Origin of the sequence: Caulobacter sp. CCNWLW153 (assembly GCF_036889365.1) — a bacterium.
Classification (GTDB): domain Bacteria; phylum Pseudomonadota; class Alphaproteobacteria; order Caulobacterales; family Caulobacteraceae; genus Caulobacter; species Caulobacter radicis.
On the sequence record NZ_JBAKFV010000005.1, the window covers coordinates 1 to 42,702 of the forward strand.

General features: G+C 68.8%; 37 protein-coding genes, 1 tRNA gene and 1 pseudogene (1 of these 39 only partly in view). 22 read left to right on the top strand and 17 right to left on the bottom strand.

Annotation, left to right across the window (positions count from 1 at the left end; all coding sequences use genetic code 11):
- Positions 1–149: 149 nt before the first annotated feature.
- The 4 genes from nhaA (at position 150) to mazG (ending at position 4,122) form a co-directional block, all read left to right on the top strand.
- Positions 150–1,325, top strand: coding sequence for a Na+/H+ antiporter NhaA (gene nhaA / locus V6S85_RS09280; protein ID WP_334348778.1), 1,176 nt, complete (start codon positions 150–152; stop codon positions 1,323–1,325).
- 29 nt (positions 1,326–1,354) lie between these two features.
- Positions 1,355–1,858, top strand: a complete 504-nt coding sequence (locus V6S85_RS09285) for a hypothetical protein (RefSeq protein ID WP_334348779.1) — start codon at positions 1,355–1,357, stop codon at positions 1,856–1,858.
- 85 nt (positions 1,859–1,943) lie between these two features.
- Complete coding sequence (locus tag V6S85_RS09290) at positions 1,944–3,338, top strand: MFS transporter (protein ID WP_334348780.1); 1,395 nt, start codon at positions 1,944–1,946, stop codon at positions 3,336–3,338.
- Entirely contained in the window at positions 3,295–4,122 is an 828-nt protein-coding gene (gene mazG, locus V6S85_RS09295) for a nucleoside triphosphate pyrophosphohydrolase (RefSeq protein ID WP_334348781.1), read from the top strand. Before V6S85_RS09290 ends, mazG begins: the two co-directional genes overlap by 44 nt.
- A 15-nt stretch (positions 4,123–4,137) precedes the next feature.
- Here the strand turns inward: mazG and V6S85_RS09300 are convergent, their stop codons facing one another.
- The gene (locus V6S85_RS09300; protein WP_334348961.1) at positions 4,138–5,244 is read right to left on the bottom strand and encodes an anhydro-N-acetylmuramic acid kinase; all 1,107 of its coding nucleotides are present in this window, start codon (positions 5,242–5,244) and stop codon (positions 4,138–4,140) included.
- A gap of 195 nt (positions 5,245–5,439) precedes the next feature.
- Between V6S85_RS09300 and tyrS the strand changes: the two genes are divergently transcribed.
- The 6 genes from tyrS (at position 5,440) to V6S85_RS09330 (ending at position 9,730) form a co-directional block, all read left to right on the top strand.
- Positions 5,440–6,768 carry a tyrosine--tRNA ligase gene (tyrS, locus tag V6S85_RS09305; RefSeq protein ID WP_334348782.1) on the top strand — a complete coding sequence of 443 codons (1,329 nt, stop codon included), beginning with the start codon at positions 5,440–5,442 and terminating at the stop codon, positions 6,766–6,768.
- A 79-nt stretch (positions 6,769–6,847) separates the two neighbouring features.
- A complete protein-coding gene (locus V6S85_RS09310) occupies positions 6,848–7,312 on the top strand; it encodes a peroxiredoxin (RefSeq protein WP_334348783.1) in 465 nt (154 codons plus the stop codon).
- Positions 7,313–7,361: 49 nt separating this feature from the next.
- Positions 7,362–7,613: a CopG family ribbon-helix-helix protein gene (locus tag V6S85_RS09315; RefSeq protein ID WP_334348784.1), complete on the top strand. Its 252-nt coding sequence runs from the start codon at positions 7,362–7,364 to the stop codon at positions 7,611–7,613.
- Entirely contained in the window at positions 7,613–7,888 is a 276-nt protein-coding gene (locus tag V6S85_RS09320) for a type II toxin-antitoxin system RelE/ParE family toxin (protein ID WP_334348785.1), read from the top strand. The genes V6S85_RS09315 and V6S85_RS09320 overlap by 1 nt, the downstream gene beginning before the upstream one ends.
- Positions 7,889–8,103: 215 nt before the next feature.
- Positions 8,104–9,255 (top strand): peptidoglycan DD-metalloendopeptidase family protein, encoded by a 1,152-nt coding sequence (locus V6S85_RS09325; RefSeq protein ID WP_334348786.1) that lies wholly within the window; start codon positions 8,104–8,106, stop codon positions 9,253–9,255.
- A complete protein-coding gene (locus tag V6S85_RS09330) occupies positions 9,236–9,730 on the top strand; it encodes a bactofilin family protein (protein ID WP_334348787.1) in 495 nt (164 codons plus the stop codon). The genes V6S85_RS09325 and V6S85_RS09330 overlap by 20 nt, the downstream gene beginning before the upstream one ends.
- Positions 9,731–9,960: 230 nt before the next feature.
- Here V6S85_RS09330 and prfB read toward each other — a convergent pair.
- The 3 genes from prfB to V6S85_RS09345 form a co-directional block, all read right to left on the bottom strand.
- Positions 9,961–11,083 (bottom strand): peptide chain release factor 2 gene (prfB, locus tag V6S85_RS09335; RefSeq protein ID WP_116564457.1). Its coding sequence is split into 2 segments (ribosomal slippage): positions 9,961–11,013 and positions 11,015–11,083, totalling 1,122 coding nucleotides; the frame shifts between segments, so codons are not numbered across the junction.
- An 82-nt stretch (positions 11,084–11,165) separates the two neighbouring features.
- On the bottom strand, positions 11,166–13,547 hold the full coding sequence (locus tag V6S85_RS09340; protein ID WP_116564459.1) for a penicillin-binding protein 1A: 2,382 nt from the start codon (positions 13,545–13,547) through the stop codon (positions 11,166–11,168).
- Positions 13,548–13,905: 358 nt separating this feature from the next.
- Entirely contained in the window at positions 13,906–15,102 is a 1,197-nt protein-coding gene (locus tag V6S85_RS09345) for an N-acetylmuramoyl-L-alanine amidase family protein (protein ID WP_116564461.1), read from the bottom strand.
- A 539-nt stretch (positions 15,103–15,641) separates the two neighbouring features.
- On the opposite strand from V6S85_RS09345, the gene V6S85_RS09350 reads away from it, so the two are divergent.
- The 4 genes from V6S85_RS09350 (at position 15,642) to V6S85_RS09365 (ending at position 21,230) form a co-directional block, all read left to right on the top strand.
- The gene (locus V6S85_RS09350; RefSeq protein WP_334348788.1) at positions 15,642–18,377 is read left to right on the top strand and encodes an Rne/Rng family ribonuclease; all 2,736 of its coding nucleotides are present in this window, start codon (positions 15,642–15,644) and stop codon (positions 18,375–18,377) included.
- Positions 18,378–18,527: 150 nt separating this feature from the next.
- Complete coding sequence (locus V6S85_RS09355) at positions 18,528–19,934, top strand: M48 family metalloprotease (RefSeq protein ID WP_116564465.1); 1,407 nt, start codon at positions 18,528–18,530, stop codon at positions 19,932–19,934.
- A gap of 42 nt (positions 19,935–19,976) precedes the next feature.
- Positions 19,977–20,714 (top strand): DsbA family protein, encoded by a 738-nt coding sequence (locus tag V6S85_RS09360; protein ID WP_116564468.1) that lies wholly within the window; start codon positions 19,977–19,979, stop codon positions 20,712–20,714.
- 186 nt (positions 20,715–20,900) lie between these two features.
- Positions 20,901–21,230 (top strand): hypothetical protein, encoded by a 330-nt coding sequence (locus V6S85_RS09365; protein ID WP_243410458.1) that lies wholly within the window; start codon positions 20,901–20,903, stop codon positions 21,228–21,230.
- Positions 21,231–21,491: 261 nt separating this feature from the next.
- On the opposite strand, the gene V6S85_RS09370 is transcribed toward V6S85_RS09365, so the two are convergent.
- Positions 21,492–22,307: a thiazole synthase gene (locus V6S85_RS09370; protein WP_109099798.1), complete on the bottom strand. Its 816-nt coding sequence runs from the start codon at positions 22,305–22,307 to the stop codon at positions 21,492–21,494.
- Positions 22,308–23,043: 736 nt separating this feature from the next.
- Entirely contained in the window at positions 23,044–23,244 is a 201-nt protein-coding gene (gene thiS / locus V6S85_RS09375; protein ID WP_058346516.1) for a sulfur carrier protein ThiS, read from the bottom strand.
- Between the two features lie 78 nt (positions 23,245–23,322).
- On the opposite strand from thiS, the gene V6S85_RS09380 reads away from it, so the two are divergent.
- The 4 genes from V6S85_RS09380 to aat all read left to right on the top strand — a co-directional run bounded on the left by V6S85_RS09380 (position 23,323) and on the right by aat (position 26,381).
- On the top strand, positions 23,323–23,766 hold the full coding sequence (locus V6S85_RS09380) for a type II 3-dehydroquinate dehydratase (RefSeq protein WP_058346515.1): 444 nt from the start codon (positions 23,323–23,325) through the stop codon (positions 23,764–23,766).
- A 38-nt stretch (positions 23,767–23,804) separates the two neighbouring features.
- Entirely contained in the window at positions 23,805–24,311 is a 507-nt protein-coding gene (accB, locus tag V6S85_RS09385; RefSeq protein WP_116564470.1) for an acetyl-CoA carboxylase biotin carboxyl carrier protein, read from the top strand.
- Positions 24,312–24,316: 5 nt separating this feature from the next.
- Positions 24,317–25,660 carry an acetyl-CoA carboxylase biotin carboxylase subunit gene (gene accC / locus V6S85_RS09390; protein WP_058346513.1) on the top strand — a complete coding sequence of 448 codons (1,344 nt, stop codon included), beginning with the start codon at positions 24,317–24,319 and terminating at the stop codon, positions 25,658–25,660.
- 67 nt (positions 25,661–25,727) lie between these two features.
- Positions 25,728–26,381 carry a leucyl/phenylalanyl-tRNA--protein transferase gene (gene aat, locus V6S85_RS09395; RefSeq protein WP_334348789.1) on the top strand — a complete coding sequence of 218 codons (654 nt, stop codon included), beginning with the start codon at positions 25,728–25,730 and terminating at the stop codon, positions 26,379–26,381.
- Here the strand turns inward: aat and V6S85_RS09400 are convergent.
- Both V6S85_RS09400 and V6S85_RS09405 read right to left on the bottom strand, forming a co-directional pair.
- Positions 26,318–26,977 (bottom strand): DUF2155 domain-containing protein, encoded by a 660-nt coding sequence (locus tag V6S85_RS09400; RefSeq protein WP_334348790.1) that lies wholly within the window; start codon positions 26,975–26,977, stop codon positions 26,318–26,320. The two genes, aat and V6S85_RS09400, sit on opposite strands and share 64 nt — an antisense overlap.
- Position 26,978: 1 nt before the next feature.
- Entirely contained in the window at positions 26,979–27,374 is a 396-nt protein-coding gene (locus V6S85_RS09405; protein ID WP_101715887.1) for an NADH:ubiquinone oxidoreductase subunit NDUFA12, read from the bottom strand.
- A gap of 223 nt (positions 27,375–27,597) precedes the next feature.
- Between V6S85_RS09405 and V6S85_RS09410 the strand changes: the two genes are divergently transcribed.
- Positions 27,598–30,318, top strand: coding sequence for a TSCPD domain-containing protein (locus V6S85_RS09410; protein ID WP_334348791.1), 2,721 nt, complete (start codon positions 27,598–27,600; stop codon positions 30,316–30,318).
- 77 nt (positions 30,319–30,395) lie between these two features.
- Positions 30,396–30,893, top strand: a complete 498-nt coding sequence (locus V6S85_RS09415) for a pentapeptide repeat-containing protein (RefSeq protein WP_334348792.1) — start codon at positions 30,396–30,398, stop codon at positions 30,891–30,893.
- Between the two features lie 9 nt (positions 30,894–30,902).
- On the opposite strand, the gene V6S85_RS09420 is transcribed toward V6S85_RS09415, so the two are convergent.
- Positions 30,903–31,451, bottom strand: a complete 549-nt coding sequence (locus V6S85_RS09420; protein ID WP_334348793.1) for a hypothetical protein — start codon at positions 31,449–31,451, stop codon at positions 30,903–30,905.
- A gap of 121 nt (positions 31,452–31,572) precedes the next feature.
- The gene (gene aspS, locus V6S85_RS09425) at positions 31,573–33,411 is read right to left on the bottom strand and encodes an aspartate--tRNA ligase (protein ID WP_334348794.1); all 1,839 of its coding nucleotides are present in this window, start codon (positions 33,409–33,411) and stop codon (positions 31,573–31,575) included.
- 148 nt (positions 33,412–33,559) lie between these two features.
- Between aspS and V6S85_RS26560 the strand changes: the two are divergent.
- Positions 33,560–33,646, top strand: a pseudogene (locus V6S85_RS26560) (hypothetical protein); the annotation flags it as partial.
- Between the two features lie 15 nt (positions 33,647–33,661).
- Here the strand turns inward: V6S85_RS26560 and V6S85_RS09435 are convergent.
- The 6 genes from V6S85_RS09435 to V6S85_RS09460 form a co-directional block, all read right to left on the bottom strand.
- Entirely contained in the window at positions 33,662–35,431 is a 1,770-nt protein-coding gene (locus tag V6S85_RS09435) for a class I adenylate-forming enzyme family protein (RefSeq protein WP_116564482.1), read from the bottom strand.
- 291 nt (positions 35,432–35,722) lie between these two features.
- Complete coding sequence (locus V6S85_RS09440) at positions 35,723–38,446, bottom strand: valine--tRNA ligase (protein ID WP_334348795.1); 2,724 nt, start codon at positions 38,444–38,446, stop codon at positions 35,723–35,725.
- Positions 38,447–38,595: 149 nt separating this feature from the next.
- A complete protein-coding gene (gene popZ, locus V6S85_RS09445) occupies positions 38,596–39,144 on the bottom strand; it encodes a pole-organizing protein PopZ (protein WP_116564485.1) in 549 nt (182 codons plus the stop codon).
- A gap of 136 nt (positions 39,145–39,280) precedes the next feature.
- Positions 39,281–40,747: a TolC family outer membrane protein gene (locus V6S85_RS09450; protein ID WP_116564488.1), complete on the bottom strand. Its 1,467-nt coding sequence runs from the start codon at positions 40,745–40,747 to the stop codon at positions 39,281–39,283.
- Between the two features lie 242 nt (positions 40,748–40,989).
- On the bottom strand, positions 40,990–41,562 hold the full coding sequence (locus tag V6S85_RS09455; RefSeq protein WP_334348796.1) for a protein-L-isoaspartate O-methyltransferase family protein: 573 nt from the start codon (positions 41,560–41,562) through the stop codon (positions 40,990–40,992).
- Positions 41,563–41,660: 98 nt separating this feature from the next.
- Positions 41,661–41,990, bottom strand: coding sequence for a hypothetical protein (locus V6S85_RS09460; protein ID WP_133244710.1), 330 nt, complete (start codon positions 41,988–41,990; stop codon positions 41,661–41,663).
- A gap of 175 nt (positions 41,991–42,165) precedes the next feature.
- Between V6S85_RS09460 and V6S85_RS09465 the strand changes: the two genes are divergently transcribed.
- Positions 42,166–42,597, top strand: coding sequence for a hypothetical protein (locus V6S85_RS09465; RefSeq protein WP_334348797.1), 432 nt, complete (start codon positions 42,166–42,168; stop codon positions 42,595–42,597).
- An 86-nt stretch (positions 42,598–42,683) separates the two neighbouring features.
- Here the strand turns inward: V6S85_RS09465 and V6S85_RS09470 are convergent.
- Positions 42,684–42,702: transfer RNA gene (locus V6S85_RS09470), tRNA-Asn, on the bottom strand; it runs 156 nt beyond the window's last position.

A 42,702-nucleotide genomic window follows, 5' to 3' on the forward strand; every position in this document is an offset into this window, starting at 1 on the left:
GCTGGCCAGGAACTACCTCTCCGGCGTCCTCATCGCCGCCCTCTGCGCCTACTGGCTCAATTGAGTCCAGACCCTAGTCCGGTTTTCCTGGCTCCGGGCCTCGCCGACGGCCAAAATCGGGGCCTGACGAATCCGAGTTGGGAGCCTTCATGCCGGCACGCGCCGTATCCGCCCTGCGCGACTTCCTGCGCAGCGAATCCGCCGGCGGCGTGCTGCTGATGATCTCGGCCGCGGTCGCGCTGGTCGTGGCCAACTCGCCGCTGGGCGCGGGCTATTTCCACGCCCTGCACGCCTATCTGGGCCCGCTGTCGGTCGAGCATTGGGTCAATGACGGCCTGATGGCGGTGTTCTTCCTGCTGGTCGGGCTGGAGATCAAGCGCGAGGTGGTCGACGGCGAACTGTCGACCTGGCCGCGCCGCGCCCTGCCCGGCTTCGCGGCCCTGGGCGGCATGATCGCGCCGGCGCTCGTCTATCTCTTCATCGCCCGCGACGCGCCGGACGTGCGCGCGGGCTGGGCCATTCCGGCCGCCACCGACATCGCCTTCGCCCTGGGCGTCCTTTCGCTGCTGGGACCGCGCGTGCCGGGCGCGCTGAAGATCTTCCTGGCCGCCCTGGCGATCATCGACGACCTGGGCGCGATCCTGATCATCGCTTTCTTCTACACCGACCAGCTGACGCTGTGGGCGCTGGGCGGCGCCGCCGTCGTGCTGGCCGCGCTGATCGCGCTGAACCGCCTGAAGGTCGTCGTCCTCTGGCCCTACCTGCTGCTGGGGGCCTTGCTTTGGTTCCTGTTCCTGAAGTCGGGCGTCCACGCCACCCTGGCCGGCGTGCTGCTGGCCATGACCATCCCGCTGACGTCGCGTCGAGGCGAGCACTCGCCGCTGCACCGGCTGGAGCACGGGCTCAATCGGTGGGTCGCCTACCTGATCGTCCCGGTGTTCGGCTTCGCCAACGCCGGCGTGGCCCTGGGCGGGCTCGACGGCTCGGCCCTGACGGCGCCGGCCACGCTGGGCGCGGCGCTGGGCCTCTTCCTCGGCAAGCAGGCCGGCGTCATGGCGTTCAGCGCCACGGCCATCGCCCTTGGCCTGGCCCGCCGGCCCAGCGGCGTGACCTGGAGCCAGCTCTACGGCGTGGCCGTACTGTGCGGGGTCGGCTTCACCATGAGCCTGTTCATCAACAACCTGGCCTTCCAGGACGCCCTGCTGCGCGAGGAGACCAAGATCGGCGTGCTGGCCGGGTCGGTGGTCTCGGCCCTGCTGGCCTGGCTGATCTTCGCCCTGCCGCGTCGTCGCACTGGCGCGATCGCCGGCGCGGGTCCAAACTAGAGCGAACAGTTCAACGAGGAGCGTCGGCCATGCTGCGTTTCGTCCTCTTCGCCGCCGCCGCAGCGTCCCTCCTGCAGGCCAGCGCCGCCCTCGCCGACACGCCGGCCGTCTCGCGGGTGGAGGTGGTGATCGGTCCCGACCTCGCCGCCAAGGCCGACAAGCTGGGCCAGCGCGAGTTCGACTACCTGGCGCGCGACCTCAAGCGCGCCGTGGAGCGTCGCCTGGAACGCGCCGGCGGCATGACCGCCTCGGGCGGCCGCCTGCGCCTGGTGATCGACGACGCCGTGCCCAACCGCCCCACGCCCTTGCAGCTGACCAGCAAGCCCGGCCTTTCCATGGAGAGCTTCGGCAACGGCGGGGCTCGGGTGTCGGGCGAGTACGTCTCGGCCGACGGCGTCAGCACGCCGATCCGCTATCGCTGGTACGAGACCGACGTCTGGCAGGCCCAGTACGCGGCCACCTGGAGCGACGCCAGCCTCGCCTTCGATCGCCTCGCGCGCCGGATCGAGGACGGGCAGTTCGTGAAGGACTGATCGCCGTCGCTTGCCAGAACCCTCGACGCAGAGTCTGATCGCCGTTCAGTAAGAAGGGGCGTCAGAGGCTCCCCGGGGAGGAAGCATGACCGCTGCGCCGCGACGATCGACCGCCGCCCTGGCCGCCTACGCCTCGCCGACCCTGCCGCTGGCGGGTCTTGGCCTGCCGCTCGTGGTCTACCTGCCCGAATACTATGTCAGCGAGCTTGGCCTTTCTCTGTCGGTGGTCGGCACGGCCTTCCTGCTCGTGCGGCTGGCCGACATCATCCTGGACCCCATCCTGGGCGGCCTGATGGACCGCACGCGCACCCGCTGGGGCCGCTTCCGCCCCTGGCTCGTGGCCAGCGTGCCGCTGCTGATGGCCGCCTCCTACGCGCTGTTCATGGCCAAGCCCGGGATCGGGCCGATCTTCCTGTGGGCATGGCTGATCGTGGTCTACATCGGCTTCTCGATGGCCGTGCTGGCCCAGACGGCCTGGGGCGCGGTGCTGTCGTCCGACTACCAGCAGCGATCGCGGATCTACGGCTTCTGGAGCGCGGGCAACGTGGTCGGCATGATCCTGGTGCTGCTGCTGCCGCCCTTGGTGGCATTCACCCTCAAGGGCGACCACGCCGCCGGCGTCCAGGCCATGGGCTGGTTCATCATCGTGCTGATGCCGCTGACGGCGCTTCTGGCCGGCGCAGTCGTCGGCGAGCCGCCCGCTCCGTCTCAACGGCACGAAGCGGGCCTGAAGCAGTATTTCGACCTGCTCAAGCGCCCGACGGTGCAGAAGCTGCTGATCGCCGACCTGCTGATGGGCCTGGCGCCCGGCATCGGCGGCGCGCTGTTCTTCTTCTTCTTCGAGCGCATCAAGGGCATCCCGAAGGACCAGGCGGGCATCCTGCTGCTGGTCTATTTCGTCGCCGCCCTGGCTGGCGCGCCGCTGTGGCCGTGGATCGCCAAGGTCACGGGCAAGCACACCTCCCTGGCGATCGCCGGGATCATGTACGCCGTGTTCCAGGTCGCAGCGGTGATCACGCCGAACGGCGTCAACGCCTTCGCGATCACGGTGCTGGTGCTGGCCGGCCTGCCCTACTCGGCCGCGCCGCTGCTGGTGCGCTCGATGATGGCCGACATCGGCGACGAGGAGCGGCTGAGCAGCGGTGTCGACCGCACGGGCCTGCTGTACGCCATCGTCAACGGCACGGTGAAGCTGGGCTTCGCCTTGGCCATCGGCGTCTTCCTGGTGCTCGAGAAGCTGGGCTTCGACCCCAAGATCCCCAGCGCCGAGGGCGACACCGCCCTGATCGTGCTCTACACGGCGGTGCCGGCGGCGCTGGGCGTGCTGGTCTCGGTCATCATCGTGCGCTATCCGCTGGACGCCAGACGCCACGCCGAGATCCTCGCCCAACTGGAGGCGCGCGACGCGGCGCAAGCCAACGCCCAAGCGAGCTCGCATGACCTCTCCGACCCCAGCCCCGCGCCCTCTGCAGTCCAGTGAGGAGCATCCGCTCTTCACCCTGGTGGAGATCATGGCCCGCCTGCGCGACCCGCGGGACGGCTGCCCGTGGGACATCGAGCAGACCTTCGCGACGATCGCGCCCTACACGATCGAGGAGGCCTACGAGGTCGCCGACGCCATCGAGCGCAACGATCTTTCCGACCTGAAGGAAGAGCTGGGCGACCTCCTGCTCCAGGTGGTGTTCCATTCCCGGATGGCCGAGGAGCAAGGCGCCTTCAGCCTCCAGGACGTCGCCCAGTCGATCTCCGACAAGATGATCCGCCGCCATCCCCACGTGTTCGGCGACCATGCCTATGACGACCTGGCCGACCAGAAGGCCGGCTGGGAAGAGCTCAAGGCCCAGGAGCGCAAGGCCAAGCAGAAGGGCGGCGTGCTCGACGACGTGCCGGCCGGCCTGCCCGCCCTGACCCGCGCCGTGAAGCTGACCAAGCGCGCCGCGCGCGTCGGCTTCGACTGGCCCTCGACCGACAAGGTGCTGGAAAAGCTGGCCGAGGAAGTCGCCGAACTACAGGTCGAGATCGACGCCGGCGACCAGGCCAAGGCCCGCGAGGAACTGGGCGACATCCTGTTCGTCTGCGCCAACCTCGCGCGCAAGCTCGACGTCGAGCCCGAGGACGCCCTGCGCGCCACCAACGCCAAGTTCGCCCGCCGCTTCGCCTTCATCGAGGCCGAACTGGCCAAGGACGGCCGCACGCCGGACCAGTCCGACCTGGCCGAGATGGACGCCCTGTGGGACGCCGCCAAGGCGGCGGAACGCAAGTAGCCCCGATCCCCGGGATCAGGGCCGCGCGATGCGCCCACCGGTCATCGGCGACGCCACCCCCGTCGTGCCCGGAAAGCTGATCGGCAGCCCCCGCGCCGTCCGGGCGGCCAGATAGGCGAAGGCCTCGGCCTCGATGGCGTCGCCCCGCCAGCCGTAGTCTTCGGCCGCCTTTACCGGCACGGGAACCCGCTCGGCCAGCGCCGCCATGATCCGGGGGTTGTGGCGGCCGCCGCCGCAGACGATCAGGGCGCTGGGCGGGGCGTCGTTCTTGTCGAAGGCCTTGAGCACGGCGGCGGCGGTGAAGGCCACCAGGGTCGCGGCCGCGTCCTGCGCCGACAGGTGCGCCACCGCGTCCAGCGAGAAGTCGTAGCGGTCCAGCGACTTGGGCGCGGGAGCGGCGAAATAGGCGCTGGCCAGAAGCCTGCTGAGCGCCGCCTCGTCCACCGCGCCCGCCGCCGCCAGCCGCCCGCCCTCGTCGAAACGGCCAAGGCCGCGTTCCTGCAGCATCAGGTCGATCATGCCGTTGCCTGGGCCGGTGTCGAAGGCCAGCAGGGTTCCGTCCGCGCCGATCAGGGTGATGTTGGCCACCCCGCCGATGTTCAGCGCCGCCACCGGCGCGGCCAGGCCAGAGGCCCGGGCCCGGGCCTCGTGATAGATCGGCGCCAGCGGCGCGCCCTCCCCGCCGGCCGACACGTCGGCGGTGCGGAAATCGAACGCCACCGGCCGCCCGGTCAGGGCCGCCAGCCGCTCGGCGTCGAGCAGTTGCACCGTCCGCCCCACGCGCTCGGCGGTCGGCCGCTCGTGCAGCACCGTCTGGCCGTGCACGCCCAACAGGTCGAAGTCGCTCCAGGAAAGCCCATGCTCGGCCAGGAAGCTCTCGGCGGCGTGGAAGTGCTCCTCGGCCACCGCCAGGCGGGCCTCGGCGAAGATGGCCGGTTCGGCCTGTCCGCGCTTCCAGGCCAGGGCCTGGCGCGTGGTTTCCAGCAGCAACGCGCGGGTGTCCTCGCGCAGCTTGCGTTCGCCCGAGGGGCCAAAGCCCTGGATCGCCTCGCCGTCGGTGTCGAGCACCGCCATGTCGACCGCGTCGAGCGAGGTTCCGGTCATGAATCCGAGAATGCGCATGGCGACGTTGACTGCCACGCCCCGCGTCGGGTAGCTAGGCCCCATGACCGCCAAGGCCCTCCAGACCCGAGCCTATTACCGCCCGCTGATCTAGCGGGCGAACGACCGGTCATGTCGACGCACCGCCACCTGGCCGGCGATGCGTCCCTCCCCCTACCGACGACGTCTCCGGCGCATCTTGCAAGGAGACTATCGATGAAACCCTCGCCACAGACCGCCCCGCCCGTGCTAGACGCGCGGACCAGCGATACAGAGAGTCGAGCCATGTCCGCGCCGCAGAGCTTCAAGTCCGAATTCCTCAAGACCCTGCAGGCGCGCGGCTACATCCACCAGATCACCCACCCGGAAGAGCTGGACACCGCCGCCGCCTCGGGCGTCGTCACCGCCTACATCGGCTTTGACGCAACGGCCCCGTCGCTGCACGTGGGCAGCCTGATCCAGATCATGATGCTGCGCCGCCTCCAGCAGGCCGGCCACAAGCCGATCGTCCTGATGGGCGGCGGCACGACCAAGGTCGGGGATCCGACGGGCAAGGACGAGAGCCGCAAGCTGCTGAGCGACGCCGACATCCAGGCCAATATCGCCGGCATCAAGCAGGTCTTCGCCAGGTTCCTGACCTTCGGCGACGGCCCGACCGACGCCATCATGGTCGACAACGACGAGTGGCTGAGCAAGTTCGGCTACGTGCAGTTCCTGCGCGACTACGGCGTGCACTTCACGGTCAACCGGATGCTGGCCTTCGACTCCGTCAAGCTGCGGCTCGAGCGCGAGCAGCCGATGACTTTCCTCGAATTCAACTACATGCTGATGCAGGCCACCGACTTCCTGGAGCTGAACCGCAAGTACGGCTGCGTGCTGCAGATGGGCGGCTCGGACCAGTGGGGCAACATCCTCAACGGCGTCGAACTGACCCGCCGCGTCGACCAGAAGGCCGCCTTCGGTCTGACGACACCGCTGCTGGCCACGGCCTCGGGCGCCAAGATGGGCAAGACCATGTCGGGCGCCGTCTGGCTCAACGCCGAGCAGTTGAGCCCGTACGACTACTGGCAGTTCTGGCGCAACACCGAGGACGCCGACGTGGGCCGCTTCCTGAAGCTGTTCACCGACCTGCCTCTGGAGAAGATCGCCGAGCTGGAAGCCCTGCCCGGCGCCCAGATCAACGAGGCCAAGAAGGTGCTGGCCGACGAGGCCACCCGCATGGCTCACGGCGAGGACGCCGCCAAGGCCGCTCGCGACGCCGCCGAGAAGGCCTTCGAGCAGGGCGCGCTGTCGGCCGACCTGCCGACGGTCGAGGTCGCCGCCTCGGTCCTGGCCGAAGGCGTGGCGCTCGCCGTGCTGGCGACCGACATCGGCCTTACCGCCTCGCGCGGCGAGGCCCGACGCCTCGCCCAGGGCGGCGGCCTGCGCCTGAACGACGCCCAGGAAAAGGACGGCGACCGCCTGGTGACCAACGCCGACCTGATCGACGGCGTGGTCAAGCTGAGCCAAGGCAAGAAGAAGATCGTGCTGGTGAAGCCGGTCTGAGATGTTGCGTTTCCGGGAGCGGCCCCGCCGCTCCCGGAACCTCTATGATGTTGGCCTCCGTGATCTTGGAGAGAGTGCGATGCTGAGCCCCGGCGACAAGGCCCCCGACTTCGACCTGCCCACCGACACCGGCCGCGTCAGCCTGGCCGGCCTGAAGGGCAAGAACGTCGTGCTCTACTTCTATCCGAAGGACGACACGACCGGCTGCACGTCGCAGGCCCTGCAGTTCTCGGCCGAGGTCGAGGAGTTCGCCAAGGCTGGCGCGGTGGTGATCGGCGTCTCCAAGGACAGCGCCGCCAGCCACGGCAAGTTTCGCAAGAAGCACGACCTGACCGTCGAGCTCGGCTCCGACACCCTGGGCGAAACCGTCGAGGCCTACGGCTCGTGGGTCGAGAAGAGCATGTACGGCCGCAAGTACATGGGCATCGACCGCTCGACCTTCCTGATCGACCGCGAAGGCGTGGTCCGCGAGATCTGGCGTAAGGTAAAGGTCCCCGGCCACGTCAAGGCCGTGCTGAAGGCGGCCCAGGCGCTCAAGGGCTAGCAATCGCGCTCTGCTGGATTACCATTGCTGCCTTGGCTCGGAGGCGCTCGTGCGCACCAAGGTGTTGACCGTTGAAGTTCCCGCCCCGCTGGCCGAGCAGATCGGTCGGCTGGCCGTTCGTCAGGACCGGTCGCAGGACGCGGTCGTTCGCGAAGCCCTGGCCGCCTGGACAGCTCGCGAGGAGCGCCTGCGCATCCTGACGCTCGAAGGCCTGGCCGATGTCGACGCCGGCCGCCTGGTGGAGCAAACGGCCATGGAAGCCTGGGCCGATAGCCTCGACAGCGACGCCTCCCCGCGCTGATGCGTCTGGTCTGGACCGGCAAGGCCGCGTCCGACCTCGCACGGCTCCATGCCTTTCTCGCCGAGGTGAACCCTCGCGCGGCGGCGCGGACAGCCCGCGAACTGGTTGCTGCGCCGAATCGGCTGCTGGATACGCCGAGGCTCGGCGAGCGCCTGGAGGAGTTCACGCCCCGCGAGGTTCGTCGGCTCGTGGTTGGCGGTTATGAGCTTCGATACGAACTGATCGAGAGCACGGTGTTCGTATTGCGCCTCTGGCATACGCTGGAGGACCGTTAGCCAAGCCGCACTGTGGCGCCGGCGCCGCAAAGCCTCGCTTTTCGGCCACTTCTCCCGTGTCGCGTGTAGCCAGCCCGTTCATGTCGGGTTAATCGACGCAGGTTCATGGTCGAAACTTGGCCATCCGCGCCTTCGCAGGTGCGAAGAGTCTTGCGCATTCCCGCTTTCTCGTTGCATATCCCCCAGACCTTGAAAACTGGGGGGGTTTCCTGGGCATGGCGATCGCGCATTTTCAACGCCTGCGTAAGACCCTCGAAGGTCTGTTTCCGGAACGTCATCTCTATGTCCGCTCGGGCGGCGAGATGCGCGGCTACGTGCTTTCCACGGGCAAGCAGATGGCCTGCGCCGCCGGTGTCGGCGCCGCGGCGCTGTGGATGGGCGTCTGCACCGCGGCCATGCTGGTCAACACCGTGGCCGTCAGCAACACCGACCAGGTCGTCCTCAAGCAGAAGGCCTATTACGAGCGCCTCAACGCCGACCGCCAGGCGCGCCTGAACAGCGCCGTCGCCCAGCTGTCGGCCACCAGCGGCTCGCTCGACGACCTGGCCATGTCGGTCGAGAAGCGCCACGCGGCCCTGGCCATGCTGGTCAGCGACTTCAAGGGCGCGCCCGGCGCCGCCCAGGCCCTGGCCATCAACAAGCCCGCCATCGGCGACGCCTCGCCGGTCGAACGCATCCAGGCCACCCGCATGGACCAGGAGCGCCTGATCGACGCCGCCGAGGGCTTCGCCAAGAGCCGGGCCGAGCGCCTGCGCCTGGCCATGCGCATGGCCGGCCTCGACGCCGGCAGCTTCACCGGCCGCGGCGCCTCGCTGGGCGGCCCGCTGATCGAGGCCAAGGACCCGCGCGCCCTGGCCGCCGTGCTGGACGTCGACGAGGAATTCGCCGCCCGCATCCACCGCGCCGCCAGCGACATGTCGGACATGCGCAGCCTCGGCGCGGCGGCCCAGCGCCTGCCGTTCAACCGCCCGACCGCCAATCCGGCCCTGTCGAGCAGCTACGGCGTGCGCTTCGACCCGTTCACGCACCGCCCGGCCTTCCATTCGGGCCTCGACTTCCCCGGCGCCTTCTACACGCCGATCATGGCCACCGCCCCGGGCGTCATCTCGTTCACCGGCGTGCGCTCGGGCTACGGCAACACCGTCGAGATCGACCACGGCGGCGGCTTCAAGACCCGCTACGCGCACCTGCAGGGCATCGCCGTCCGCGTGGGCCAGCGCGTCGTCATCGGCCAGCGCGTCGGCGCCATGGGCTCCACCGGCCGCTCCACCGGCCCGCACCTCCACTACGAGGTCTGGGTCAACGGCCGCGCCCAGAACCCCAACCGCTTCCTCAAGGCAGGCGAGTATGTTCAGCAAGCCGGCTAAGGGGTCCAAGACCCCGGTCCAGATCGAGCCCCTGCCCCTTCCGGCCGCGGCGCCCGCCGACCAGGTCCGCAAGGCCCCGCCGCGCGTGGCCTCGCTGATCTCGGCCGACATCACCATCGAGGGCGGCGTCAGCGGCGACGGCGAGCTTCAGATCGACGGCGTGGTGCGCGGCGACGTCCGCGTCGGCCGCCTGACCGTCGGCGAGACCGGCCATGTCGAGGGCGGCGTCTACGCCGAGGCCGTCGAGATCCGCGGCCGCGTGGTGGGCGCGATCACCGCCAAGCAGGTCCGCCTCTACGGCACGGCCTATGTCGACGGCGACATCACCCACGAGCAGCTGGCCATGGAAACCGGCGCCTTCTTCCAGGGCCGCAGTCTGAAGTTCCAGCGCCAGGCCCCGCCGCAGGCCGCGCCCGTGGCGGTCCCGACGGCTCCGGCCGCCGACCTGACCCTGACGGCCAAGCCGGTCGGGTAAAGGCCCCCGATCCTCCCGTCATTCCCGCCCTTGTGGCGGGAATCCCTCTTCCAACCGCAAGGACAGATGGGGCGGCATGCCAGGCATGCCGCTTGCGCCTCACATGCGAGCGGCACCAGAGGTTCCCGCCACAAGGGCGGGAATGACGGGATCAAGTGGATAGGCATCCCCCAAACGAAAACGCCCCGGATCGCTCCGGGGCGTTCGTCGTTCCAGCGTCAACCGAAGCCCTAAGCCTCGGAAGCGTCCCGGGTCGCGCCGACCCGCTGGGCCAGCGAGGCGCCCATGAAGGCGTCCAGGTCGCCGTCCAGCACGCCGGCGGTGTCGGAGGTCTCGACGTTGGTCCGCAGGTCCTTGACCATCTGGTACGGCTGCAGGACGTACGATCGGATCTGGTGACCCCAGCCGATATCGGTCTTCTGGTCGTGCAGCGCCTGCTGGGCGGCTTCCCGCTTCTGCAGTTCGGCCTCGTAGAGGCGCGCGCGCAGCATCTTCCACGCTTCGTCGCGGTTCTGGTGCTGCGAGCGGCCCGACTGGCAGGCCACGACGATCCCGGTCGGGGCGTGCGTCAGGCGCACGGCCGAGTCGGTCTTGTTGATATGCTGCCCGCCGGCCCCGGAGGCCCGATAGGTGTCGGTGCGCACGTCGGCCGGGTTGATCTCGATCTCGATCGTGTCGTCGATCACGGGATAGATCCAGGCCGAGGCGAACGAGGTGTGGCGACGGGCGCTGCTGTCGTAGGGGCTGATGCGCACCAGGCGGTGCACGCCGGCCTCGGTCTTCAGCCAGCCATAGGCGTTGGGCCCCTTGACCAGCAGCGTGGCCGACTTGATCCCGGCCTGGTCGCCGTCGGTCTCTTCGATCAGCTCGGTGGTCATGCCGTGGGCGTTGGCCCAGCGAGTGTACATCCGCAGCAGGATCCCAGCCCAGTCGCACGACTCGGTGCCGCCGGCGCCCGAGTTGATTTCGACATAGGCGTCGTTGCCGTCGGCCTCGCCCGACAGCAGGGCTTCGAGTTCGGCGCGGGCGGCGCGTTCCTTGATGGCCTTCAGCTGGGCGCGGGCGTCGTTCAGCGAGTCCTCGTCGGACTCCATGTCGGCCAGCTCGGCATATTCCAGCGCGTCCTTGACGTCGCGCTCGATGCTTTGCACGGCCTCGACCTTGGCGGCCAGGTTGGCGCGCTCGCGCGACACGGCCTGGGCCTCGGTCGGACGGTCCCACAGCGTCGGGTCTTCGACCCGCGCGTTCAGTTCATCCAGTTTTCTAAGGGCGACATCCCAGTCAAAGACGCCTCCTGAGCAGTCCAACGGACTGCTCGATGTCGGCCGCGGCGGCCTCGACATCCGGTCTCATCACGTAACTCCGTGACTAAAAGTAAGGCCGCGGGAGATAGCCCGCGTCCAGAGTCGGCGCAACCGCGCCGGTTCGTCCAAGCCTAATAAAGCCCGCTGATGTCGGGTTGTTTCGGCTGTTGCTTGGGCTGCGGATCGGACGGCGAAGGCTGGCCGGTCGGCACGCCGTTGGGCCAGGCGTCGCCGTAGGAGATCGGCCCGCCGGTCGGAGTCGGCGCGGCCACCTTGGGCTCGGTGCCCGGACGGAAGGCCTCGCGGATGCCGCGCACCATGGCGAACTTGGCCGTCTTCGGCGGCTTGAAGTCGGTCTTGGGCTTGTCCTTCAGCGCCACCTTCATGAAGTCGATGAACACCGGCACGGCGTCCTGCGAACCGGTCTCCCCGGCGCCCAGCGAGCGGTTGTCGTCGAAGCCGACGAACACGCCGACGATCAGGTCGGGCGAATAGCCGATGAACCAGGCGCTGCGGTACTCGTTGGTGGTTCCGGTCTTGCCGGCCAGAGGATAGCCCAGCTGGCTGACCGAGGCGGCCGTGCCGCGCTGGACCACGCCCTGCAGCATCGAGGTGATCTGGTAGGCCGTGACCGGGTCCATAACCTGCTCGCCCGGGGCGGTGACGCGCGGGCTCTCGTCGCCGTTGAAGCCGGCGGTGCAGCGCGGGCAATCGCGCTTGTCGGCGCGGAAGATCACCTTGCCCTCGCGGTCCTGCACCAGCTCGATCAGGTGCGGCTCGATGCGGCGGCCGCCGTTGGCGAACGGCGCGTAGGCCGCCGTGATCTTGAACGGCGTGGTCTCGCCGGCCCCGAGCGCCATGGCCAGCACGGGCGCCATGTCGCGCGTCACGCCGGTCTTCTTGGACATCTCGATGATCTTCTTCATGCCCACGCCCTGGGCCAGGCGCACGGTCATGGCGTTGACCGAGCGCTCCAGGCCCTTGCGCAGCGGCAGGGCGCCGTAGAACTTCTTCTCGTAGTTCTCCGGGCTCCAGTCCTGGCCGTTGGCGCCCTTGAAGGTGATGGCGCTGTCCAGGATGACGCTGGCGGGCGTGTAGCCGTTCTCCAGCGCGGTGGCGTAGACGAACGGCTTGAACGACGAGCCGGGCTGGCGCATCGCCTGGGTCGCCCGGTTGAAGTTCGACAGCGAGAACGAATAGCCGCCCACCAGGGCCACCACGCGGCCGGTATAGGGCTCGATGGCCACCAGGGCGCCGTTCACGGCCGGCACCTGCTTGAGGCGGTAGGACGAGGTTCCAGCAACCTGCTCGACGAACACCAGGTCGCCGACCTTCAGGCCCTTGCCGGCCTTGGCCCAGGCGACGTCTTCGCCGGTGAGGCTCCCCTGCCCTTCGTCCTTGACCAGGCGCACACCGCCGCCGGCCGAGGTGACGACGGCCGCGCGCCAGCCACGGCGCTCCGACGGCGGGCGCTTGGCCTGGGCGGCCTTCTCCCAGCCCTCGTCCAGGCTCTCGACATGGCCCCAGGCCCCGCGCCAGCCGTGGCGGCGATCGTACTTCTCCAGGCCGTCCATCAGCGAGGCCCGCGCCGCCGTCTGCAGCGTCGGGTCCAGCGTGGTGCGCATGTAGTAGCCGCCCTCGCTGATCCGGTCGCCCAGGGTGGCCATGCCGCGCTGGCGCACTTCCTCGACGAAGTAGTCGGCGTCGGCATAGGCCGCGCGCTTGGGCGCCGGCTGCACCACCAGGTCCTCGGCCTTGGCCTTCTCGGCCTCGGCGCGGCTGACCCAGCCCAGGTCGGCCATCTGGTCGAGGATCCAGTTGCGGCGGGCGATGGCTTTGCCCTTGTTGCGGATCGGGTGGTAGTTGTCGGGCCCCTTGGGCAGGGCCGCCAGATAGGCGGCTTCCGACAGCGAAAGTTCGGGCAGCGACTTGCCGAAATAGTTGTAGGCGGCCGAGCCGACGCCGAACGAGCGGTAACCCAGCCAGATTTCGTTGAGGTACAGCTCGAGGATCTGCTGCTTGTCGAGCGACTGCTCCAGGCGGCGGGCCAGGATCGCTTCCTTGAACTTGCGGCCCACCGTGGCGTCGCTGGTCAGCAGGACGTTCTTGGCCACCTGCTGGGTGATCGTCGAGCCGCCTTCCAGGCGGCGGCCGCGCATGGCGTTGCCGACGTTCTTGAGCATGGCGCGCGAGAAGCCGCCCACGTCGACGCCGCCGTGCTTGAAGAAGTTGCGGTCCTCGGCGGCCATGAAGGCCTGGGCCAGCTGCGGCGGGATCTGGTCGTAGGGCACGAAGATCCGGCGCTCTTTCGAATATTCGCCGATCAGGGTGCCGTCCCAGGCGTAGACGCGCGTCGCCGTCGGCGGACGATAGTCCTGCAGCTCGCCCGCGTCGGGCATGTCGTGGAACAGCCACGCGGCATAGATGGCGATGGCGAACCCCGCCACCGCGATCGTCGACAGCACCGCGACGCCGGCTATGGCGATCCATCTTTCGGCGGGCTTCAAGTCCACACGGCCTCCGTCGAGCGGCGCAACGCGCGCACGCTCAAATCATCCAGAGGATGGCTGTAACCCGCATCGGGCGAGGCGCCAACGCCCCTGCCTCCTGCTATGCCCCACCCGGACGGGACCGGCCGCACACAACAACGAACACCAAACATCGTCATCCCGGCCGAAGCGTAGCGCAGAGCCGGGCCCCAGGGGCCGCCGCATCGCATCGGCGACCGCGAGGGCGACCGGATCGAACGCTGCGCCCAGCGCCCTGGGTCCCGGATAGCCTCTGCGAGGCTTCCGGGTGACGAAAGACGTTATGGCATTGATAAGGTTTGACTTCCACAGAAGCCCAATGGCGTCCCAACGAGAAGTCGCCTCAGCGAGCGCTGATCCGGGTCTGGGCCGCGAAGTAGGTTTCGATGGAGCTGGCCACGGCGTTCATCAGCCGCTCGCGGCCTTGCGAGCTCTTCAGCAGCTTCTCGTCCTCGGCATTGGTCATGAAGCCCATTTCGAGCAGAACGGCCGGCACGTCCGGCGCCAGAAGCACGATGAAGCCGGCGTCGCGGTGGCTGCGGCGCAGCAGCACGGTCTCGTCGCCCACCTTTTCCAGCAGGGTCTCGGCGAAGGCGGCCGAGCGGTTCTTGGTGGCGCGCTGCGACAGGTCCAGCAGGATCTGGCCGACGGCGCGGTCGCGTCCCGGCAGGCTGGCCTTCATCAGCCAGTCGTCCTTCTCCAGCACCCGTGCGGCGCGCTCGGCGCCCTTTTCCGACAGGGTGTAGACGCTGGCGCCGCGGGTGCCGACGTCTGGCCCTGAGTCGGCGTGCAGCGAGATGAACAGGTCCGCGTCGGCGCGACGGGCGATCTGCACGCGCGATTCCAGCGGAATGAAGGTGTCGGTGTCGCGGGTCAGCACGACGATGAAGCGGCCGGACTTCTCCAGCTTGGCCTTCAGCGCCTTGGCCGCGGCCAGGGTGACGTCCTTCTCGTTGGTGTTGGCGCCGGCCGAGCCCGGGTCCTTGCCGCCATGGCCGGCGTCGATGACGATCGTCTTCTTCAGCTTCAGCGTCGCGGGCTTGGCCGGGGTCGAGACGGTGGTCGGGCGCATGACGGACGCGCCGGCCGAGGCCGGGTCGGCGGCGGCTAGGTCGATCACATAGCGGAAGGCGGTCGCGCCGTCGGCCGGCGGCAGCAGGAAGCGGCGCTTGACCACGGCCTTGGACGAAAGATCCAGCGACAGGCGCGCGCCGCCGGCGGCCTCGTCGATGACCCAGCGGTCGACCAGGCCATGGCCCGCGCCCTGCAGGTCGCCGGAGACTGTGACGTTGGGCAGGCCCACCACGACCCGGCTGGCCGCGGCGCCGTCGCCGATCAGCTTGCCCACGGCCGCGCGGTCCAGGTCGATGACGACTCGGGTCTCGGCGCGGTCGCCGCCGAAGCGGACCTTCTGGACGCCGGCGGCCGGCGCGGGGCCTTGAACGGTCGCGACGGCCACACCGGCGAGCGCCAGGGCGCCGACGATCAAGGCCGCCTTCGCCCAACCCGTTCTCGCTGCTCCGATGACGACCTTACGCATTACCGCCCAGCCAATGGCGTTACCTGAAAAACCAATGACGGATATCGCCCGGGGCCGGTAGAGAAACCGTTAAGGAAACCGTCGACTTCATCAATTTCATCGGTTGCTCCACGGCGCTTTTCATTTGTCTTCCGATGTTGCTAAAGTGGCGCCGTGCGCGGAGCGACGTCGTCAGACATGGCGCCCTGCGTGAGTGGTTCCCAAATGACGGACGCGTCCATAGCGCCCTCATGCCGGAACCGCCGGACTTTGGAGTTTGCGGGCGATGGTCGGCGCGGGGCGGATGTCTCGACGGCCAAAGCCCGAAAGGGCCCGCGTCGGGCCCTGGCCGTTCTCGGCGACGACGCGTCATCCGATCCGCGCCACCCGGCGCGTCAAAGGAAACAAACGAAACCCCATGGGCTGCGCCGCACCCGATCGCCTCTGGCAACCGCCCTTCGAACTTCGCTTCGGCGAAGTCGCGGTCTGCGATGCGCGCGCCCTCCTTTCATATCGGCGCCCGGGCCTCGCGCCCGCCGCGCGCCGTGGAGATTCCCTGTATGTCGAAGAAGATGTTGATCGACGCCGCCCACGCCGAAGAGACGCGTGTGGTGGTGGTGGACGGTTCGCGGGTTGAAGAATTCGATTTCGAAAGCCAGACCCGCAAACAGCTTCGTGGAAATATCTATCTCGCCAAGGTGACCCGCGTTGAGCCCAGCCTCCAGGCTGCGTTCATCGAATACGGCGGCAACCGCCACGGTTTCCTCGCCTTCAACGAGATCCACCCCGACTATTACCAGATCCCGGTCGCCGACCGCGAAGCGCTGATGCGCGATGATTCGCACGACGACGAGGACGACACCCCCGTTTCGCGCCGCGCCACCGGCGGCGAGGACGAGGACGACGCCAACGATCACGCCATCGACGACGACGAAGACGACGTCGAAGAGGAACTGGCGCGCCGCAAGCGCCGCCTGATGCGCAAGTACAAGATCCAGGAAGTGATCCGCCGCCGGCAGATCATGCTGGTCCAGGTCGTCAAGGAAGAGCGCGGCAACAAGGGCGCGGCCCTGACCACCTACCTGTCGCTGGCCGGCCGCTACGGCGTCCTGATGCCCAACACCGCCCGCGGCGGCGGCATCAGCCGCAAGATCACGGCCGTGACCGACCGCAAGCGCCTCAAGAGCGTGGTGCAGAGCCTGGACGTGCCGCAGGGCATGGGCCTGATCGTCCGTACGGCCGGCGCCAAGCGCACCAAGGCCGAGGTCAAGCGCGACTACGAATACCTGCTGCGCCTGTGGGAGAACATCCGCGACAACACGCTGCACTCGGTGGCGCCGGCGCTGATCTACGAGGAAGAAGACCTCGTCAAGCGCGCCATCCGCGACATGTACGACAAGGACCTCGACGGCATCTGGGTCGAGGGCGAGGCCGGCTACCGCGAAGCGCGCGACTTCATGCGCATGCTGATGCCCAGCCAGGCCAAGAAGGTCTTCCCGTACCGCGAGGCCACGCCGCTGTTCGTCAAGAACCGCATCGAGGACCACCTGGCGCAGATCTACTCGCCGGTCGTGCCGCTGCGTTCGGGCGGCTACCTGGTCATCAACCAGACCGAGGCCCTCGTCGCCATCGACGTCAACTCGGGCAAGGCCACGCGCGAGCGCAACATCGAGGCCACGGCCCTCAAGACCAACATCGAGGCGGCCGAGGAAGCCGCCCGCCAGCTGCGCCTGCGCGACCTGGCCGGCCTGATCGTCATCGACTTCATCGACATGGATGAAGCCAAGAACAATCGCACGGTCGAGAAGGTCCTCAAGGACGCCCTCAAGGACGACCGCGCCCGCATCCAGATGGGCAAGATCTCGGGCTTTGGCCTGATGGAGATCAGCCGCCAGCGTCGCCGCACCGGCGTGCTGGAAGGCACCACCCACGTCTGTGAGCACTGCGAAGGCACCGGCCGCGTCCGCTCGGTCGAATCCAGCGCCCTGGCCGCCCTGCGCGGCGTCGAGGTCGAGGCCCTTAAGGGCAGCGGCGCCGTCACGCTCAAGGTCAGCCGCGCCGTCGGCATCTACATCCTCAACGAAAAGCGCGCCTACCTGCAGCGCCTGCAACTGAACCACGGCGTGTTCGTCACCGTGCTGGTCGACGACGGCCTGCGCCAGGCCGAGCACGAGATCGAGCGCACCGAGCTGGGCGACCGCATCGCCCCGCCGGCCATCGCCTACGAGCCCGATCCGGTGTTCGACGAGGTCTTCGACGACGAGGACGAAGACGAGGAAGAAGAAATCGTCGCCGACGACGGCGACGAGGACGAAGACGAGGACGAAGCGCCCCGCAAGTCGGCCCGCTCGGACGAGGATCGCGGCGGTCGCCGCAACAAGCGCCGCCGTCGCGGCCGTCGCGACGAGGAGCCCTCTGAAGAGGCTTCGGAAGAGGGTGAAGGCGCCGAGTTCGACGCCGAGGCCGACGCCGACGCCGACGACGAGGATTCGCGTCGCCGCCGCCGCCGCCGTGGCCGTCGCGGCGGTCGCCGCGGGGGTCGCGAGGACGGCGATCGCGCCGCCGACGTCTATGTCTGGAACCGTCCGCGCGTTCCGTTCGGCGACAACCCCTATGTCTGGCACGATCCGGAAGCGCTGGAAGCCCGTGGCGGCGAAGGCCGTCGCGATCGCGGCGAGCGCCCGGACCGCGCCGAGCGCCAAGACCGCGCCGAGCGTCCCGAACGCCAGGAGCGCGCCGAGGCCGCCGAGCGTCCCGAACGCGCCGAGCGTTCGGAGCGTCGCGAGCGCCGTCGCGGCGGTCGTGACCGCCAGCCGGCCGCCGAGGCCCCGATCGCTCCGGTCGAGGTCGAGGACGTCGCGCCGCTGGTGCTCGAGCCGCCGGTGATCGAAGGCCCGCCCGCCGACGTGTGGGTCGAGCTGCCGACGCCGGAAGAAACCACCCAGGCCAAGAAGCCGCGCCGCTCGCGCAGCCGTGGCCGCAAGGCCGCCGCCGAGACCGAGGTCGAGACGACCGAGGCCGTCGAAGCTGTCGCGGAACAGGTCGCCGAGCCAATCGCCGAGACCGTCGCTGACGCCACCCCGATCGTCGCCGCCGACGTCGAGATCGCTCCGGAACCGGCCCCCGAGCCGGTCGCCGAAGTCGCCGTCGAAGCCGCCCAGGCGCCCGTCGAAACGGTCGTCGAGACGCCGGTCGAGCCCGAGCCCGAGCCCGCGCCTGTCGCGGCCGAGCCCGATCCGAACGAGATCAGCGCCCCTCCCGCCCAGCCCAAGCGCGGCTGGTGGCGTCGCGGGTGATCCGACAGCAAAGGACCGCGGCGGCGCCATGGCGTCGCCGCGGTTCGCGCCTATATCCCTCCTAGACAAGCCTCGCCCTTGCGATTTCCAGCCGCGCCCGCTGCGCGCTAGACTGCCGGACGACGCGGGGGCGCGACCAGGAGACCATCGATGACGTCCCGCAAGAGGACCGTCGGCAAGACGTTCGGCGCCGGCCTTTCCGCCCTCGCCCTGCTGGCCTCCGTGGCGGCCCCGATCGCGGCCCAGGCCCAAGGCCTGTCGCTGATCCGCGACACAGAGATCGAAGAGATCCTGCACCGCGATTCCGACCCGATCTACGCGGCGGCGGGCCTGGATCCCAAGACGGTCCGTATCCTGCTGGTCGGCGACAAGGAACTGAACGCCTTCGCGACCCAGGGCCTGATGATGGGCCTCAACACCGGCCTGATCCTGCAGACCGAGACCCCCAACCAGCTCAAGGGCGTCATCGCCCACGAAACCGGCCACCTCGCCGGCGCCCACCCGCTGCGCTCGGACGAGATGATGAAGGCCGGCCTTCGGCCGATGATCCTGACCATGGGCCTGGGCGTCCTGGCGGCTCTCGCCGGCGCGCCCGACGCCGGCGCGGTGCTGCTGGGCAACGCCAGCTATTTCGGCACGCTCGGCGCGCTGGGCTACAGCCGCGAGCAGGAGTCCCGCGCCGACCAGGCCGGGGCCAACTTCCTGGAAGCCACCGGCCAGTCGGGCCGCGGCCTCGTCGAATTCTTCGACAACTTCCGCTACCAGGAGGTCTTCGACCAGTCGCGACGCTTTGCGTACTTCCGCAGCCACCCGCTGTCGTCCGACCGCATCGAGGCCCTTCGGGCCAAGGTCGAGCGCCTGCCGCACTACGACGCCGTCGACACCCCCGACGAGCTGGCCGAGCACGAGATCATGAAGGCCAAGCTCGAGGGGTTCATCAATCCCCAGACGGCCCTGATCAAGTACCGCGAGACCGACCGCAGCTTCCCGGCCCGCTACGCCCGCTCGATCGCCTACTACCAGATGAAGGAGCCCGACCGGGCCCTGAAGATCCTCGACGACCTGATCGCCGAGAACGACAAGAACCCCTACCTCTGGGAGCTCAAGGGCCAGATCCTGTTCGAGTTCAACCGCGTCGCCCTGGCCGAGGAGCCCCAGCGCCGCTCGGTGGCGCTCAAGCCCGACGCGGCCCTGCTGCGCATCAATCTGGGCCAGACCCTGATCGGCCTCGACGACCCCAAGAAGATCGAGGAAGGCGTCGGCGAGCTGAAGCGCGCCCTGATCAACGAGGGCGACAACGCCGTCGCCTGGCGCCTGCTGGCCCAGGCCTACGACAAGCAGGGCAAGGACGGCGAGGCGCGCCTGGCCACCGCCGAGCAGTACTTCAACCTGGGCGCCGTCCAGGAAGCCCGGGTGTTCGCCATGCGCGCCCGCGAGCTCCTCAAGAAGGACACGCCCGACTGGCGGCGCGCCACCGACATCGTGCTGGCCTCCCGCCCCAGCGACCAGGACCTCAAGGCCCTGGCCAAGGAAGGCCTGACGGCGTCCAATCCCTGATCGCCGATTCCCCCCAAAGACCGAGCTGAGACCGAGATCCGAATGCCCTTTCGCCGTCCCCTCGCCCTGGCCGCCGCCACCCTCGTCCTGACGACCGGCATGGCCGCCTGCAGCCAGCCCAAAAGCGACGAGGAATTCGGCAAGAAGGTCCGGGCCTACCTGCTGGAAAATCCGGAGGTCCTGCTGGAGGTCAGCGCCAAGCTGCAAGAGAAGCAGATGGCGCAGGCCGCCTCCAAGTCGCAGGGGGCGATCGCCAAGCACCGCCAGGCCATCGAGCGTGATCCGCGCGACTTCGTGGCCAATCCCAATGGCGCGATCACGGTCACCGAGTTCTTCGACTACAAGTGCGGCTACTGCAAGATCGCCGCCCCGCAGGTGGTCGAGATCATCGAGAAGAACCCCGACGTCCGCTTCGTCTTCAAGGAGTTCGTGATCTTCGGCCGCGAATCCGAGCTGGCCGCCCGCATGGCCATCGGCGCCCAGGCCCAGGGCAAGACCCTGCCCGTCTACAAGGGCATGATGGCCGAGAAGAGCCTCGACGAAGCCGCCATCGCCCGCATCGCCAAGGCCGCCGGCGTCGACGTCGAGAAGGCCCGCGCGGACGGCGCCAACGCCGCCGTCACCCAGCAGCTCCAGGACGTCCAGGGCCTAGCCCAGGCGCTGCACATCGAGGGCACGCCGGCCTTCATCGTCGGCGACAAGATGATCCCCGGCGCCGACATGAAGGCTCTCAGCCTGGCCATCGAGGAAGCCCGCATCGCGGCCAAGAAGAAGGGCTGACGCTTTGGCTGACCGGGCGGCAAGGATCGCCCGGCGGTTGAAACGGCGCGGCAAGCTTTGCCGGGAACGCCGAGCCCCTCCGCGACACGCTGTCGCAACCTTTTGAAATCTTTGGAAACGCCGTGCGAGCCCAGCTTGCACGGCGTTTGCTTTGCACCTCCCGCCAGATCAGCGGCGGGAGTTCTCATGCTTGTCTCCGGTTCCAATCCCTGGGCGACGATGTCGACCTCGGCGATCGATCGCGTCAACGGCGCGGCCTCGACCTTCGCCCCGGCCTCATCCGGCGTCGGCGGCGCCTCGGCCCGCCAGGAACTCTACGACTACGCCGCCAAGTCGCCGGCCGAGAAGATGCGGGCGGCCATCCTCGGCAAGCTGGGGCTCACCGAGGAAGACGTCGCGGCGATGGATTCCAAGGAACGCGAAAAGCTCGAAGCCAAGATCAAGCAGATGATCAAGGACGAGGTCACCCAGCAGGCCGAGGAGAAGAAGGGCGTACTGGTCGACTTCAAGGCCTAGAACAAAGATCCTCCCCCTCTGGGGGAGTGGCGCGAAGCGCCGGAGCGGGGACGTTTTCAGCTTCCGCTGAAACAACGGCCTACACCCCTGCCCGCCCCACCAGCCGTCATCCCGGCCGCAGCGAAGCGAAGAGCCCGGATCCAGGGGGCGGCCGCAACGCGCCGGCCGCCGCCCGGAAGAGAACCTCGCCGCCAAGCCCAGTCCCCTGGGTCCCGGGTCTGCGGCGCTTCGCGCCTTCGCCCGGGATGACGAGTATAGGTGCTAGATCAGCCCCGCCAGCGGCGAGCTGGGATCGGCGTACAGGCGCTTCTGCATGCGACCAGCCAGATAGGCCTCGCGACCGGCGATGACCGCGTGCTTCATGGCCTTGGCCATGCGGATCGGGTCCTTGGCCTCGGCGATGGCGGTGTTCATCAGGATGGCGTCGCAGCCCAGTTCCATGCCGATGGCCGCGTCCGAGGCCGTGCCGACGCCGGCGTCGACCAGAACCGGCACCTTGGCGTTCTCGACGATGATCCGCAGGTTGACGCGGTTCTGGATGCCCAGGCCCGAACCGATCGGCGCGCCCAGCGGCATGATCGCCACCGCGCCGGCCTCTTCCAGCTTCTTGGCGTAGACCGGGTCGTCCGAGCAGTAGACCATCACCTGGAAGCCGTCGGCGACCAGCAGCTTCAGCGAGCGCAGGGTCTCTTCCATGTCCGGGAACAGGGTCTTGGGGTCCGACAGCACCTCCAGCTTCACCAGGTCCCAGCCGCCGGCCTCGCGGGCCAGGCGCAGGGTCCGCACGGCGTCCTCGCCGGTGAAGCAGCCCGCCGTATTAGGAAGATACGTGAACTCGGTCGGCTTGATGTAGTCGACCAGCAGCGGCTGGCTGGGATCGGTCAGGTTCACGCGGCGCACGGCCACGGTGACGATCTCGGCCCCGGCCGCGCGGGCGGCGGCGGCGTTGGTCGCATAGTCCTTGTACTTGCCCGTGCCCACGATCAGGCGCGAGCTGAAGGTGCGACCGGCGACGGTCCAGGTTTCGTCGGCGGGGGCGGCCGGCGCGGCGGATTCGGGGGAAACGTGCGCGTTCATGCGGCCGGTTTACGCCTGGGCAGCCTGGGTTTCAAATCCGTAGAGGCGCGGAAGGTGGTGTTCACGCCCCTCCCCGTAAAATCCCCGCGAAAGCGGGGACCCAGGTGTTTTATCGTCGAGCGCTGCTGGCTTCAGAAAAGCCTGGGTCCCCGCGTTCGCGGGGATTGGACGGATTTGTGGGTCGGACGGGGACAGAGCAGCGTAAATCCCCGGCGTTCAGCAAAAACTCCTGAACCAATCCAATCACTTGCAACTTTCTCATGCGCCTCAATCAGACGCGCTCAAACCCGACGCATAATCATTGGGTCCCGTCGCGGGGAGAGGGCGCAAGGATCCGGCCCGAAGCGTGCGACGGCGATGCGATCGAGCGGGGCCGCCGGAGCTGCGTGAGCAGGGCCGGGCCAGGCTTGAATGAGGATGGGGGACGTAAACCCATCCATCGTGAGCTTGCCCAAATAGGCTCCCGCCCGCCCAAGGGTTCGCGCCGCCATGCACGCCTGGCCGCCAAGAAACGGGGCGCATTGCATGGGGAAGGGACACAGGGCGGAAGAGGCCCGCGCGTCCCGGCCTGAGGAACAACAATCGCGCGGGGCGTTCTGCTTCGTCGAAACGGTACTTAGAATTCACACATCCGGGCGAGGCCCGGACGCCCCGCGCCCTCTCCACAAGCTCAGCGGCAAGCCACGTGAGAGCGCAACCCCGTTCCCTCTCCCGCAAGGGGAGAAGGGCTCCGAAGTCACCCGCCGCCGATGAATGTCACGATCTCGATGCGGTCGCCGTCCGCCAGCGCCGTGTCCGCGTACAGCGAGCGCGGGGCGATCTCGAGGTTGCGCTCGACCGCCACCTTGCGGGCGTCCAGGCCCAGGGCGGCCACCAGGTCCGCGATGCTGGCGACGCCGTCGAATTGGCGGTCTTCGCCGTTCAGTAGAAGTCTCATCTCACCTCCGAAGCGAGCCCTGCTTGTGACGCGGCGGAACCGGCTATACAAGACCTCCGGAATCGACGGCGGAGCCGAATGGTCAAACCGATCCATGTGCTGAGCGGGCCCAATCTCAACCTGTTGGGAACGCGGGAGCCCGAGATCTACGGCAAGGACACCCTGGATGACGTGCGCGTGCGCTGCGAGGCGCGGGCCGCGGCCAGGGGGCTTTCCGTCGTGTTCCGGCAGAGCAATCACGAAGGCGTGCTGATCGACTGGGTGCAGGAAGCCCGCACCGAGGCCAGCGCGCTCGTGATCAATCCGGCGGGTTATGGACATACCTCCATCGCCCTCCTCGACGCCCTGAAGACCTTGAATATCCCGGTCATCGAGTGTCACCTGTCGAACCCTGCGGCGCGGGAGGAGTTCCGCCGCCACACCTTCGTTTCGCTCGCGGCGACCGGCCTGGTCTCCGGCTTCGGCGCTGCGAGTTATGAACTGGCCATCGAGGCCGCCGCCGGACTGATCAGCGTCGACTGACGTCCGCGCCCCGGCCCCAACTGATAAGGTAAGCTTCAATGTCTAATCCGAAGGCCCCCGCCGAGACGGCCGAAACCCCGTCGATCGACGCCCGCCTGGTCCGCAAGCTGGCCGATATCCTCAAGGACACCGGCCTGACCGAGATCGAGGTCGAGCACGGCGGCCTGAAGATCCGCGTCGCCCGTGAACTGACCGTCGCCCCGACCACCTACGTCGCCGCTCCGGCCCCGGTCGCCGCGCCGGTCGCCGCCCCGGCTCCGGCCGCGCCCGCCGCCGAAGCCGCCGCCGCTCCGGCCCCCGCCGCCGTTCGTGGCGACGCCGTGAAGTCGCCGATGGTCGGCACCGCCTATCTCTCGCCGCAGCCCGGCGCCGACGCCTTCATCAAGGTGGGCGACACCGTCTCGGCCGGCCAGACCCTGCTGATCGTCGAAGCCATGAAGACCATGAACCCGATCTCCGCCCCGAAGGCCGGCAAGATCGTCGAGATCCTGGTCGCCGACGCCCAGCCCGTCGAGTTCGGCGAGCCGCTCGTCGTCATCGAGTAATCGCCATGTTCGACAAGATCCTCATCGCGAACCGGGGCGAGATCGCGCTCCGGGTTCACCGCGCCTGCAAGGAAATGGGCATCGCCACCGTGGCGGTCCATTCCGAGGCCGACCGCAACTCGATGTGGGTGCGCCTGGCCGACGAGAGCGTGTGCATCGGCCCCGCCCCGGCGGCCAAGAGCTACCTCAACATCCCGTCGATCATCGCCGCCGCCGAGATCACTGGCGCCCAGGGCATCCACCCGGGCTACGGCTTCCTGTCGGAGAACGCCCGCTTCGCCGAGATCGTCGGCGCGCACGGCTTCACCTTCATCGGTCCGAAGCCCGAGCACATCCGGATGATGGGCGACAAGATCACCGCCAAGCAGGCCGTGAAGGACGCCGGCATCCCGGTCGTTCCCGGCTCTGACGGCGGCGTCTCGACCGAGGAAGAGGCCTTCGCGGCCGCCGACAAGATCGGCTTCCCGGTGCTGATCAAGGCCGCCGCCGGCGGCGGTGGTCGCGGCATGAAGGTCGCCCAGACCCGTGAAGACCTCGCCGAGGCGGTCGCGACCGCGCGCGCCGAGGCCCGCGCCGCCTTCGGCGACGACACGGTCTACATGGAGCGCTACCTCCAGAAGCCGCGCCACATCGAGCTGCAGGTCATCGCCGACAGCCACGGCAACGTGGTGCACCTGGGCGAACGCGACTGCTCGCTGCAACGCCGCCACCAGAAGGTGCTGGAAGAAGCCCCCTCGCCCGCCCTGTCGGCCGAGGGTCGCGCCAAGATCGGCAAGGTCGTGGTCGATGCGGTCAAGGCCATCGGCTATCTCGGCGTCGGCACCATCGAGTTCCTTTGGGAGAACGACGAGTTCTTCTTCATCGAGATGAACACCCGCCTGCAGGTGGAGCACCCGGTCACCGAAGCCATCACCGGCATCGACCTGGTGCGCGAGCAGATCCGCATCGCCGCGGGCCTGCCGCTGTCGTTCACCCAGGAAGACGTCGTGTTCGAGGGCCACGCCATCGAATGCCGCATCAACGCCGAGAACGCCCGCACCTTCACGCCCTCGCCGGGCACGGTGACGGACTTCCACGCGCCGGGCGGCCTGGGCGTGCGCCTGGATTCGGCGATCTACACCGGCTACGCGATCCCGCCGTACTACGACAGCCTGATCGGCAAGCTGATCGTCCACGGCCGCGACCGCGCCGAGTGCATCGCGCGCCTCAAGCGCTGCCTGGGCGAAATGGTCGTCGGCGGCGTCGAGACCACGATCCCGCTGTTCCAGGACCTGCTGGTTCAGCCCGACATCCTGGCCGGCGACTACGACATCCACTGGCTGGAACGCTGGATCAAGTCGCAGGGCTAAGGCCTTATCTTGGTCGGCCCCGGAGCGATCCGGGGCCGATCGGGACGATCGGAACCCACTGACGCGCATGGACGACGCCTTCGGCCTCGACGATCTCGTCGCCTGCTACGAACGCGGCGTCTTCCCCATGGCCGACGCGCGCCATGACGAACGCCTCTTCCTCATCGATCCGCAATGGCGCGGCGTGCTGCCGCTCGACGCCATGCACATTCCCCGTCGCCTGGCGCGCACCGTGCGGTCCGAGCCCTTCGAGGTGCGCGTCGACACCGCCTTCGACACCGTGGTCGAGGCCTGCGCCTCGTCCCGTCCGGGACGCTTGGAGACCTGGATCAACGCCCCGATCCAGAAGATGTACGGCATGCTCTACGCCGCCGGCCGCGCCCACAGCGTCGAGTGCTGGCAAGGTGGCGAGCTGGTCGGCGGGCTCTACGGCGTCTCGCTGGGCGCGGCCTTCTTCGGCGAAAGCATGTTCTCGACTGCCCGCGACGCCAGCAAGGTGGCGCTGGTGCATCTGGTCGGCCGCCTGAACGTCGGCGGCTACAAGCTGCTCGACACCCAGTTCATCACCGATCACCTGGCGCAGTTCGGCACGGTCGAGATTTCGCGCGCCGACTACAAGCGCCGACTCGCCAAGGCCCTGACGGCCGAATCCGATTTCTACTTGCTGGGGCCGGCCGCGACCGGGGCCGACGTCTTGCAGGCGATCAGCCAAGCGTCATAGACCGGGTGCTCCAGCGGGTTCAGGCCCGGCGAGCTGGCGTACATCCACCCCTTGAACACCTGCCGACCGGCCGGAGCGGCGCGGCCCGGCAAGGCCTTGGGCTGGGTGTCGATGGTCAGGTAGGCGATCTGGTCGGGCGCCAGCTCGTCGGCGGCCGTGACCTCGCAGGCGCGCGCCGTGAAGACCAGGGTCTTGTAGCGGATCGGCTGCCCCACCGGGACCTCGAAGCGCATGGTCTCGGTCGTGACCTTGTCCAGCGCCTGGATGATGGCCACGCCGTAGCGGCCGCGCTTGGCGGGTTCGGCGGGCTTGGCCGGAGCGGTGGCGACCGGCTTGGCGGGAACGGGGTCGGCCGCGGGCGGCGGGGCCGGCTCGGGCGGCGGCGCGCCGTTGGACGGCGCCGGCTGCTGCACGGGCTTGGGCGCCGGGGCTACCGGCGCGGGCTGGGCCGTAGGCGGCGTCGCGGCCGCTGGCGGCTGCTGCACGGGCCGCGCCTGTTGCGGAGCGGCCTGCAGCGCCCAGGCGGCGCCGACGGCGAACGGAACCGCGGCGACCAGGATCGCCGCGCCCTGCAGGCTGCGCCGCTTGAGGCTCATCTTATTCCGGCGACCAGGACTGATAGTCGCTGGTGGCGACGGCGCGCTCGCCGCCACGACCGATGGCGCCTTTCGGACGCCAGGCATGAACGGTGCCCGTCAGGTTCGGCAGGTGGTCCTTTTCCCACGCGCGACGCGGCAGCGGCGCCTGGGTCGGCGGCTCGTCGAAGGTGTAGTGCAGCCAGCCGCTCCAGTCCGGCGGAACCTTGGAGGCCTCGGCGTAGCCGTCATAGATCACCCAGCGACGCTTGCGGTCGTCGTAGCTGTCCTTGTTGTCGCGGGCTTCGAAGTAGCGGTTGCCGTACTCGTCCTTACCCACGAACACGCCCCGGCGGGAAATGTGGAAGCGCTGACCCAGGGTCGCTCCGTTCCACCACGTGAAGATCGCTTTCAGCACTGCGCGGCACCCAATCTAGCAAAGGCCTTCGCGACCGAAAAAGCGCGGCGCGAAGCGGGCGGACTATAGGTCGCCGAGCCCTCAGCGTCCAGCCGAGCCGTCACGGAAGCGCGCTTCAAGATGTTGTGGACAGCATCAGCTACAGACCCAACATCTATTGATGGTTACCGACCTCCGGTTTAGGGTTGACACCATGACGAAGCACCCGCCGCGGAATCGGCCCATGCGCTTTGAACGACTCTTCGCCGGACGAGCGCCGGAATCCGACCTGCGCGAGGTCGAACGGCCCGACCGCTTCATCGAAACCCTTGCGCCCCTGGGCTGGCCCGACGCCCGCGTCGAAGCCTGGCTGGACCGGGCGCCGCCGGGCGCATCCGATCCTGAGAGCCCCCTCGACGGCGCGCTGGAGCGCCACGCCGCCCGCCTGACCAAGAACGGTCGCGAGGCGGGGCTCTTCGCCTCGGAAGCCGACGCTCGCGCCTTCGCCGCCGACCTCGTCGACAGCATGCTCGCTGGCTATGCAGCGCCCGCCGGCCCGGCGGCCGCCCTGCCCGCGCCGCTGCACGTTTCCGCCATCGAGTTCCGCGCCGCCGCCGCCGAGCACGTGGGTCTCGCCCGCGCCGATCGCCTGGCTCGCGAGGCCGCCTCCCGGCTGGACGCCGCCCTGACCGCCGTCGCCGACTCGGTCTTGCGCTGCGAGGGCGACGCGCGAGCCTGCGCCGACCCCGCTCGCAATGTCGCCCTGGCTCGCGCCGCCCAGAAGGCGCGCGCGGCCGGCGCCAGCGACGCGAGCATCGCCGACGCCGTGGCCCGCGCCGGCGCGCCAGGCTTCTCCACCTCCGCCGCACGGCCCGCCACGATCCCGCCCCTGCTCGCCCTGGCCGAACCGACCGACGTGGCCGCGGGCGACGAGTTCGCCGCCCTGGCCGCCCGGGCCAGCTGGGAAACCGGCGGCGTCACCCTGGCCCTGTCGCCCGCCGACGCCGACCAACTGGCGGCCGGCGCCGCGGCCCGAGCGGCCGTCAACGCCGCGGCTTTCCTCGGCGATGACGGCTTCGACCTCGCCGGCTTCCGTCACGCCGTTCGGCTCTGGGCCGTGGCCCTCGAGCTCGACCGCCCGCAGGACGGCGCCGTGGCGTTGACCCTGGCCGGCGTCGGCGACTGGCTGCTGGCCCAGAACCTTTCGCCCGCGACCGAGGCTGGTCGCGACGCGGCCGCAGCCCTCTGGGCCATGACCGCCGGCGAGGCGCTGACGGCCTCGGCCTCCGTAGCGGAGGCCCTCGGGGCCGCCGAGGCCTTCACCGTCGAATCCGAACGCATCCTGGCCGGCCTCGCCCGACGCGTCGAAGCCGCCGCCGCATTGACCGCGCCGCTCGCCGCGGAGGCGACCGCGGGGCTGCAAGCCGCCCTGGCCGCGGCCAAGGCCCACGGTCTGCGCGGCGTCGGCCTCGTCGCGGCCTTCGAGGACTCCGAGACCGCCCTGCGCCTGGGCGCGGCTCCCGGCCTCGATAGCGGCTGGAGCCTGGTCCTGCCCTCGGAGACCAGCGACGGCGTCGCCGTGCCCCAGCTTTCCGCCAGCGCCCAGGCCGCCCTGCGCGCCGCGGGGGCCGACCTCGACGCGGTGCGGGTGCACGCCCTGGGCGCCGGATCGCTCGAAGACGCCCCCGGCGTCGACCATCGCGCGCTGACCGCCGTCGGCTTCACCAGCCACGAGATCGGCCTGGCCGAGGCCGCACTGCGCGCCCGCGGCGACCTGCGAGCGGCCTTCGCCCCCGCCATCGTCGGCGCCGACTTCATCGGCGACGTGCTGGGCGCTTCCCGCGAAGCCCTCGCCGATCCGGCGTTCGACACCCTGGCCTTCGCAGGCTTCGCGGCGGACGCCGTCCTCGAGGCCCAGCGCCACGCCGTCGGAACCGGCCGCCTGTTCGACAGCCCCGCCCTCGCGAGCCAAACTCAGGACCTGCTGCGCGCCTTCGAGGCGCCGGCGCAAGCCGATCGCATCGCCATCACCGCCGCCGTCGAGATCTTCGCCTGCGGGCCCTGGCCGCTGGCCCTGGTCGCGCCGTTCGACGCCCGGCCGGCCGATCTGCTGCGACTTCAGGCCTCGGCCGCCCGCGCCGGCGTCCGCGCCCTGAAGCTGTCGCGCGCTCCGGCGCCGGCCGACTTCGCCCTCGACCTGCCCGAAGCCCCGGCCGAGACGCCGCGCGCCAGGCCGCCCGAGCCGATCGTCACCGAGCGCGTGGTCGAGAAGGTGGTCGAGCGCCAGCGCGAGCGCCGCAAGCTGCCCGACCGCCGCAAGGGCTACATCCAGAAGGCGGCCGTCGGCGGCCACAAGGTCTATCTGCACACCGGCGAGTACGAGGACGGCGAGGTCGGCGAGATCTTCATCGACATGCACAAGGAAGGCGCCGCCTTCCGCAGCCTGATGAACAACTTCGCCATCGCGATCTCCATCGGCCTGCAATACGGCGTGCCGCTGGACGAGTTCGTCGACGCCTACGTCTTCACCAAGTTCGAGCCCGCCGGGCCGGTGACGGGCAACGACTCGATCAAGTCGGCGACCTCGATCCTCGACTACATCTTCCGCGAACTGGGGGTCTCGTACCTGGGCCGAGACGACCTGGCCAACGGCGACCCGCAGGAGTTCAACGCCGACGGCCTGGGGCGCGGCAAGAACGCCGACGTCGAGGACGAGGCCGAGGAGCCCGCGCCGCTGCCGGCGTCGAAGTTCATCTCCAAGGGTTTCTCGCGCGGCGCGACGCCCGACAACCTGGTGTTCGCCGCCTTCGGGCGCTGCAAGGACGACGCGGCCAAGACCGGCGCGCCCGCCGACCAGGCCGACATCTGCCCGGCCTGCGGCGACGTGGCCCTGAGCCGCAAGGGCGGCCTGGTGGTCTGTGAAAGCTGCAACGGCCAGGCCGAACGGCCCTCACCGCGCGGCTGAGTTTCCGGCGCGGGACTTGCTGCGTTGGCGGCAAGTCCCCTATCCCGCCCTTTCCATCGCCAAGGACGCGTGCCGAAATGAAACCTCTGGCCCTCCTCGCCGCCGCCGCGCTGTCGACCCTGGCCTTGGCCGGTCCCGCCCTGGCGCAGAACGCCGGCCAGATCGCCAGCGTGCGTCGCGGCGCCGACTGCCCGCGCTGCAACCTGTTCCAGGCCGACCTTTCGGGCCTGACGCTGCGGGCCAAGAACCTGTCCGGTGCCCGCCTGCGCCAGGCCGACCTGTCTCTGGCGGTGATGGGCCGCACGCGGTTCACCGGCGGCGACCTGCGCGACGTCAACGCCTATGGCGGCGTCTTCGGCGGGGCCAGCTTCGCCAAGGCGGACCTGACCAACGCCACCTTCGTCGGCGCCTATCTGGAGGGCGCGAGCTTCGCCGGCGCCAACCTGTCGGGCGTCAACTTCTCGGGGGCCGAACTGGACCGCGCGAGCGGCCTCACCCAGGCCCAGCTGAACCGGGCCTGCGGCGATCCGTCGACGACCCTGCCGCGCGGCCTGTCGATCCCCCGCTGCCGCTGAGCCGAAGCCTCAGTGCACCGGCAGCATCAGGTGCGCGTAGGGCGTGTCCGGGAACATGACGTAGGGCTTTGAGGTGTCCGGACGCGCGCCGCCGGGATAGCCGACCAGCATGCCCGGCGCCCCCACGACCATGACGTGCGGACCCGTCTTGACCCAGTCGTGGCCGTCCATCGGCTTGGTGGCGTACGGATCCAGGTTGCTGGGGTCCGAGCCGCCCATCAGCATGTAGATGAAGCCTGGCTTGCCTTCCGGCGGCGGCTTGCGGCCGAACATGGCCATGGCCCATTCCATCGCGTTGGCGTCGGCGCACATCGGGTCGACGCCCGGCGTGGTCGGGATGTCGGGCATGCAGGTGTAGCCGTTGGTCCCGTCGCGCAGGTGGCGCATCGAGCCGTCGGCGGCGAAGGTCATGATCGCCGCGTCCTTGGCCAGCGCCGGCGGCGCGGCCGACATGGCGCTGTCGATGGCCTTCTGGTCCGCCATGATCGGCGGGGAAGCGGCGTAGGCGCCCGTCGCGGCCGACAGGCAGAGGCATAGGGCAAGCGTGGTCCTGAACATCGGGAACCCTCCCAGGGCGCACCCCCGACAGCGTCACCATAGCACGAAAAAGCCCTCCGAGCCGAGCGGCCGGAGGGCTTTGTCTTCAGGCGCTTGCCGCCAGGTCATAGACCTTGGTGGCTTACACCTTGATCGGAGGAGCGGTGCGGATGTGCAGCTCCTTGAGCTGCTTGTCGAGCACGTTGGCCGGCGCGTTCATCAGCAGGTCCTGGCCCTGCTGGTTCAGCGGGAAGGCGATGACCTCACGGATGGCGACCTGCTCGGCCAGCAGCATGACGATGCGGTCGATGCCGGGCGCCAGACCGCCGTGCGGCGGGGCGCCGAAGCGGAAGGCGTTCAGCATGCCGCCGAACTGCTCCTCGACGACTTCCGGACCGTAGCCGGCGATCTCGAAGGCTTTCAGCATGATCTCGGGCTTGTGGTTCCGGATCGCGCCCGAGCACAGCTCGTAGCCGTTGCAGACGATGTCGTACTGGTAGGCGCGGATGGTCAGGGGATCCTGGCCTTCCAGGGCTTCCAGGCCGCCCTGCGGCATCGAGAACGGGTTGTGCGAGAAGTCGACGCGCTTCTCGTCCTCGTTCCACTCGAACATCGGGAAGTCGACGATCCAGCAGAACTTGAACTGCTCTTCGGCGACCAGCTTCAGCTCCGTGCCGACGCGGGTGCGGGCCAGGCCCGCGAACTTGGCGAACACGGCCGGATCGCCGGCCACGAAGAAGGCGGCGTCGCCAGCGCCCAGGCCCAGGCTTTCCATCAGGCCTTGCGTGGGCTCACCCAGGTTCTTGGCGATCGGGCCGCCCCAGCCGCCCTGGTCTTCCGACCAGAACACATAGCCGAGACCGGGCTGGCCTTCGCCCTGGGCCCAGCTGTTCATGCGGTCGCAGAACGCCCGCGAACCGCCGGTCGGGGCCGGAATGGCCCAGATGGCGTTCTTAGCGTCGGCGCCGAGGATCTTGGCGAACAGGCCAAAGCCGCCGTCACGGAAGTGCTCGGAGACGTCGGCCATCTTGATCGGGTTGCGCAGGTCGGGCTTGTCGCTGCCGTACCAGGCCATCGACTGGGCGTAGGTCAGGCGCTCGAAGCCCTTGTGCTCGAGCGTCGCGCCGAAGTCGTTGGTGAAGGTGTGGGTTTCGCTGATCGGCGAGACCGGCTTGCCGTTCGAGAACTCCTCGAAGACGCCGTGCATGACCGGCTCGATGGCCGCGAACACGTCTTCCTGGGTGACGAAGCTCATCTCGACGTCGAGCTGGTAGAACTCGAGCGAGCGGTCGGCGCGCAGGTCTTCGTCGCGGAAGCACGGGGCGATCTGGAAGTAGCGGTCGAAGCCCGAGACCATCAGCAGCTGCTTGAACTGCTGGGGCGCCTGGGGCAGCGCGTAGAACTTCTCGGGATGCAGGCGCGAGGGCACCAGGAAGTCGCGCGCGCCTTCCGGCGACGACGCCGTCAGGATCGGCGTCTGGAACTCGTTGAAGCCCTGCGCGAACATGCGGTTGCGGATCGACTGGATCACGCGCGAGCGCAGCACGATGTTCTTGTGCAGGGTCTCGCGGCGCAGGTCGAGATAGCGGTGCTTGAGGCGGATTTCCTCGGGATAGTCGGGCTCGCCGAAGACCGGTAGCGGCAGCTCGTCGGCGGTCGACAGCACTTCCACGTCGGTGACGCGGATCTCGATCTCGCCGGTCGGCAGGTTGGGGTTCACCACGGCGGCGTCACGGGCGATGACCACGCCGTCGACGCGGATCACGCTCTCGGCGCGCAGGCGCTCGACGATGGCGAAGCCGGGGGTTTCGGGGTGCAGGACCAGCTGGGTCAGGCCGTAGTGGTCGCGCAGGTCGATGAAGACCAGGCCGCCGTGGTCGCGCTTGCGGTGGATCCAGCCCGACAGACGCACATTGGCGTTGGTGTCGCTGGCCCGAAGAGCGCCGCAGTTATGGGTGCGATAGGCGTGCATCGTGGTCATGAAAGGCTTCGAAACGCGTTGATTTGCAAGGCGCGGAAAGGCGCATGCGGGGGCGTTTATGTCAAGGATTCTGGCAAGCTTGTTCCTTCTCCCTGGAGGGAGAAGGTGGCGGTCGAAGACCGTCGGATGAGGGGCTAGGGACCGTTGACGGCGTGCCGGCACTCCGTTTAGCGGCGTACGCCCTCACCCTCCCACCGCTTCGCGGCGGGCCCCTCCCTCTCCCCACGGGAGAGGGAGCTGGTGGGTGACCTCACCCCGTCACGAAGACCTTCTTCAGTTCGGTCTTCAGGATCTTGCCGTTGGCGTTGCGAGGCAGGGTCTCGGGCCAGAAGATCACCTTCACCGGCACCTTGAAGGCGGCCAGGCGGTCGGCGACGAAGGCGCGCAGTTCGTCTTCGGTCGCGGTCGCGCCGGGTTTAAGGGTGACGACGGCGGCGGGTTCTTCGCCCAGGGTCTTGTGCTCGACGCCGACGAGGGCGGCGTCCATCACCGCCGGATGGTCGTAGAGGACGTTCTCCACCTCGATGCAGTAGATGTTCTCGCCGCCGCGGATCAGCATGTCCTTGGCCCGGTCGATGATGTAGCAGAAGCCCTCTTCGTCGAGGCGGGCGAGATCGCCCGTGCGCACCCAGCCATCGATGAAGGTCTGGGCCGTGGCCTCGGGCTTGTTCCAATAGCCCTTCACCACCTGCGGCCCCTTGCACCACAGCTCGCCCACCGAACCGATCGGCAGCTCCTCGTAGGGGGCTTCCAGCGTCATGATCTTCAGGTCGGTGACCGGCACGGCCGGACCGCAGCTTTCGGGGCGGTTCTCATAGTCTTCCGCCGAGTTGGAGGTGGCGGTGGCCGAGGTCTCGGTCATGCCCCAGCCGTTGCCGGGCGAGGATTTGGGCCAGATCTCCTTGATCTTGCGGACAAGTTCAGGCGCCGAGGGCGCGCCGCCATAGGCCACGGCCTCGAGCGAGGACAGGTCGTACCTGTCGCGGGCCGGGTGCTCGATGATCTGCCAGGCGATGGTCGGCACGCCGCCCATCTGGGTCAGCTTCTCGTCCTGGATCAACTGCATGGCCTTTTCCGGATCCCACTTGCGGATCATGGCCATCTTGGCCCCGCCGAACAGCGAGGGGTTCATCACCGCGAAGCAGCCGGTGGCGTGGAAGAACGGCACCGAGATCAGCGCGCCCTTCTGCGGCAGGCTGGGATCGGGCTGGGGCGGTGCTTCGCCCCGGCGCAGGAAACTGCGGGCCGAGGCGGCGGCGGCGGCGAAGATGTTGCTGTTGACCGCCCGGTGGGTGGCCAGCGCCCCCTTGGGCTTTCCGGTGGTCCCGGAGGTGTAGAAGATCGTCGCGTCGTCTTCCGGGCCCAGCTCGACGGTCGAAAGCGGCTTTTCCTCCAGCTTGATCCAGTCATTGGGGCAGCCGATCACGCTTTCCAGGCGCGTGACGTAGGGATGGGCGATGTCTTCCTTGCTGCGCGAGACGTAGACGCGCTTGAGCTCGGGGCAGTTGTCGAAGTGCTCGGCCAGGCGCTCGAAGCGCTCGACGTCCATCACCGCCACCGAGGCGCCGGAGTCGGTGAGGCCGTATTCCAGCTCGGGCCCGGTCCACCAGGCGTTCAGCGGGGTGAGGATCGCGCCGATCGACAGGCCCGCATAGAAGGCCACCGGCCATTCGGGCAGGTTGCGCATGATCAGGGCGACGCGATCGCCCTTCTTGACCCCCTTGGCCTCCAGTTCGGCGGCGAAGACGGTGACGGCGCGGTAGAAGGCCTCGAAGCTGACCCGCTCGTCCTCGTGGACCAGATAGATCTTGTCGCCGTGGGTGCGGCCCACCTGAAGCGTGTGGCGCAGCGTGGGCGGGAGGTTCTTCCAGGTCCGCGTCGGCACGCCGCGGATCTCAACCTCCTCCATCTCGGCCGGCGATCCCGGGGCGGTGATCAGGGCGTAGGCCTGCTTCACCGACATGGCGGGCCATGGGACAGGATTGGGAACGGGGTTAGGCGCGTGAGCGGCCTGGGTCATTCGTTACTCTCCCGGTGTCGATCGCGCTCGTTCAAGCGGCGCGTTTCCGTCGAGTAAGCACGCCCGGACGGCCGATGTAAACGGTCGTTTGGACGATAGGGGAACAATGTTTAGTTGGAGCGGCGGAAGGCACGCGTCCGACAAGAGATCGCCTCCCTCGCCCCTGTGGCGAGGGCCCATGCCGACAGCCTGCTCAGACCTCGGTCTCGTTGCCGAGGTCTGAGCAGGCTGAACCATGGATCCTGGGCGCAAGGCCCAGGAAGGCAGGAAAATGGGCGGAGAGGCGAAGCCTCACCCCATGGCCGCGAGACGACCCAAGGCCGCTTCCAGCTTGGCTTTCGCCGCTTCGGCTTCGGCCAGGCGTTCGCGGTTTTCCTCGACGACCTCGGGCTTGGCGCGGGCCAGGAAGTCGGGGTTGCCGAGCTTCTTGCCGGTCTTCTCGATCTCGCCGGCATGGCCGGCGATCTCCTTGGTCAGGCGGGCCTTCTCGGCGGCGACGTCGATGAATTCGGCCACGCCCAGGGCGCCGGTCGCCTCGCCCATCACAACCGGAGCCGTGCCGGCGGGCGCGGCCTGCGCGATGGAGACCTCGCCCAGGCGCGCCAGGCTGACCAGGAGGTCGCGCTGGCGCTCAAGGCGGCCCAGCGTGCCCTCGCCCGCCCCGACCACGGCCAGGGCCGGCTTGGCCGACGGCGGCACGTTCATCTCGGCGCGCAGCGAGCGGATCTCGCCGACGGTGTCGACCAGCCAGCCGATCTCGGCGGCGGCCTCGGCGTCGATCCAGCTTTCCGGCATTTCCGGCCACTGGGTAGAGATCAGCATGGTCTCGCGGGCCGGCCCGCCCTCCTCGGCCGTCTTTTCCCACAGCTCCTCGGTGATGAACGGCATCACCGGGTGCAGCAGGATCAGGATCTGGTCGAGCACCCAGGCGGTCATGGCGCGGGTCTCGGCCTTGGCGGCCTCGTCCTCGCCGTTCAGAACCGGCTTGGCCAGCTCCAGGTACCAGTCGCAGAAGACGTTCCAGATGAAGCGATAGAGCGCCGAAGCGCCTTCGTCGAAGGCCGGGGCCTCGAAGGCCTTGGTGACTTCGCCGAGCGTCTTGACGACCTCGCCGCGGATCCACTTGTTGAGCGGCTGGGTCACCGACGCGGGGTCGAAGCCCTCGACGCGGACGCAGCCGTTCATCTGGGCGAAGCGCGTGGCGTTCCACAGCTTCGTGCCGAAGTTGCGATAGCCTTCAATGCGTTGCTTCGACAGCTTGATGTCGCGCGCCTGGCCCGACATGGCCGTCAGGGTGAAGCGCACGGCGTCGCAGCCCACCTCGTCGATCAGGGCCAACGGGTCGATGACGTTGCCCTTGGACTTGCTCATCTTGGCGCCCTTCTCGTCACGGACGAGGGCGTTGATGAACACCTGCTTGAACGGAACCTCGTCCATGAAGTGGATGCCCATCATCATCATCCGGGCGACCCAGAAGAAGATGATGTCGAAGCCGGTGACCAGGGTGCTGGTCGGATAGAAACGGGCGACGTCCGGGGTCTTTTCCGGCCAGCCGAGGGTCGAGAACGGCCACAGGGCCGAGCTGAACCAGGTGTCGAGGACGTCTTCGTCCTGGCTCAAGACGACGTCGGCGCCGAACTGGGCCTTGGCGGCGGCGTAGGCGGCCTCCTCGGTCTCCTCGACGAAGATCGAGCCCTCAGGACCGAACCAGGCCGGGATGCGGTGGCCCCACCAGAGCTGGCGCGAGACGCACCAGGGCTCGATGTTGCGCAGCCATTCGAAATAGGTCTTTTCCCAGTGCCTGGGCTCGAAGACGGTGTCGCCGTTCTCGACCGCCTTCAGCGCCGGCTGGGCCAGGGTGTAGGCGTCGACGTACCACTGGTCGGTCAGGTAGGGCTCGATGACCACGCCCGAACGGTCGCCGTGCGGGACCATGTGCCTGGTCTTCTCGATTTCCTTCAGCCAGCCCTCTTCTTCGGCGCGGGCGACGATGGCCTTGCGCGCGGCGAAGCGGTCCATGCCCTGATACTCGGCCGGAACGGCGTCGTTGAGCTTGGCTTCCGGCGTCAGGATGTTGATCGACGGCAGGCCGGCGCGCTTGCCGACCTGGAAGTCGTTGAAGTCGTGCGCCGGGGTGATCTTCACCGCGCCCGAGCCCTTGGTCGGGTCGGCGTAGTCGTCGGCGACGATCGGGATGCGGCGACCGACGATCGGCAGGACGACGTCCTTGCCGACCAGGTCCTTGTAGCGCTCGTCCGACGGATGGACGGCCACGCCGGTGTCGCCCAGCATCGTTTCGGGACGGGTGGTGGCCACGACGATGTAGTCGCGTGTCTCAAATTGGGTCGGCTTGCCGTCGTCGTCGAACGCGACGGGGTGCTGGTAGGTCACGCCGTCGGCCAGCGGATAGGCGAAGTGCCAATAGGCGCCGTCGACCTCCTTCTGCTCGACCTCGAGGTCGGAGATGGCGGTCTGGAACTGCGGGTCCCAGTTGACGAGGCGCTTGTCGCGATAGAGCAGGCCCTGCTTGTGCAGCTGGACGAAGACCTTGCGGACGGCGGCCGACAGGCCATCGTCCAGGGTGAAGCGCTCGCGCGACCAGTCGCAGCTGGCGCCCAGGCGGCGCAGCTGGTTGGTGATGGCGCCGCCGCTCTCGGCCTTCCATTCCCAGACCTTCTCGACGAAGGCCTCGCGGCCCATGTCGCGGCGGCCGATGTTGCCGGCCGCGGCCAGCTGGCGCTCGACCACCATCTGGGTGGCTATGCCCGCGTGGTCGGTGCCCGGCAGCCACAGGGCGGCCTTGCCGCGCATGCGGTGGAAGCGGGTCAGCACGTCCTGCAGCGTGTTGTTCAGCGCGTGGCCGATGTGCAAGGACCCCGTCACGTTCGGCGGCGGGATCACGATGACGAACGGCTCGGCGTTCGGATCCTCGGACGGCTTGAAGGCCCCGGAGGCCTCCCAGGCTTCGTACAGGCGCGGTTCGACGGCTTTGGGATCGAAGGTCTTTTCAAGCATGGCGGAGGGGATATGCCACTTGCGGCCGCCTGGCGAAACCGGGCGACGGGATTATCGGGGATTTTGAACGGGAAAAGGCGGCCGCGAACGCGACCGCCTTCCCAAAGTCCGGGCGTCTTAGGCCGCCTAGCGGCGACCCGACGCCGATGTCATACGCCGCGGCCGCGCGAGATCCGGTGGACCTCTTCCTCGACCTTGTTCTCGACGATGCGCGGCAGGTTCTGGTCCAGCCACTCCTTGAGCAGCGGGCGCAGCAGTTCGCGCACGACGTCTTCCAGCGTGCGGCCGTTGGCCGGCATCAGCAGGGCCGAGCTCAGGCTGCCGAAGGCGCTGGCGGCCAGGCCCGCGGCGTGGTCGCCGACCAGGGTCTCGGCCACTTCGTCGCGGTTGAACACCGGCGGCGGGGTGTAGGCGGGCTCCGGAGGCGGCGGGGGCGGCTCATAGGCCGGCTCCGGCTCGGGTTCCGGGGTGTAGAGGTCGAGGTCGCCGAGCGTCTCGACCGGGGCCGGCGGCTCGATCGGATCGGTCAGCTCGAGGACGTCGTCCTCGATCACCGGCTCGGGCTCGGGAACCGGCTCGGGCGCGGGCGCGGGCGGCGGCGCCGCTTCGGCGGCCGGAGCGTCGTCTTCGGAGATGATCCGCCTGATCGAGGCGAGGATCTCCTCCATCGTCGGTTCTTGGGAGCTCTGGTCGGACATGTGGGCTGGGCCGTCTTGAAAGGGCTACGAATCCTTGCACGCCTCGCAAGACGCGTGCCGCCGATGGTGCAGACTTGCACGGCTTAAGCAAGCCAAGGATTCGCGCCGCGTTGATTCGTCCTGAAGTTGGACGAGATTACTTGCCGCCGGAGGACGTGGCGACCGCCGGCGAGGCGACCTTGTCCAGGGTCCGCACCAGCGGCTCCCACGGCACCGAGCCCGAATTGACCACGCGATCGTACGAGGTCTTGGGATCGTAACGCTCGACGCTCGGAGCCAGCTTGGCGACGTCCAGCGCGCCCATGGCCTGCAGCACGCCGGCGCTGGCGACGTATTCGTCGCGACGGGCGGTGACGAGGGCCAGTTCGGCGGCGCGCAGTTCCTGCTGGGCGTTCAGAACGTCCAGCGTGGTGCGCAGACCGACCTGCTGCTCCTGACGCACGCCCTCGAAGGCGATCTTGCTCGCCCTCACCTGCTCCTCGTTGGAGACGAGGTTGGCGCGGGCGGCCAGCAGCGTGCTCCAGGCGGCCGAGACCTGCTGGACCACGTTGCGCTTGGCGCCTTCGACGGCGATGCGGGCGGCGTTCTCGCGCTCCTTGGCGCTGCGCACGTTCGAGGCGTTCAGGCCGCCGGTGAACAGGGGCACCCGGGCGGTGACCGAGCCGCTAAGGGCGCGGTCGTACTCGCCGAACTGCTTGTACTCGCCGTTCACCTCGCTGGCCGAGTAGCCGAGGCTGGCCCCGGCCGAGACGGTGGGCAGGTAGGCCGACTTGGCCTGGGCGACGCGGGCCGAGGCGGCGCGCTCGCCGTAGCGGGCGGCCTGGACCGTCGGATTGTTGGCCTCGGCGGCGTCGAAGGCCTGCTCGACCGAGGCCGGCAGCAGTTCGGCCAGCGACGGCTCAGGCGCGAGGTCGGTCGGGTTCTGGCCGACGACCTGGGCGTAGTTGGCGCGGGCGACCGCCAGCGTGGCCTGGGCCGAGGACAGGCTGGCCTTGGCGGCGGCCAGGCGCGCCTGGGATTGGGCGACGTCGGTGCGGGTGATCTCGCCGACCTCGAAGCGAGCGTTCGACTCGTCGAGCTGACGGGTCAGGACGCTGACGTTCTCCTGGGCGATGCGCAGGCTTTCCTGGCCACGACGGACGTCGACATAGGCGGTGATGACGTTGGCCAGCACGCCCTGCTCGACGCCGCGCAGGTCTTCACGACCGGCCAGCACGTCGGCTTCGGCGGCCGACAGCCGGGCGCTGGCCTGGCCGCCCGTGTAGAGCGGCTGCGACAGCGAGAGCGTGGCGCCGCTGGAAGCGGACTTGGTGACGTCGCCGGTCACGACCTGGCCGCCGACCAGGGTCGTGCGGGGATGGGCCAGATCGGTGCGCGATCCCGAGATCGAGCCGTCCAGACCCAGCGTCGGCCTGAAGCCGGTCTTGGCCTGGACCACGCCCTCGTCCGCGGCGCGCTGTACGGCGCGCTGCTGCTGGATGGTGGGATTGGTCTGGTAGGCCAGGGCGACCGCGTCCGTCAGGGTCTCGGCGCTAGCCGCCGAGGCCAAGAAACCCATGCAGCAAGCAGCGGCCAGCAAACCGGCCCGACGGCTCTTCGACATCCCTCATTCCCCAACACACGCGAAGTCCGCGCTTTACACCCAAGCGCTGTAAGGCCCACCGTGGACCATCGCTAGTTAAGCTTTTTTCACGCGGAGTTTGCGCGCTTGTCACCGAAGACGCCAGACTAGGCCTGGCCAAGCTTGGATGAAATACCCAACCCTGGGCAGCAGTCCCTGGTTTCAAGGGCTTAATTGAAGCGTTCGAGCGGGTTCAGCACTCGAACGCCCATTTTTCCAAAAGACTAGAACGCGAAACCGGTCTCGACCGGGAAGCCGGCCAGAAGCGACGGGGTCGAATCAAAGGCGGCGCGACGGGCCAGGCCGTCCTCGGCGCGGGCATAGATTGCGGCGCGACCGACCGGGCCTTCGCGCTCGACGACGCCGAGGCGGCCGTTCAGGGCCAGGGCGCCCGTCCAGGAGGCCGGAGCCTTCGGCACGGCGCCTTCGCAGACGATGACGTCGTACTCGCCGCCCTGGACGGCGGTCAGGTCGTCGCCATCGAGACGGGTAACCTGCAGGCCCATGGTCTCGAGCACCACGGCGGCGTAAGGCGCGGCGATCGCCAGGGCCTTCTCGCCGGCGCGCGGCTTGAGGTTCTGCAGCAGCTTGCCGATGTCGCGCGGGCGCATCAGGGTGCGCCCCGGAGCGTATTCGACCTCGGCGTCGGCATAGGCCAGATAGGCCTTGCCGGCAGGCACGAGGTTCTCGCGCGGAACCACCCGCAGGGCGTCCTGCAACGGCAGGTCGGTCACGTCGGCGGTGCGGATCTGGCTTTCCACCATATTCAGGCGGGCAGCCGCGAAATCGGAGCTCATGGACTTCCTCGGACAGCAGTTCGAGAGGCTTATAGGTCCGGGCCTCGCCGGAAGGCAATCAGGCCCGTGCATCCAATCGCGCCGAGGATTTGCCCGACTCAGGCCGTCTCGCCGAGCAGACGACGCAACTGATTCACCGCCGGCTTCATCAGCGGACAGACGGTGGCGGCGGTGGCCAGCGGCGGACCCAGCACCGCGGCGCGCGAGGCGTCGTTCTCGCAGAGTTGCACGGCGATGCGCGCGATCAGCGGCAGATCGGGATCCAGCAAGGCCGTGCGCTGGTCGATCAGCCGGGTCAGGTAACGAGGGTCGGCGTCGTCCGGATAGGCCTCGATGGCCTCTTCGACGCTCTTGAGCAGCGCTTCGATACGCTCGGCCACGCCAACGGCGGCCGCCGCTTCTCGCAATCTGGCTTCGATTTCACTCATGCCCCAACGCGCCCCCCGCGTCCGTTTTCCCCTGAATCGGCGGCCCGTATGGCGCAAATCGCGGCGCGGCGCCTCCTCGAAAAGCACTCTGTCCCCAAAATGGGGACATGGTGAATTTTCTCACAGAGACGACTCGGCTTCAGCCTGCACCGAGCGGCTTTCCTTGGGGGCAGGCATGAGCACGGATGTTCGGCGCGCGGTCATCCGCCTATCGGCGGGCTATTTCCTGCGCTCGCTGGACGTGGCCAAGAGCCTTCACGCCGACGATCCCGTGCGGGCCATCGTCTTCACGACCATCTGGGTGGCCAATGTCGCCCACATCCGCCCCAACGCTGGCTTCGACGCCAAGGACGAACTGGCCAAGGACGCCCAGCGCCGACCGATCACGGTCGTCCAGGTCGCCGACTCGCTGGCCATGCCGGCCGAGACGATGCGTCGCCACGTCGGCGCGCTGATCGCCGACGGCCTTTGCGTGCGTCACGGCCGCAAGGGCGTGACGATTCCCGCCGAGGTGTTCACCCGCCCCGGAATGCTGGAAGCGCTGGATCGCCAGCACCAATATACCGAGACCTATTATCGGGAACTTCAGAAGCTCCTGACCGCCTGAAACAGGCGCGCCGAGAACTCACGCAGCGAAATCGAATGCTGGGATGCCTCTTACCGGCGACGAAATCTTCGATGAACGAAGGAGAGTGGCTCCGCGGGTAGGATT

Coding starts and splice junctions, on each gene's coding strand:
- V6S85_RS09410 (WP_334348791.1), top strand. CDS start 27,598: ATGCGCTTTGAACGACTCTTCGCCGGACGAGCGCCGGAATCCGACCTG.
- V6S85_RS09355 (WP_116564465.1), top strand. CDS start 18,528: ATGACGTCCCGCAAGAGGACCGTCGGCAAGACGTTCGGCGCCGGCCTT.
- V6S85_RS09460 (WP_133244710.1), bottom strand. CDS start 41,990: ATGAGTGAAATCGAAGCCAGATTGCGAGAAGCGGCGGCCGCCGTTGGC.
- accB (WP_116564470.1), top strand. CDS start 23,805: ATGTCTAATCCGAAGGCCCCCGCCGAGACGGCCGAAACCCCGTCGATC.
- V6S85_RS09330 (WP_334348787.1), top strand. CDS start 9,236: ATGTTCAGCAAGCCGGCTAAGGGGTCCAAGACCCCGGTCCAGATCGAG.
- V6S85_RS09350 (WP_334348788.1), top strand. CDS start 15,642: ATGTCGAAGAAGATGTTGATCGACGCCGCCCACGCCGAAGAGACGCGT.
- V6S85_RS09365 (WP_243410458.1), top strand. CDS start 20,901: ATGCTTGTCTCCGGTTCCAATCCCTGGGCGACGATGTCGACCTCGGCG.
- V6S85_RS09285 (WP_334348779.1), top strand. CDS start 1,355: ATGCTGCGTTTCGTCCTCTTCGCCGCCGCCGCAGCGTCCCTCCTGCAG.
- V6S85_RS09310 (WP_334348783.1), top strand. CDS start 6,848: ATGCTGAGCCCCGGCGACAAGGCCCCCGACTTCGACCTGCCCACCGAC.
- V6S85_RS09380 (WP_058346515.1), top strand. CDS start 23,323: ATGGTCAAACCGATCCATGTGCTGAGCGGGCCCAATCTCAACCTGTTG.
- V6S85_RS09360 (WP_116564468.1), top strand. CDS start 19,977: ATGCCCTTTCGCCGTCCCCTCGCCCTGGCCGCCGCCACCCTCGTCCTG.
- V6S85_RS09440 (WP_334348795.1), bottom strand. CDS start 38,446: ATGCTTGAAAAGACCTTCGATCCCAAAGCCGTCGAACCGCGCCTGTAC.
- aspS (WP_334348794.1), bottom strand. CDS start 33,411: ATGACCACGATGCACGCCTATCGCACCCATAACTGCGGCGCTCTTCGG.
- thiS (WP_058346516.1), bottom strand. CDS start 23,244: ATGAGACTTCTACTGAACGGCGAAGACCGCCAATTCGACGGCGTCGCC.
- nhaA (WP_334348778.1), top strand. CDS start 150: ATGCCGGCACGCGCCGTATCCGCCCTGCGCGACTTCCTGCGCAGCGAA.
- V6S85_RS09320 (WP_334348785.1), top strand. CDS start 7,613: ATGCGTCTGGTCTGGACCGGCAAGGCCGCGTCCGACCTCGCACGGCTC.
- V6S85_RS09370 (WP_109099798.1), bottom strand. CDS start 22,307: ATGAACGCGCACGTTTCCCCCGAATCCGCCGCGCCGGCCGCCCCCGCC.
- aat (WP_334348789.1), top strand. CDS start 25,728: ATGGACGACGCCTTCGGCCTCGACGATCTCGTCGCCTGCTACGAACGC.
- V6S85_RS09465 (WP_334348797.1), top strand. CDS start 42,166: ATGAGCACGGATGTTCGGCGCGCGGTCATCCGCCTATCGGCGGGCTAT.
- V6S85_RS09455 (WP_334348796.1), bottom strand. CDS start 41,562: ATGAGCTCCGATTTCGCGGCTGCCCGCCTGAATATGGTGGAAAGCCAG.
- V6S85_RS09420 (WP_334348793.1), bottom strand. CDS start 31,451: ATGTTCAGGACCACGCTTGCCCTATGCCTCTGCCTGTCGGCCGCGACG.
- V6S85_RS09450 (WP_116564488.1), bottom strand. CDS start 40,747: ATGTCGAAGAGCCGTCGGGCCGGTTTGCTGGCCGCTGCTTGCTGCATG.
- V6S85_RS09345 (WP_116564461.1), bottom strand. CDS start 15,102: ATGCGTAAGGTCGTCATCGGAGCAGCGAGAACGGGTTGGGCGAAGGCG.
- V6S85_RS09325 (WP_334348786.1), top strand. CDS start 8,104: ATGGCGATCGCGCATTTTCAACGCCTGCGTAAGACCCTCGAAGGTCTG.
- V6S85_RS09290 (WP_334348780.1), top strand. CDS start 1,944: ATGACCGCTGCGCCGCGACGATCGACCGCCGCCCTGGCCGCCTACGCC.
- accC (WP_058346513.1), top strand. CDS start 24,317: ATGTTCGACAAGATCCTCATCGCGAACCGGGGCGAGATCGCGCTCCGG.
- V6S85_RS09435 (WP_116564482.1), bottom strand. CDS start 35,431: ATGACCCAGGCCGCTCACGCGCCTAACCCCGTTCCCAATCCTGTCCCA.
- V6S85_RS09300 (WP_334348961.1), bottom strand. CDS start 5,244: ATGCGCATTCTCGGATTCATGACCGGAACCTCGCTCGACGCGGTCGAC.
- mazG (WP_334348781.1), top strand. CDS start 3,295: ATGACCTCTCCGACCCCAGCCCCGCGCCCTCTGCAGTCCAGTGAGGAG.
- popZ (WP_116564485.1), bottom strand. CDS start 39,144: ATGTCCGACCAGAGCTCCCAAGAACCGACGATGGAGGAGATCCTCGCC.
- V6S85_RS09400 (WP_334348790.1), bottom strand. CDS start 26,977: ATGAGCCTCAAGCGGCGCAGCCTGCAGGGCGCGGCGATCCTGGTCGCC.
- tyrS (WP_334348782.1), top strand. CDS start 5,440: ATGAAACCCTCGCCACAGACCGCCCCGCCCGTGCTAGACGCGCGGACC.
- V6S85_RS09415 (WP_334348792.1), top strand. CDS start 30,396: ATGAAACCTCTGGCCCTCCTCGCCGCCGCCGCGCTGTCGACCCTGGCC.